The 57671-nt window shown below is 60.5% G+C and carries 54 protein-coding genes, 1 pseudogene and 2 riboswitches (1 of these 57 running past the window's edge); of the genes and pseudogenes, 22 read left to right on the top strand and 33 right to left on the bottom strand.

The genetic code is table 11. The annotated features are described in order from the left end of the window. A protein-coding gene (locus ABD112_RS14140; protein ID WP_343926814.1) for a TetR/AcrR family transcriptional regulator crosses the window boundary here: on the top strand, window positions 1-210 show its end. Its footprint begins 519 nt before the window's first position; the window shows 210 of its 729 coding nt (coding positions 520-729); its start codon lies off the left edge, out of view; the stop codon is at window positions 208-210. Here the strand turns inward: ABD112_RS14140 and ABD112_RS14135 are convergent. Together ABD112_RS14135 and ABD112_RS14130 are read right to left on the bottom strand one after the other, a co-directional pair. Next, complete coding sequence (locus ABD112_RS14135; protein ID WP_343926813.1) at window positions 207-1379, bottom strand: MalY/PatB family protein; 1173 nt, start codon at window positions 1377-1379, stop codon at window positions 207-209. The genes ABD112_RS14140 and ABD112_RS14135 overlap by 4 nt on opposite strands. A gap of 57 nt (window positions 1380-1436) precedes the next feature. Next, complete coding sequence (locus tag ABD112_RS14130) at window positions 1437-2303, bottom strand: PHP domain-containing protein (RefSeq protein WP_343926812.1); 867 nt, start codon at window positions 2301-2303, stop codon at window positions 1437-1439. Window positions 2304-2336: 33 nt separating this feature from the next. Between ABD112_RS14130 and ABD112_RS14125 the strand changes: the two genes are divergently transcribed. Both ABD112_RS14125 and ABD112_RS14120 read left to right on the top strand, forming a co-directional pair. Next, window positions 2337-3350, top strand: a complete 1014-nt coding sequence (locus tag ABD112_RS14125) for an endonuclease/exonuclease/phosphatase family protein (protein ID WP_343926811.1) — start codon at window positions 2337-2339, stop codon at window positions 3348-3350. A gap of 34 nt (window positions 3351-3384) precedes the next feature. Next, a complete protein-coding gene (locus tag ABD112_RS14120) occupies window positions 3385-4863 on the top strand; it encodes an aminopeptidase P family protein (RefSeq protein WP_343926810.1) in 1479 nt (492 codons plus the stop codon). A 78-nt stretch (window positions 4864-4941) separates the two neighbouring features. Here the strand turns inward: ABD112_RS14120 and ABD112_RS14115 are convergent, their stop codons facing one another. Further along, window positions 4942-5520: a YflT domain-containing protein gene (locus ABD112_RS14115; protein WP_343926809.1), complete on the bottom strand. Its 579-nt coding sequence runs from the start codon at window positions 5518-5520 to the stop codon at window positions 4942-4944. Window positions 5521-5556: 36 nt separating this feature from the next. On the opposite strand from ABD112_RS14115, the gene ABD112_RS14110 reads away from it, so the two are divergent. From ABD112_RS14110 to ABD112_RS14100, 3 genes are read left to right on the top strand one after another with little or no spacing between them, the layout of a single operon-like run. Next, a complete protein-coding gene (locus tag ABD112_RS14110) occupies window positions 5557-6888 on the top strand; it encodes a magnesium transporter MgtE N-terminal domain-containing protein (protein ID WP_343926808.1) in 1332 nt (443 codons plus the stop codon). Next, window positions 6875-7411: a DUF1003 domain-containing protein gene (locus tag ABD112_RS14105; RefSeq protein WP_425563847.1), complete on the top strand. Its 537-nt coding sequence runs from the start codon at window positions 6875-6877 to the stop codon at window positions 7409-7411. Before ABD112_RS14110 ends, ABD112_RS14105 begins: the two co-directional genes overlap by 14 nt. Continuing rightward, window positions 7408-8559 carry a P-loop NTPase gene (locus ABD112_RS14100; protein ID WP_343926807.1) on the top strand — a complete coding sequence of 384 codons (1152 nt, stop codon included), beginning with the start codon at window positions 7408-7410 and terminating at the stop codon, window positions 8557-8559. Before ABD112_RS14105 ends, ABD112_RS14100 begins: the two co-directional genes overlap by 4 nt. Window positions 8560-8631: 72 nt before the next feature. Here ABD112_RS14100 and ABD112_RS14095 read toward each other — a convergent pair whose 3' ends face one another. Next, entirely contained in the window at window positions 8632-8754 is a 123-nt protein-coding gene (locus ABD112_RS14095; protein WP_343926806.1) for a hypothetical protein, read from the bottom strand. A gap of 71 nt (window positions 8755-8825) precedes the next feature. On the opposite strand from ABD112_RS14095, the gene ABD112_RS14090 reads away from it, so the two are divergent. Beyond that, window positions 8826-9758, top strand: a complete 933-nt coding sequence (locus ABD112_RS14090) for a LysR family transcriptional regulator (RefSeq protein ID WP_343926805.1) — start codon at window positions 8826-8828, stop codon at window positions 9756-9758. A 21-nt stretch (window positions 9759-9779) separates the two neighbouring features. Here ABD112_RS14090 and ABD112_RS14085 read toward each other — a convergent pair whose 3' ends face one another. Next, window positions 9780-11270, bottom strand: a complete 1491-nt coding sequence (locus ABD112_RS14085; RefSeq protein WP_343926804.1) for a pyridoxal phosphate-dependent decarboxylase family protein — start codon at window positions 11268-11270, stop codon at window positions 9780-9782. A 54-nt stretch (window positions 11271-11324) separates the two neighbouring features. Then, window positions 11325-12698: an MFS transporter gene (locus ABD112_RS14080; protein WP_343926803.1), complete on the bottom strand. Its 1374-nt coding sequence runs from the start codon at window positions 12696-12698 to the stop codon at window positions 11325-11327. Window positions 12699-12758: 60 nt separating this feature from the next. Between ABD112_RS14080 and ABD112_RS14075 the strand changes: the two genes are divergently transcribed. Further along, complete coding sequence (locus ABD112_RS14075) at window positions 12759-14321, top strand: succinic semialdehyde dehydrogenase (protein ID WP_343926802.1); 1563 nt, start codon at window positions 12759-12761, stop codon at window positions 14319-14321. Here ABD112_RS14075 and ABD112_RS14070 read toward each other — a convergent pair. Beyond that, window positions 14318-14707, bottom strand: a complete 390-nt coding sequence (locus tag ABD112_RS14070) for a sec-independent translocase (protein ID WP_343926801.1) — start codon at window positions 14705-14707, stop codon at window positions 14318-14320. The genes ABD112_RS14075 and ABD112_RS14070 overlap by 4 nt on opposite strands. A gap of 62 nt (window positions 14708-14769) precedes the next feature. Here ABD112_RS14070 and ABD112_RS14065 point away from each other — a divergent pair, with 62 nt between their 5' ends. Both ABD112_RS14065 and uvrA read left to right on the top strand, forming a co-directional pair. Beyond that, window positions 14770-15402 (top strand): O-methyltransferase, encoded by a 633-nt coding sequence (locus ABD112_RS14065; RefSeq protein ID WP_343926800.1) that lies wholly within the window; start codon window positions 14770-14772, stop codon window positions 15400-15402. 34 nt (window positions 15403-15436) lie between these two features. Further along, complete coding sequence (gene uvrA, locus ABD112_RS14060; RefSeq protein WP_343926799.1) at window positions 15437-17902, top strand: excinuclease ABC subunit UvrA; 2466 nt, start codon at window positions 15437-15439, stop codon at window positions 17900-17902. Window positions 17903-18046: 144 nt separating this feature from the next. On the opposite strand, the gene ABD112_RS14055 is transcribed toward uvrA, so the two are convergent. The 3 genes from ABD112_RS14055 to dapE all read right to left on the bottom strand — a co-directional run bounded on the left by ABD112_RS14055 (window position 18047) and on the right by dapE (window position 20623). Then, the gene (locus tag ABD112_RS14055) at window positions 18047-18220 is read right to left on the bottom strand and encodes a DUF3117 domain-containing protein (protein WP_341952577.1); all 174 of its coding nucleotides are present in this window, start codon (window positions 18218-18220) and stop codon (window positions 18047-18049) included. Window positions 18221-18314: 94 nt separating this feature from the next. Then, entirely contained in the window at window positions 18315-19544 is a 1230-nt protein-coding gene (locus ABD112_RS14050; protein WP_343926798.1) for a hypothetical protein, read from the bottom strand. Then, window positions 19526-20623 carry a succinyl-diaminopimelate desuccinylase gene (gene dapE / locus ABD112_RS14045; protein ID WP_343926797.1) on the bottom strand — a complete coding sequence of 366 codons (1098 nt, stop codon included), beginning with the start codon at window positions 20621-20623 and terminating at the stop codon, window positions 19526-19528. The genes ABD112_RS14050 and dapE overlap by 19 nt, the downstream gene beginning before the upstream one ends. Before the next feature lie 26 nt (window positions 20624-20649). Here dapE and dapD point away from each other — a divergent pair, with 26 nt between their 5' ends. Beyond that, entirely contained in the window at window positions 20650-21591 is a 942-nt protein-coding gene (dapD, locus tag ABD112_RS14040; protein WP_343926796.1) for a 2,3,4,5-tetrahydropyridine-2,6-dicarboxylate N-succinyltransferase, read from the top strand. 117 nt (window positions 21592-21708) lie between these two features. Here dapD and ABD112_RS14035 read toward each other — a convergent pair whose 3' ends face one another. The 4 genes from ABD112_RS14035 to ABD112_RS14020 form a co-directional block, all read right to left on the bottom strand. After that, the gene (locus ABD112_RS14035) at window positions 21709-23004 is read right to left on the bottom strand and encodes a citrate synthase (RefSeq protein WP_343926795.1); all 1296 of its coding nucleotides are present in this window, start codon (window positions 23002-23004) and stop codon (window positions 21709-21711) included. A gap of 99 nt (window positions 23005-23103) precedes the next feature. Beyond that, window positions 23104-24210 carry a succinyldiaminopimelate transaminase gene (dapC, locus tag ABD112_RS14030; protein WP_343926794.1) on the bottom strand — a complete coding sequence of 369 codons (1107 nt, stop codon included), beginning with the start codon at window positions 24208-24210 and terminating at the stop codon, window positions 23104-23106. Then, window positions 24210-24545: a ferredoxin gene (gene fdxA / locus ABD112_RS14025; RefSeq protein ID WP_343926793.1), complete on the bottom strand. Its 336-nt coding sequence runs from the start codon at window positions 24543-24545 to the stop codon at window positions 24210-24212. The genes dapC and fdxA overlap by 1 nt, the downstream gene beginning before the upstream one ends. Further along, window positions 24542-25543 (bottom strand): PIG-L family deacetylase, encoded by a 1002-nt coding sequence (locus tag ABD112_RS14020; RefSeq protein WP_343926792.1) that lies wholly within the window; start codon window positions 25541-25543, stop codon window positions 24542-24544. Before ABD112_RS14020 ends, fdxA begins: the two co-directional genes overlap by 4 nt. 115 nt (window positions 25544-25658) lie before the next feature. Between ABD112_RS14020 and efeU the strand changes: the two are divergent. The 3 genes and pseudogenes from efeU to efeB all read left to right on the top strand — a co-directional run bounded on the left by efeU (window position 25659) and on the right by efeB (window position 28985). Further along, a pseudogene (gene efeU, locus ABD112_RS14015) lies at window positions 25659-26517 on the top strand (iron uptake transporter permease EfeU). Beyond that, complete coding sequence (gene efeO, locus ABD112_RS14010; RefSeq protein WP_343926791.1) at window positions 26517-27689, top strand: iron uptake system protein EfeO; 1173 nt, start codon at window positions 26517-26519, stop codon at window positions 27687-27689. The pseudogene efeU and the gene efeO overlap by 1 nt, the downstream one beginning before the upstream one ends. A 30-nt stretch (window positions 27690-27719) precedes the next feature. Beyond that, complete coding sequence (gene efeB / locus ABD112_RS14005; RefSeq protein ID WP_343926790.1) at window positions 27720-28985, top strand: iron uptake transporter deferrochelatase/peroxidase subunit; 1266 nt, start codon at window positions 27720-27722, stop codon at window positions 28983-28985. 85 nt (window positions 28986-29070) lie between these two features. On the opposite strand, the gene ABD112_RS14000 is transcribed toward efeB, so the two are convergent. The 7 genes from ABD112_RS14000 to ABD112_RS13970 all read right to left on the bottom strand — a co-directional run bounded on the left by ABD112_RS14000 (window position 29071) and on the right by ABD112_RS13970 (window position 39138). Further along, window positions 29071-29523: a hypothetical protein gene (locus ABD112_RS14000; RefSeq protein WP_343926789.1), complete on the bottom strand. Its 453-nt coding sequence runs from the start codon at window positions 29521-29523 to the stop codon at window positions 29071-29073. Between the two features lie 222 nt (window positions 29524-29745). Next, on the bottom strand, window positions 29746-31653 hold the full coding sequence (gene typA / locus ABD112_RS13995; RefSeq protein ID WP_343926788.1) for a translational GTPase TypA: 1908 nt from the start codon (window positions 31651-31653) through the stop codon (window positions 29746-29748). A 204-nt stretch (window positions 31654-31857) separates the two neighbouring features. Further along, window positions 31858-33660: an ABC transporter family substrate-binding protein gene (locus ABD112_RS13990; RefSeq protein WP_343926787.1), complete on the bottom strand. Its 1803-nt coding sequence runs from the start codon at window positions 33658-33660 to the stop codon at window positions 31858-31860. Between the two features lie 102 nt (window positions 33661-33762). Further along, the gene (locus tag ABD112_RS13985) at window positions 33763-35514 is read right to left on the bottom strand and encodes a dipeptide ABC transporter ATP-binding protein (RefSeq protein WP_343926786.1); all 1752 of its coding nucleotides are present in this window, start codon (window positions 35512-35514) and stop codon (window positions 33763-33765) included. Beyond that, window positions 35511-36470: an ABC transporter permease gene (locus tag ABD112_RS13980; RefSeq protein ID WP_343926785.1), complete on the bottom strand. Its 960-nt coding sequence runs from the start codon at window positions 36468-36470 to the stop codon at window positions 35511-35513. Before ABD112_RS13980 ends, ABD112_RS13985 begins: the two co-directional genes overlap by 4 nt. After that, window positions 36460-37389 carry an ABC transporter permease gene (locus ABD112_RS13975; protein WP_343926784.1) on the bottom strand — a complete coding sequence of 310 codons (930 nt, stop codon included), beginning with the start codon at window positions 37387-37389 and terminating at the stop codon, window positions 36460-36462. Before ABD112_RS13975 ends, ABD112_RS13980 begins: the two co-directional genes overlap by 11 nt. 138 nt (window positions 37390-37527) lie before the next feature. Further along, entirely contained in the window at window positions 37528-39138 is a 1611-nt protein-coding gene (locus ABD112_RS13970; protein WP_343926783.1) for a peptide ABC transporter substrate-binding protein, read from the bottom strand. Window positions 39139-39485: 347 nt separating this feature from the next. Between ABD112_RS13970 and ABD112_RS13965 the strand changes: the two genes are divergently transcribed. The 4 genes from ABD112_RS13965 (at window position 39486) to ABD112_RS13950 (ending at window position 41641) form a co-directional block, all read left to right on the top strand. Beyond that, the gene (locus ABD112_RS13965; RefSeq protein ID WP_425563846.1) at window positions 39486-39788 is read left to right on the top strand and encodes a thiol-disulfide oxidoreductase DCC family protein; all 303 of its coding nucleotides are present in this window, start codon (window positions 39486-39488) and stop codon (window positions 39786-39788) included. Continuing rightward, window positions 39785-40576 carry a CPBP family intramembrane glutamic endopeptidase gene (locus tag ABD112_RS13960; protein WP_343926781.1) on the top strand — a complete coding sequence of 264 codons (792 nt, stop codon included), beginning with the start codon at window positions 39785-39787 and terminating at the stop codon, window positions 40574-40576. Before ABD112_RS13965 ends, ABD112_RS13960 begins: the two co-directional genes overlap by 4 nt. Before the next feature lie 78 nt (window positions 40577-40654). Beyond that, window positions 40655-41131: a GyrI-like domain-containing protein gene (locus ABD112_RS13955; protein ID WP_343926780.1), complete on the top strand. Its 477-nt coding sequence runs from the start codon at window positions 40655-40657 to the stop codon at window positions 41129-41131. Window positions 41132-41218: 87 nt separating this feature from the next. Beyond that, window positions 41219-41641, top strand: coding sequence for a VOC family protein (locus ABD112_RS13950; protein WP_343926779.1), 423 nt, complete (start codon window positions 41219-41221; stop codon window positions 41639-41641). A gap of 45 nt (window positions 41642-41686) precedes the next feature. On the opposite strand, the gene ABD112_RS13945 is transcribed toward ABD112_RS13950, so the two are convergent. From ABD112_RS13945 to ABD112_RS13920, 6 genes are all read right to left on the bottom strand, one after another. Then, window positions 41687-42223 (bottom strand): vWA domain-containing protein, encoded by a 537-nt coding sequence (locus ABD112_RS13945; protein WP_343926778.1) that lies wholly within the window; start codon window positions 42221-42223, stop codon window positions 41687-41689. Between the two features lie 102 nt (window positions 42224-42325). Next, on the bottom strand, window positions 42326-43192 hold the full coding sequence (locus ABD112_RS13940; protein WP_343926777.1) for a substrate-binding domain-containing protein: 867 nt from the start codon (window positions 43190-43192) through the stop codon (window positions 42326-42328). Between the two features lie 314 nt (window positions 43193-43506). Beyond that, the gene (gene gcvP / locus ABD112_RS13935; RefSeq protein ID WP_343926776.1) at window positions 43507-46431 is read right to left on the bottom strand and encodes an aminomethyl-transferring glycine dehydrogenase; all 2925 of its coding nucleotides are present in this window, start codon (window positions 46429-46431) and stop codon (window positions 43507-43509) included. Continuing rightward, the gene (gcvH, locus tag ABD112_RS13930; RefSeq protein ID WP_343926775.1) at window positions 46431-46802 is read right to left on the bottom strand and encodes a glycine cleavage system protein GcvH; all 372 of its coding nucleotides are present in this window, start codon (window positions 46800-46802) and stop codon (window positions 46431-46433) included. Before gcvH ends, gcvP begins: the two co-directional genes overlap by 1 nt. A 2-nt stretch (window positions 46803-46804) precedes the next feature. Beyond that, on the bottom strand, window positions 46805-47962 hold the full coding sequence (gene gcvT, locus ABD112_RS13925) for a glycine cleavage system aminomethyltransferase GcvT (RefSeq protein WP_343926774.1): 1158 nt from the start codon (window positions 47960-47962) through the stop codon (window positions 46805-46807). A 34-nt stretch (window positions 47963-47996) separates the two neighbouring features. Next, window positions 47997-48099, bottom strand: a riboswitch (glycine riboswitch). A gap of 1 nt (window position 48100) precedes the next feature. Next, window positions 48101-48224, bottom strand: a riboswitch (glycine riboswitch). Between the two features lie 76 nt (window positions 48225-48300). Continuing rightward, the gene (locus ABD112_RS13920; protein WP_343926773.1) at window positions 48301-48732 is read right to left on the bottom strand and encodes an Lrp/AsnC family transcriptional regulator; all 432 of its coding nucleotides are present in this window, start codon (window positions 48730-48732) and stop codon (window positions 48301-48303) included. 131 nt (window positions 48733-48863) lie between these two features. On the opposite strand from ABD112_RS13920, the gene ABD112_RS13915 reads away from it, so the two are divergent. Next, window positions 48864-49895: an ornithine cyclodeaminase gene (locus tag ABD112_RS13915; RefSeq protein WP_343926818.1), complete on the top strand. Its 1032-nt coding sequence runs from the start codon at window positions 48864-48866 to the stop codon at window positions 49893-49895. Between the two features lie 7 nt (window positions 49896-49902). Next, on the top strand, window positions 49903-50895 hold the full coding sequence (gene ctlX / locus ABD112_RS13910; RefSeq protein ID WP_343926772.1) for a citrulline utilization hydrolase CtlX: 993 nt from the start codon (window positions 49903-49905) through the stop codon (window positions 50893-50895). Window positions 50896-50969: 74 nt separating this feature from the next. Here ctlX and lipA read toward each other — a convergent pair whose 3' ends face one another. Further along, window positions 50970-51959: a lipoyl synthase gene (gene lipA / locus ABD112_RS13905; protein ID WP_343926771.1), complete on the bottom strand. Its 990-nt coding sequence runs from the start codon at window positions 51957-51959 to the stop codon at window positions 50970-50972. After that, window positions 51956-52594: a lipoyl(octanoyl) transferase LipB gene (gene lipB / locus ABD112_RS13900; protein WP_343926770.1), complete on the bottom strand. Its 639-nt coding sequence runs from the start codon at window positions 52592-52594 to the stop codon at window positions 51956-51958. The genes lipA and lipB overlap by 4 nt, the downstream gene beginning before the upstream one ends. A 126-nt stretch (window positions 52595-52720) precedes the next feature. On the opposite strand from lipB, the gene ABD112_RS13895 reads away from it, so the two are divergent. Beyond that, entirely contained in the window at window positions 52721-53665 is a 945-nt protein-coding gene (locus tag ABD112_RS13895) for a prenyltransferase/squalene oxidase repeat-containing protein (protein WP_343926769.1), read from the top strand. A gap of 119 nt (window positions 53666-53784) precedes the next feature. Next, complete coding sequence (locus ABD112_RS13890; protein ID WP_343926768.1) at window positions 53785-55158, top strand: MFS transporter; 1374 nt, start codon at window positions 53785-53787, stop codon at window positions 55156-55158. Here the strand turns inward: ABD112_RS13890 and ABD112_RS13885 are convergent. The 4 genes from ABD112_RS13885 to ABD112_RS13870 form a co-directional block, all read right to left on the bottom strand. After that, entirely contained in the window at window positions 55155-55514 is a 360-nt protein-coding gene (locus ABD112_RS13885; RefSeq protein WP_343926767.1) for a zinc ribbon domain-containing protein YjdM, read from the bottom strand. The two genes, ABD112_RS13890 and ABD112_RS13885, sit on opposite strands and share 4 nt — an antisense overlap. 44 nt (window positions 55515-55558) lie before the next feature. Then, entirely contained in the window at window positions 55559-56539 is a 981-nt protein-coding gene (locus ABD112_RS13880) for a Ppx/GppA phosphatase family protein (RefSeq protein WP_343926766.1), read from the bottom strand. Between the two features lie 13 nt (window positions 56540-56552). Beyond that, complete coding sequence (locus ABD112_RS13875; protein ID WP_343926765.1) at window positions 56553-56945, bottom strand: DUF2510 domain-containing protein; 393 nt, start codon at window positions 56943-56945, stop codon at window positions 56553-56555. Between the two features lie 119 nt (window positions 56946-57064). After that, entirely contained in the window at window positions 57065-57550 is a 486-nt protein-coding gene (locus tag ABD112_RS13870; protein WP_343926764.1) for a hypothetical protein, read from the bottom strand. Between the last annotated feature and the right edge of the window lie 121 nt (window positions 57551-57671).

The raw sequence follows: 57671 nt of genomic DNA, 5'->3' as shown, positions 1-57671 counted from the left end.
CTCACGGAGGTTGCCGAATCGATCGTGCACGACATGACCGCTGACGAGTTTCCCCACTTGACGGAGATCGCAGTCGGTCACGCGATGTTGCCCGGCTACAGCTACGCCAACGAGTTCGAGATCGGGCTCGACCTCATCCTCGACTCGCTCGAACGGCGCCTCAGCACAGACGGCTGGAGCAGCACGCCCGCCTCAGCGCGCGTCTGCTAGGCGGTCATTGCCGCAGCGAGCTGCGCAACTATCCGCTCAAGGATGGGGCGCGAGGTCGCCAAGTTCACACGAATGTGGCCAGCACCAACAGCACCGTAGCCGACACCACCATTGACTCGGATGCCCGCCTTCTCGGCCAACATTTCCGCGAGTTCTGGCTCCTCCGAATACGCACGCAAGTCGACCCATGCCAGATAGGTGCCCTGCATCGGAGCCATCTGTGCGTCGGGAAGCTGTTCCGCGAGCGCTGCCCGCAGGTACTCAATGTTGCCCTCGACGTATTCGCGAACGTCACCCAGCCACGCCTCGCCCTCAAGGTAGGCAGCAGTGTTCAGGCGCATACCAGGGGTGCTTGCCCCGTGAGACGCCATCCAGCCAATCGTCTCCCAGAGAGAGCGATCGGTGTCATTGCTCAGGATGATCTGCGCACACTTGAGCCCGGGAAGGTTGAAAGCCTTTGACGTGCTTGTTGCGGTGATCGAGACACGTGCTCCGGCATCCGAGACGCTCGCTAGCGGTACATGGCGATTGCCGAACAGAGTGAGTGGGGAGTGAATCTCGTCGCTAAAGACGCGGGCGCCGTGGGCGTCAGCAACGTCGGCGAGCGCAGACAGTTCGTCGCGCGAGTAAACCTTGCCTGTGGGGTTTCCGGGGTTAGCGAGCACGAGCAGGTTGGCACCGGCAGCAAAGTGCTTGGCGATGCCGTCGAGGTCGAGCGCAAAGCTGCCATCGTCGCCGCGCAGCATGGGTGACTCGATGACTTCGCGGTCGAAGATCTTCGGGACGAGCAAGAACGGCATGTAGGCCGGGGTTGGCACGATCACGGGCGCCCCGGGCTTGCTGAATTCGACGATAGCCAGCTCAAGCCCTTTGATCACGTCGGCCAGCGGGAAGATGTCTGCGGCATCCACCGCCCAGCCGTACTGTTCGTTGTGCCATTTCGCTGTCGCAGCGCTCATCTCTCGCGCAACCGACTCATTGGGGTACCCGAATTCGAGACGCTCAGCGATCGACGCCCATTCGTGGAGAACAGCCGGCGCTGTGCCAAAGTCCATTTCCGCAACACCGGCACACAGCAGTTCACCTTCGGTCGCGGTCCATTTGTTGCTACCACGGCTCCGCAGCAGTTCCGGGGTGAGGGCGTTCCACTGCTCGGCGTTACTGGTCATACTGTCTCCTACTCGGCGGGGTGAATGGTGAGCGCTGACGTCGCGGCGGCGCAGTGTCTATGTCGTGGCGGTAGTGATGAATGGTTTCGATCCGGTTGCCCGCGCAATGATTTTGTCGAGCACCTCTGGATCGGTGGTGTTTTCCCCGAGGCGATTTGGCTTACCCATCCCGTGATAGTCGCTGGCCCCGGTGGCTTCCAACCCATACTTGGCGCACAGTTCGAGCAAGAATTCGCGGCCCTCGGGCAAGTTGTCTCGATGGTTGACTTCAAGTCCAAAAAGGCCTTCGTCTGCCAGCGATTTGATCACTGAACCGGTGAGTTGGCGGTACTTTCCGTGGGCTGCCGGATGCGCGAGCACGGGCACTCCGCCGGCGGCAACGATCATCTTCACTCCCTCGAGCGGGCTCGGGGCGTAGTACTTCTCGTAGTAGCCACCCTGCCAGTGCAGGATGCTCTCAAACGCCGCGCTGCGGTTGGCGACGTGCCCTTTGCGTACGAGTGCATCGGCAATGTGCGGCCGACCCAAGGTTGTTCCGTTTGACGATTCGGCGAGTACGTCATCCCAACTGATGTCATAGTCGAGAGCGATCTTCTCGACAATGCGTTCAGCCCGGCGCAGTCGACCATCCCGAATGCGTGCCGTCTCGGTGACGATGGTGCGGTTGAGGGGGTCAAAAAGGTAGGCGAGCACATGCACGCTCGCTGGGCCATAGTTGGTGCTCAGTTCCATGCCAGGAATCACGTTGATCTCTGAACTGGCGGCGGCCGAGATCGCCTCCTGCCAGCCCGCAGTGGAGTCATGGTCGGTGAGCGCGACAGTGCCGAGCCCCGCCCTCTTGGCAGACCGAACCAGCTGGGTAGGAGTTTCGGTGCCGTCAGACACCGCACTGTGAGTGTGCAGGTCGATCGGTGTGTTGCGCATTGTGCAAGCCTATTGCTCTAAGCTCAGGTCGCTATGTTTCAACGCATCCTTGCAGCGACCTTTATTGTCGCTATCGCCGCCGCCCTTATTGTCGCGGCTTGGCCTCAGCTGTTTTCTCTCGAACAGGCGGTGGGAGTCGCCCAAGTGGTTTCGCTGCGCGGCCTTGCTGCCGCCGTGGCATTTGTTGCGGTGCTGGGGTTGACGCTGATCTCTCTACTTTCGGTTCGCATGCACCGTTTCACGGCATCCCTCGCCATTGTCGCGCTCGCGTTCAGTGCGCTGAGCCTTGTTGTATTGGCAACGCGCGGTTTCGGCAACCCTGGGTTCGAGACCAAAGCTGAGGGCGATGTCACGGTGCTCTCGTGGAACACGCTCGGCGATGCGCCGGGCGCCTCGACTATCGCTGAACTCGCACTGCTGAATGATGCGGATGTCGTGACGCTGCCCGAAACTACCCGTGAGTTGGGCTTTGAGATTGCCCAGTTGATGGGCGACGCCGATCGCCCCATGTGGGTTCATACGCTCGCCTATGACGAGGTATCGAAGTCGCGTTCCACGACGATTCTGATCAGCGCAGCGTTGGGCGAATACGATGTTGACCTCTCTACCCGCACCACATCGACACTGCCCAGCCTGGTGGCGGTGCCGCAAGATGGCGAAGGCCCCACGTTTATTGCGGTGCATGCTGTTTCGCCGATTAATGGCGAAATGACTAATTGGCGCAACGACCTCGAGTGGCTTGCCGAACAGTGCCGCTCAAGCAACATCATTCTGGCCGGCGATTTCAACTCAACGCTCGATCACTATGCCTCACTCACCGACGGCGCAGACTTTGCGCTCGGCAGTTGCATCGATGCCGCCTCCGTTACCGACAATGCTGCGATCGGCACTTGGCCGACACAGCTGCCAGCATTACTTGGGGCCCCGATCGACCACGTGATGTCCTCGAGCGACTGGTCGACTTCTGGGATGCGTGTCATCGAGTCTCACGATGGCAATGGGAGCGACCACCGGCCGATCCTGGCCACCCTCTCGCCAACCCAATAGTGCCTTTTAGCCCCCTAGGGGCGACACTAGATGTATGGCAGATTCATCAGCACCCACCCCCCGCGCGACCTCTAACCGCTCAACGACTCCCCAGTCTTCAGGATTCTCTGACTACATCTCTTCTGGATGGGCTGAGCGCGTTGAAGTCGATGTAATTCCGCGCGATCAGGCAGCGTTTGCTGCTGACCGCCGCGCCCGACTCTCGCAGCTCCACCCGGGCAAGCGACTGATTGTTCCGGCCGGCGCCGCCAAAGTTCGTTCCAACGACACTGACTACCCATTCCGTGCTCACTCCACCTTCGCCCACCTCACCGGTTGGGGCTCAGATGTCGTACCCGGCAGTGTGCTCGTGATGGAGCCGACTGATGCTGGCCACACCGCCACCCTCTACTTTCGCCCGGCCGCTGGCCGCGACACCACCGAGTTTTATGCGAACTCGGATGTCGGAGAATTTTGGACCGGCCCACGCCCGTCGCTCAGCAACGTAGCAACCGATCTCGGCCTCGAGACTCTGCCACTTGCTGACTTTGAGGCTGTGCTCGACCTCGTCGATGCCACAACGCTCATCGTGCGCGATGGTGACCGCGACGTGACCGATCAGGTTGATGGTCGCCGTCTCCTGACCGCCGATTCTGAAGCCCTTGAGCACGACGGCGATAGCGACCTCAGCCGCGATTTGAGCGAGCTGCGTCTCGTGAAGGATGCCTACGAGGTTGAAGAAATGCGCGCTGCGGTCAACGCCACCCAGCAGGGTTTCAACGATGTGGTTGCCGACCTGCCCAACATTGTTGTGCACGCTCGCGGTGAGCGCCTCGTGGAGGGCACCTTCAACCGTCGCGCTCGCGCCGAAGGCAACACCGTCGGCTACGACACGATCGCCGCATCAGGTCCGCACGCCTGTGTACTGCACTGGACCCGCAACGACGGCCCCGTGAAGCCTGGCGACCTGATCCTGATCGATGCTGGCATCGAGCTCGACAGCTACTACACCGCAGATATCACTCGCACGCTGCCCATCAGCGGAACGTTCACCGAGATTCAGCGTCGCGTGTACGACGCTGTGTTGGAAGCGGCAGACGCTGCGTTTGCGATCGTGCGCCCCGGAATCAAGTTCCGCGACATCCACGCCGAAGCAATGCGAGTAATCGCTGAGAAGACCGCCGAGTGGGGCCTGCTGCCTGTTTCTGCCGCAGAGTCGATGCTTCCGGACAACCAGTTCCACCGTCGTTATATGGTTCACGGCACCAGCCATCACCTCGGCATTGACGTGCACGACTGCGCTGCAGCTCGTCGCGACATGTACCTCGATGGTGTGCTTGAGCCCGGCATGGTCTTCACGATCGAACCCGGCCTCTACTTCCAGCCTGACGACCTCACCGTTCCCGAGGAGTACCGCGGCATTGGTGTGCGCATCGAAGACGACATTCTCGTGACAGAAGATGGCGCCGAAAACATGTCGGTCAACATCCCGCGAACCGCGGATGCCGTCGAAGCGTGGATCGCCCGCTCGTAGTTCTGAAGGCGCGCGTCAGCGAAAGCTCGGCGCGCGCCTAACCACCGGCCACGACTTCACGCTACGCGGCAGTAGCCGCTATTTGCCGGTCTCGTCGGAGTCGTTGCTGTCGATCGCGTCTGATGGGCTTGGCACGTGCGGTGCCGCGTGCACACCATGCAGCCCAGCAGGGGCAGTGCCAAGAACGCGGTGCGCCTTGGCTGCGAGATCGGACGAGATGATGATCTCGTAGCGATCGGCGATGAGTTGTGACGTTGCCGCATAGTCGCGACGCTTGCGCATCATGGAGTAGTTGACGACTCCGAAGATCATTCCAATGCCCGCACCGGTAAGGATCGCGGCGAAGAAGATGCCAATCTGCTGCGGCGTTACCGGCGCGATGATCGTGGTGATCAGGCCGAAAAACATACCGAGCCACGCTCCCGTAGTCGCGCCAGCGAGTGCTCCACGGCCGTAGCTGAGGCGGGTCGTGACTACCTCGACGGTGGTGAGGTCGCGACCGACGATGGCGATGCCCTTAACGTCGAATTCTGCTTTGGCGAGCTGGTTGATTACGCTCTGTGCGTCGGTATAGCTGTTGTAGCTGCCGAGAACGTCTCCGCGCGGCACGCTCGACTGTTGCCGCGCACGGCGGGAGAATCCACTGAAGTTACTCATCGGTTCATTGTCCCATGCAAGGGTATGGTTTTAGTTGTGAGCACCTCAAGAGTATTCGTCGCCCGATTGGTGGGCTGCTCGGTCTTCGACCCCAATGGAGACCGCGTTGGCAAGGTTCGCGATGTGCTCGTTGTCGAGCGCTCTGATGCGAGTCCGCGCGTTGTCGGAATGATTGCCGAAGTTCCGGGCAAGCGTCACGTTTTTCTCTCCATTGGCCGAGTGACAAGCATCGGCTCTGGGCAGATCATCACCACGGGCCTCCTCAATCTGCGTCGCTTTGAGCTGCGTGGTGGCGAGATCCGTGTAATGGCAGAACTGCTCGGCCGCCGCGTCGGTATGCGCGATGGTTCTGGCGAAGCCCAAATCGAAGACGTCGCGATCGAAGAGGTCGACATTGGCGAGTGGGAGATCAACCAGCTCTTCCTGCGTCGCCCCAAGGCCACTGGCGCACCGCTCTTTGCCAAGGGCGCCACCGATTTTGCTGCGTGGGATGAAATCAAACACAACGCGCATAAGGGTGAGGCACAGTCGGCTACCCAGCTCGTTGCGAGCTTCTCTGATCTCTTGCCTGCCGACCTTGCTAACGCCATGCTCGAACTTCCTGAGCAGCGCATGATGGAAGTCGCGGAAGAACTCTCCGATGATCGTCTCGCCGACGTGCTCGAAGAGATGCCCGAAAAAGAGCAAGTTGACCTGCTCAACAAGCTCGATGACAATCGTGCTGCCGACGTTCTCGATCAGATGCAGCCGGATGACGCGGCCGACCTTATCGCCCACCTCACCGATGAGCGTGGCGAGACTCTCCTCGATCTCATGGAGCCCGAAGAAGCCGAAGACGTTCGTTTTCTCCTGACCTACGACTCCGACACTGCCGGTGGGCTCATGACCACCGAGCCCATCATTGTGTCTGCTGACGCCACGGTTGCTGAGGGCCTTGCCCTCATCCGTCGACACGAACTTGCCCCGGCACTGGGAGCCGCAATCTGCGTCACACTGCCGCCCTACGAACCACCGACCGGTCGCTTGCTTGGCATGGTTCATTTTCAGCGGATGCTGCGCTACCCACCCAATGAACGACTCGGTGCTTTGATCGACCAGTCCCTTGAGCCGGTACGCTCGTCGACAACAGCGGCAGAAGTTTCGCGCATCCTCGCCAGCTACGACCTGGTGTCAGTTCCCGTGGTTGATGACAACCATCGACTGCTCGGGGTGGTGACCATTGACGACGTGCTTGACCATCTGCTTCCCGATGACTGGCGAAGTACCACCGACGAGTCGGCCAGCTTCGACGACACTTCTACAAGACCGCTAACCATCGTTCAGCAGAAAGCAATTCGCGCAGGGAGGGCACCACGTGGCACCAGCTAAACGGTCACTTCGATCACAGCGCAACGAACTGCGCCTTGACACTCCCAAGGGTCTTCGCAGCGGTTTTGGCATGTTCCAAAGTCGCGATCGCATGGGGCGGTACTCCGAAGCTTTCGCTCGCGGCATGGGCACGCCGTGGTTTCTGGTTGGGCTATCCGCCTTCGTTGGCGTGTGGTTGATTTACAACACCAGCGCACCAATTGGCGCCCAGTTTGACCCCCGCGCCACCAACTTCACGTTGCTGACGCTGATCCTGTCGCTGCAGGCGTCGTACGCGGCACCAATGATTCTGCTCGCCCAGAACCGTCAAGATGACCGGGACCGTGTTCAGATCGAGCAAGATCGTCAGCGTGCCGAGCGCAACCTCAACGACACCGAATACCTCGCCCGCGAAGTTGTTGCGCTGCGTTTGGCAATGACCGATTTGGCCAGCAAAGACTTCATTCGTTCAGAACTCCGCGCACTGCTCGAAGAACTCGAAAAAGATACCGAGGCCGACGATGAGAGCTCGGCGTCTTCGTGACCGCTGAGTTCGACGACGGTTCACCCAACACCAGTCCGCTAGAGGCTGCGGTGCTTCAGTCGCTGGCCTCCGTGATTGATCCCGAGATTCGTCGCCCGGTGACGGAGCTCGACATGATCTCTGGCGTTTCGGTCGATGACGCTGGTGCGGCATCCGTGGGTCTCACTTTGACGATTGTCGGATGCCCAGCCGCGACCTCGATCGAACGCGACGTGCGCGAGGCTACCGCCCGTGTGCCGGGCATCTCTGAGGTGACGGTGACCGTGTCGATCATGTCGCGCGCTCAACGCGATGCCCTCACCGAGAAGCTGCGTAAGGGGCGCCCCAAGACGATGCAGTTCGGGCCCGATTCGCTGACCCAGATTGTGGCAGTGACAAGCGGCAAGGGTGGCGTGGGCAAGTCGACGCTCACGGCGAACCTGGCGGTCTCGCTTGCCCAGAGCGGCTTGCGGGTCGGTGTGATTGATGCCGACGTATTTGGCTTCTCGATTCCTGGGCTGCTTGGCCTGCGGGGAGCAAAGCCCACGCAGGTAGGCGAGATGATTTTGCCGCCGGTCGCGTACGACGTGAAGGTGATTTCGATCGGCATGTTTGTCGAAGAGAACACTGCGGTGTCGTGGCGTGGCCCAATGCTGCACCGCACCATTCAGCAATTCTTGACCGATGTGTTCTTCGGCGACTTGGATGTGCTGCTGCTCGACCTTCCACCCGGCACCGGCGATGTGGCGATCTCGCTCGGGCAGTTGCTGCCCCATTCTGACGTTGTGGTCGTCACGACCCCACAATCAGCGGCTGCTGATGTCGCCGAACGAAGCGGACTCGTTGCCCGCCAAACGGGTCAGCGCGTGATCGGCGTCATCGAAAACATGGCCGGGCTCCCCCAGCCCGACGGCAGCGTACTCGAACTGTTCGGTTCAGGCGGTGGGGCGGATGCCGCAGCCAAGCTCTCCACGCCAGACGAGCCAGTGACAGTGTTGGCTTCGATCCCGCTGAGCATCGCCCTTCGCGAAGGTGGCGACTCTGGGGTTCCCGTAGTGATCGCTGCTCCTGAGGATCCGGCGGCCCAGGTCATCCACACTCTGGCTGCCACTCTCCGGTCGCACAAGCGCAGCGTCGCTGGTCGCAAGCTGGGGCTCAGCACAAATTAGCGGCGGTGCCCGTTAACGCAAAAACACCACAGCTCTAGTTGCTGTGGTGTTGCGTGTACCGGCTGGCGGTGGCTACGGCATCTGGTGGTAGCGGCGGGTGGGGATGCGACGGTATCCGTCGGTTGCTACGGCACGCACGGTTGCGATGATGCCGAATGCGGACAAGGCCCCAATGATGACGAGTTCGATGTTCATGTCTATATTTCATCGCGAATAACCTGTTAGAACAAGATGATCTTTCTTATCTAACTATGTAGGCTATCTACATGGAGATACGTCGACTGGAACTGCTGCGCGAACTAGCCGACCGCGGCAGCATCACCGCGGTCGCGAAGGCAACGATGCGCACGCCATCCGCCGTTTCACAGCAACTCAAAATTCTGGAACGCGAGGCCGGCATCCCCCTCACTGAACGTGTTGGCCGGGGCATCGTGCTCACCTCCGCAGGCCGCGCTCTCGCCCAGACAGCAGCCGATGTGGCGACAGCAATCGAGAAGGCTGAAGCGCTCTGGAACGACTTTCGTGAGTCTCCCCGCGGTGAAGTCACGATGACGATCTTTCCCACCGGTGGCGAGATGCTGCTGCCCGGGCTTCTGCACTCGGTAGATCGTCTCGCGGGACTCAAGCTGTACTGCAACGACCAAGACTCGGTGCTCGAAGACGTGGCCAACCTCACCGCCGACTACGACGTGGTCGTCTCCGACTCCCCCCACGTTCTGCCGGCCTGGACCGAACGCGGGCTCGCCATTGTTCCTCTCATGCGGGAGTCGTTGGATGTCGCGCTCCCCGAAGATCATCCTCTCGGTCGCAAAGCGGCGCTCACCCCTGCAGACCTGATTGACGAAACCTGGATCGGCGTGCCCTCCGGTTTACCATTCGACCGCATCCTGCGACGCATCGAAGCCGCCAACGGTGCCCCAGCAAAGGTCGCCCAGCGACTCACCGACAACAGCATTGTCGAAGCTGTTGTTGCGGCCGGGCATGGGATCGCGATCTTGCCGCGCTTCACCACCCGAGATCGCGAAAACGGTCTCATCACACGGCCGCTCAAAGGCGTGCCGTCTTCGCGACTCATCTCAGCCTTGCTTCGCCCCGACCGAGCCGAGCGCCCCTCAGTGCGTGCGGTCGTGAAAGCTCTCGTCGATGAAGCTACGCGCTTCGAACGCGAGCACACCGCCGAAGGCACTCAAAAGAACTAAAGCCCCCGCGGTGTCGCCGCACTAACTCGTGGGTTCCACTAGGCGTGCCAGCAGTTCGGTGAGCAAGCGCTCCGTGAGCGGTGCGGGTAACGCACCAATCAACGCGAGCAGGGGCGCCATACGCTCCGGGAGGCCGTCGCTAGCGCCGGCAAGACCGATTGCGGCGAGCACCTGTGCTGCCTGCTCAGAGCTGAGCGGGCGAGCATCCGGAGCAGACAACGCCGCCCCCACCTCGGCGGGCAGGGCTGCGAGCGCGACTTCAGCAGACACCGCAGGGATTCCGCGAACTTCGTCAGCTGCGGATCGCAGGGCGGTGCTCAATTCGTCGAGCACACTCTCGGTTACGGGGGTAATTGTGAGATGAGTTGTCGCCGGCAGAATGGTGCCGTCACTCTGCACGAGTGAAGGCTGCAGCTGCAGCAAGAAACCATGCTCTCGCGTCTGGTCGGCCCAGTGATGTGCATCGACCCTGCGGTCAGCCGCGACAACTTCATCGGATGCCACAGCCAACAGCGGACCCACCGGGTCGCCAACAACGCGGAGGCCCTCAATCCCGTCGATGACGTCGCGCAGGGCACGAGTGGAGCGCGCGCACGACTCGGAGAGCTCGGCCAGACCGCTCGTGCCGAGTGCCTGAATGATGGCCCAGGCCGCAGCCAACGGACCAGCCGACTTCGAGCCCAGAATCGTGGGGTTCACGATCGGGTAGCCCGGCCAGCGGGTGGTGGCAAAGTATTGTGCGCGCTGGCGGTCGCGGTCGCGCTGGAGCAGCACCGATGCTCCCTTGGGCGCATAACCAAACTTGTGCAGGTCGGCGCTAATGCTCGTGACGCCAGGGACCGTGAAGTTCCACGGCTCGACGCCCTCCCAGAAGGGCAACACCCATCCTCCGATACACGCATCAACGTGGCAGGCGATGCCGTGTTCGGCCGCCGCCGCCGCGACCTCCACCACCGGATCCATCGCCGCGTGAGCGTAGCTCGGCGCCGACACCACAACGATCGCAACATCATCGCCAAACCGGGCAATCACATCCTTCGCAGCAACGACACCGTCGAGTCCAACCGGAACCAGATCGAGCTCAAGTCCAAAGTAATGCGCGGCCTTCTGGAATGCCGCATGCACCGTTACCGGAGCCAGCAACCTCGGCGTGCCAGCGCGCGCAGAAGACCCAGTACCGCGCCACACATCGCGGGCGGTCTTGACGGCCAGCAGGCAGCTCTCGGTACCTCCCGTGGTTACCGTGCCGACGACATCCGCATCGCCGCCGAGCAGGTTCCGCGCAAACTCAATCACTTCGCGCTCCATCACAGCGACCGAAGTGAACGTTGTCGGGTCGAGGCCGTTCACGGGTTGCACGGCACGAATGGCACTGGCGGCCAGTTCGTCGAGCTCAGCCAACCCCGAGTCGTAGACATAGGACAGCACGCGCCCACCGTGAGTTGGCGCATCCGCACGACGCAGCTCGCCTAGTCGTTTCAGGATGTCGGCGGGTTCGTGGTCGAAGTTCATGATGCTCCTAAGCATTCGTCGCGGGTCAGACGTGAGCGAGAAAGTGTCAGTGGGTTAGTTGTCAGCGAGGTTGGCGCGGACAGAGTCGCTGTCCGCGTGCTCGATGTCGTGTCGGCGCAGTGGGTAGCGCGCAAAGGTCAGCAGCGATACACCGATGATCACGGCGGGCACGATGCTGAAGCTGATGATTATGCCTGCGATCGCCGAATCGGGTTGAGCCACCAGCTGATTCGCCACCGATTCGACGTAACCGGATGTCGCGAGCACAATGGTCAGCACTGTTGCTCCGAGTGCCATGCCGGTGGTCTCGCCCGCAGTCCAGACTCCTCCGAAGGTGCCGGCTGAAGCGATCTTGTGACGGCGCGAGTCGTGGGAGATCACGTCGGGCAGCATCGACATCGGCAGAGCCTGCATTCCGGCGTAGCCTGCTCCGGCGAGCGCGACGGGAGCGTAGATCCATGCGCCGGGCCACCACAGTTGCAACACGATGAGCAACGCTGCGACGCCGTAGAGAGCAGAAGCCCACACGAACGCTCGCTCCTTACCGATGCGGCGCGAAATTGCCGCCCAAACCGGGGCGAAGATCAAAGCCGGGCCAATGAGGGAAACAAAGAGAATCGCGACTCCGGCACCAAGCACCCAGGTGGCCACGTACTGAGCACCGGCGAGCATCACTCCGGTGGCCAAGCCTTGCAGCAGGAAAGTCAGCAGCAGCGCCCGGAAGGGTTGGCTGCGCTTGAGCGCGGCAACTCCGGCCCGGTAGGTTGCGGCAATCGACACTGTCGGCGCAGAAGCCACCGTGCCCGTCGGGGCAACAAACGAGGAGATAATGAGCGAGACGCCGATGAGTGCTGCAGCGGAGAGCGCCATCACGAGGTAGCCGAGCCGTTCATCCGCAAAGGCATCACGAATCTCTGGCGCCCCAGCCCCGAAGAGCAGGATCGCGATGGTCAGCACCACCACGCGGGTAGCCAGCAACTTGGTGCGCTGGTCGTAGCCGCTCGTCAGTTCGGCGGGTAACGCGATGTAGGGCACCTGAAACATGCTGAAGGCGGTCGCGGCGGCAACAAAAGCCAAGAAAACCCAGATGCCCGAGGCAACAGGACCAATGCCTGCTGGAACCGCGAACGTCAGCACGAAAAGTATGGGCAGCAGGATCGCACCCAAGAGCATCACCGGTCGACGCGTTCCGCGATGGGCAAGGCTGCGATCGCTTCTGGCACCGATCACCGGATCAATCAGCACGTCCCAGACTTTGGCAATCGTCACCAAGATTCCCGCGGCGAGAGCGGCGATCCCGAGGGTGTCTGTCAGGTAATACACCAGCACAAGGCCAGGCAGGGCAGCAAAGCCTCCCGTGCCCAAAGAGCCGATGGCATAGGTGGCAATTGTGCGTCGAGTCAGAGTTCGCGGTGCTGCGGTCGTCATCTTTGTGAGCCTATCGCTACACACCGCCGAAATTGTGGCTCCCCGTCTTAGTGTTGGGGCATGTCGCCAAACACTCTTGCCGCACTCGTTGGAGCTCGACGCCGTGACGCACTCGTCGCCCAACTGAGCCTCACATCCTCCGACACCGCTACCGTCATTGCGCCATTCACCGGGCAACCCCTGCATGAGCTGCCACTGAGCTCGATCAGCGACGTTCAGGATGCCGCAGCATCCGCTCGTCAAGCCCAGCGTGCGTGGAAATCAGCCGGCTTCGCCCACCGCCGCCGCGTGCTGCTCCGCGCCCACGATCTGTTGCTGGAGCGCCGCGAAGAGCTACTCGACCTGCTACAGACCGAGTCAGGCAAGACCAGAGGTCAGGCCTTTGAAGAGATATTTCAAGCCGCAACGGTCACGCGTTACTACGCTCTCTCGGCACAACGAGTGCTGTCCACGAAACGGCGTCGCGCTGGTATCCCCCTACTCATGAGCACCCGTGTCAGCTACTCGCCTAAGCAACTTATTGGGGTCGTCACGCCGTGGAACTATCCGATCGCCCTCGGCACCATGGATATTGTTCCGGCGCTCGCTGCCGGAAGCGCAGTGATCCAGAAGATAGACAATCAAGGCGCCCTCTCAATGCTCGCGACCCGTGAGGCGTACATTGACGCCGGAGTCCCCGCCGAAGTCTGGCCCATCGTTACAGGCCCCGGCAGCAAAGTAGGCAACGCCGTAATCGACAGTTGCGACTACGTCTGTTTTACAGGCTCAACACCCACCGGCACTAAAGTTGGCGAACGCGCCGCGGGCCGACTCATCGGTGCATCGCTCGAGCTTGGCGGCAAAAACCCGTTGCTCGTGCTCGCCGACGCCGACCCCGCTCGGGCTGCCGCGGACGCCGTCTACGCCTGTTACGCGTCCATGGGCCAGTTGTGTGTCTCCATTGAACGCATCTACGTGCACGAGTCAATTGCCACAGAGTTCACGCGAGAGTTCGCCACCAGAGTCACTGACCTCAACCAGACCGCAGCCCTCGACTTCTCCGGCGATGTCGGTTCCCTCACCTCAGCAGCCCAGCTTGAGCGGGTGCAGCAGCACGTCGACGATGCCCTAGCGAAGGGCGCGATCGTGCATGCTGGCGGGTATGCCAGACCCGAGATCGGCCCATACTTCTTCGCTCCAACGGTGCTCAGCAATGTCACTGAAGACATGCAGTGCTATGCGAACGAAACCTTTGGGCCAGTCGTCGCTATTGCGACAGTCGCGAGTGACGCTGAAGCAATCGACCGGGCTAACGACAGCGACTTCGGTTTGAACGCATCCATCTTCAGCGGATCCATTGCCCACGCTCGCCGCCTCGCCGACCGACTGGATGCTGGCAGCGTGAACATCAATGAGGGCTACCGTGGCAGCTTTTCGAGTGTCGACGCACCCATGGGCGGCATGAAGAGCTCAGGACTCGGCCGCCGCAATGGACCAGAGGGGATCTTGCGGTTCGTGCAATCACGCACAGTGTCGCAGTCGAATGGCATTCTTCAATTGCCGCGAACTGGCGCCGAGTGGGCTGCGATGGCAGGCATCATGATTACCCTGCTGAGCGTTCTCAAGTTCTTGCGCCAGCGCTAGGTTGCTTCGCTATCGAATGGCGCTTTCTCGCCAGTAGCGAGTTCGCTCTTGCCCTCGGCGAGGGCAGCCTGACGCTCCGCATAGGCTGTTGAACGTGGCGGGCGTACTTTTACGGGAGGCGTGTCGTCGTCGTCGTCAAGCAGGGCATCGCGGATGATGCGGCGCGGGTCATACTGCCGAGGATCGAGTTTCTTCCAGTCGATGTCGTCGAAGTCAGGACCCATCTCGTCACGCATGCGGTCTTTCGCCCCATTGGCCATATCGCGCAGGGATCGAACGAGCCGAGCGAGCTGAGACGCGTAATACGGCAAGCGTTCTGGGCCAAGCAAAAAGACAGCAATGAGCCCAATAATGAGTAGCTTGTCGAAACTAAGACCAAAGGACACCCGTTTAGCTTACCGGCGGCAACGCCTGCTGCGTCTACAGTTGAGGCAGTGATAGGAGCAATGTGTCAGACAAGCAGCTGAGCTGGAAGTACGCCGAGGAGTTCGTTGTCGAACGCCCAGAAATCGCGGCAGCACGTGTGCACTCTAGCGAACTCGGCATCGAAGCCGTCTCCCCGGCAGTAGGAGCGCAACTAGCTCTGCTGGCGGCGGCGACCAGCGCCAAGAGCATCATCGAAGTCGGCACCGGCGTTGGCATCAGTGGGCTATGGATGCTCGCCGGAAGCCCAACAGCACTGCTCACCACCATTGACTCTGAGCTCGATCACCAGCAGGTGGCCCGCGCTGTATTCGCTGAAGCGAATATTCCCGCAAACCGGGTTCGCCAGATCGGCGGGAAAGCTGCCGAAGTCTTGCCCCGCATGAACGAGTCAAGCTACGACCTGGTGTTCATCGATGCCGACCCACAGTCAGTGATCGAATATGTCGAACACGGCCTGCGACTCGTGCGTCCCGGTGGCGTGGTTGCTGTTGCTCACGCCCTCTGGCGCGACCGCGTCGCCGACCCGGCACAGCGCGACGCAACAGTCTCACACTTCCGTTCGCTGCTCACAGAGATCGCCCAATCCGAGGCAGTGATCAGTTCTCTGATTCCCGTCGGCGACGGGCTATTGCAGCTCACCAAACTCAGCGACTAGCTGACTCTCAGCGTCGCAACGTAGTGTCAAACGAATGACACTACGCAACTCGGATGGCTGGGTTCAGGTACGGGGTGCTCGTGAGCACAACCTCAAAAACATCGACGTCGACATCCCCCGAGATTCCCTCGTCGTTTTCACTGGTGTGTCTGGTTCAGGGAAATCTTCGCTCGCCTTCGGCACGCTTTATGCGGAAGCCCAGCGACGCTATTTCGAATCAGTTGCGCCCTACGCACGACGGCTACTCAACCAAGTAGGCGCTCCCGACGTCGGCGAGATTTCGGGGTTGCCCCCCGCCGTCGCCCTGCAGCAACGCCGAGGGGCCCCGAGTTCGCGATCAAGCGTCGGCACAATCACGACGCTGTCGAACCTGCTCCGCATGTTGTACTCCCGAGCGGGCACCTATCCTCCGGGTGTCGAACATCTCTCGGCCGAAGCGTTCTCGCCAAATACCGTCGCCGGGGCCTGTCCGCGCTGCCACGGTCTCGGCATCGTGCACGACGTCACCGAAGATCTACTCGTTCCCGACACCTCACTGAGCATCCGTGAGGGCGCGATTGCCGCATGGCCCGGAGCATGGCAAGGTGCAAATTTGCGAAGCATTGTTACCGGCCTCGGCATTGATATCGAGGAGCCGTGGCGGTCGTTGAGCCGCGCCGACAGAGACTGGCTGCTGTACACAGAAGAGCAGCCCTCCGTACTGGTGAAGCCAGAACGCGATCGTGTTGATTTCGGCTACTACGGCAAGTTCTGGAGCGCACGCAAACACGTCATGAACGTGCTCTCACAATCACAGAGCCAGCGGATGCGCGACCGAGCCTTGCGCTTCGTGCAGAGCATGTCCTGCCCCGACTGCGCAGGAAGTGGGCTCCAGCCTGACGCACGTTCGGTTACGTTCGCTGATCTCACTATTGCTGAAATGAACGCAGTGCCGTTGGCGGACCTCGCAGTGCGACTGCGGCTCGGAATGCAAACGCCGAGCGCAAGCGGCGGGGCCGCCCCACAGGAAAGCAACGAGGTTGCGCAACGCATCGGAACCGATGTGATTGCACGCGTCGAAGTGCTCCTTGATCTCGGCCTCGGCTACCTGAGCCTGGGCCGAAACTCCACAACGCTCTCGCCTGGCGAATCGCAAAGATTGCGCATCGCGACTCAATTGCGTTCGGGCCTCTTCGGCGTCATCTACGTTCTCGACGAGCCATCGGCGGGGCTGCATCCTGCCGACGCGCAACCACTACTCGATGTTCTGGATCGGCTGAAAGCGTCGGGCAATTCACTCTTCGTCGTCGAACACGATCTTGATGTCATCCGTCGAGCTGATTGGGTTGTCGACGTCGGCCCCGGCGCGGGTGAAGGCGGTGGGCAGCTTGTTTATTCTGGCCCCGTTGACGGGCTCAGAGCAGTGACGGAGTCAATCACGGGCCAGTACCTCTTCCCCAGCGCTGCGGCTGCCACCCGCGAGATCCGAACTCCAGATTCGTGGCTACGACTGAGCGGTGCATCCCTCCACAACCTTCGCGATGTCTCAGTCGACTTTCCCCTCGGCGTCCTGACTGCGGTAACCGGGGTTTCAGGATCCGGAAAGTCGACCCTCGTCACCCAGGTACTCGCCACTGTCGTGCGCCAACATCTCGGCACGACACCGGATGATTCGGATGAGGCTGAGCTTCACGTGGAAGTGGATGACGCAGCGGGAGTCGAATCGTTCGATCGACTCGTGCTCGTCGACCAGCGACCGATCGGACGCACTCCGCGCTCCAATCTCGCCACCTATACCGGAATGTTCGATGTCGTCCGCAAACTATTCGCTGCAACAGACGAGTCGAAGGCCCGCGGGTACAGCGCCAGCCGTTTCTCATTCAACGTCGTTGGTGGGCGCTGCGAGACCTGTCAAGGTGAAGGGTTTGTCTCCGTCGAGCTGCTATTCCTGCCCGGCACCTACGCTCCTTGTCACACGTGTCACGGAGCGCGCTACAACGCCGAGACTCTCGAAGTGAATTATCGAGGCGAGTCGATTGCCGCAGTACTGAAGATGACCGTTGACGCTGCAGCAACGTTCTTTGCTGACGTACCGTCGGCCTCACGGAGTCTGGAAACGCTTCGCGACGTCGGGCTCGGCTACCTTCGGCTCGGCCAGCCTGCCACCGAGCTCAGCGGAGGTGAGGCACAACGCATTAAGTTGGCTACCGAGCTGCAACGTGCCCACCGCGGGCACGCACTCTTCCTGCTCGATGAACCTACATCTGGCCTGCACCCCTCCGATGTTCGGTTGCTACTCGAGCAGTTGCAGCGGCTTGTCGACGCAGGCAATACCGTCGTACTCGTGGAACACGATCAAGCAGCAATCACAGCGAGCGACTGGGTTATCGATCTCGGGCCAAGCGGCGGTGACGCCGGCGGGCAAGTGGTCGCCGTCGGAACCCCCCACAGCATCGCGACGGGCACGGGCGCAACCGCGGTGCATCTTGCAGCGTGGCTTGCTAAGCAAGAATCGGAATAGAGCGCCTCGTTCGATGCACCACTAGACCATCAGGGCACAGACGAAAGCGCCAACCGGGATGCGGTTGGCGCTTTCGTTGAATCGTGATGCAGCGTGAAGACTTGCGGAATCAGCCGCGAGTTCACTAACGCTGGGTGGAGCCCACTAAACGGGAGCTACAACACCCGCAAGTGCGTCGTGCAGTTCTTTTGCTTCGTCATCGTTGACAGATACAACGAGACGGCCGCCGCCTTCGAGAGGTACTCGAACGATAATGAGTCGACCCTCTTTGACAGCCTCCATCGGCCCGTCACCGGTCCTCGGCTTCATGGCTGCCATAGCTAGTCCCCTTTCATTGGTACTTGCTTCTATTATCCCGTAAAAGTCGCCGATACTGAAACCCCAGCGGAGTAACTATGGAGAACTCGTCAGTTTATGGTGGTGACCAGTCGTAGTTGTCCACCCACCAAGCAATGTGGACCCACCCCACCTGACCGGCAACACAGGCGAGTAAGAGAAGAATTCGGTACGTCGGCGACTTCGGCTGAGCGAACACTCCAGCGATAGGGAACATCGGCATGAGCAGGCGGAAGGTGCTCGATTGCGGAAAGAACACGGCCAAGATGTAGAGCGAGTAGCTCAGCATCCACAAGCGCAGGTCGACGCCTAAACGCCGGGCTGGCCTGGAGAACAAGAAGCCAAAGAATCCCAGCACGGCCACGACCAGCACGCCAGACAGCACCCACTGCGGAATATTCCACCACAGTTGCCAGAATCCGGCCGCCTGAAACCACGCAGTGAACGGCACAAGCTCGACGTGGCCGATATAGGGCGCACGCCACGCCAATTCAGTGTCGGTATAAGCCGTCAAGGATCCGGTAACCGCTGCCGCGATCAGCAACCACGCGAACCCCATCAGCAGGCTGAACATCGTTGCCGAGATCGCGGCAACAACCTCGCCGCGAGGGAAACCATCACGGTCACGAACCCACCAGCGATAGACGACGTGCAATCCCATCGCGAGCGCGAATGCGAGACCACTCGGCCGGGTCAGTGACATCACCGCGATCACTGGCAGCAGCATCCAATATTGGTGCTTCATCAGCCAGTAGAGGGCCAGTATGAGCAAGAACAATGCCATTGATTCGGCATATGCCACTTGCAGAATGGGCGAAAGCGGCGCGAAGCAGAAGATCGCAACGGCGAATAGTGCCGAGCTCGAGGGGAGCACGCGATTCATCAAGCGGTAGAACACCAGCGCTGCACCGAGCGCGAAACCTACCGAGACGACCACCGCGGCGAAGGCGAAGTCGAGCGTCGTCAGCGTCATGACAAAGCGCACAACGGCTGGATATCCCGGCATGAACGCCCAAGCGTTCTCGGCGACGTGACCGGCCTCATCCAGCGGCAACTCGCTCGGATACCCCGCGAGCGCGATGATGTAGTACCAGTGACCGTCCCAAATCTTGGCGAACGAGAAGTAGTCGGGCTTGGGCCCAGTCCAGGCATTGCTGCCCTGAACGGATGCGAATGCCAAGAGAATTGACGTCGTCACGACCCGTGAGGCCGCAAAGATTGCAATGACCGCAATCCACCATCGCTCGGGAGCGAGCACCGCAGTTGTTGCGCGGCGCAACCCGGAGGCTAGCGAGCCGTCAGCCACGCTCTCAGCCCTTGCTCGCAGGCCACAATCTCATTTGTCGCTACGCGCTCGTCATCGGCGTGGGCGCGCAACGGGTTGCCCGGTCCGTAGTTCACTGCTGGCACGCCGAGTTCAGAGAAGCGAGCAACGTCGGTCCAGCCATACTTGGGGGCGGGGGTGCCTCCCACGGCCGCGAGGAAGTCGCGCGCGATCGGCGCATCCAGTCCGGGGCGTGCCCCGCTGGCGAGGTCGGTGACCTCGAATTCAAACCCGGCGAAGACCTCCCGCAGGTGTTGGATTGCTTGCTCAGTGCTGCGGTCGGGGGCGAAGCGGAAGTTCACGGTGACGGTTGCGGCATCCGGAATCACGTTGCCGGCAACACCACCGGTTATGCCAACGGCATTGAGGCCCTCGCGATACACGAGACCATCGACTTCATGCCGTTCAGGCTCGTAGGCCGCCAGGATGGCTAGCACGGGCGCCGCGGCGTGAATCGCGTTCTCCCCCATCCAGGCGCGCGCGGAGTGCGCACGCAGACCCGTCAGCTGGATGTCGATGCGCGCCGTGCCGTTGCAGCCGCCCTCGACGGTAGCGTTCGATGGTTCGCCGATAATCGCAAAGTCGCCTGCCATAAGGTCGGGTCGGTTGCGTGCGAGTCGGCCAAGTCCGTTGAGCTCAGCAGCGACTTCTTCGTGGTCGTAGAAAATCCAGGTCACGTCGATTGCAGGGTCGGTGAGTTCGGCCGCGAGTTTGAGCGCGACAGCGACGCCACCCTTCATATCGACAGTGCCGCGACCAACGAGGTGCTCTTCACCATCGATCATCTCGAGGGTGGTTGGCAGGTTCGCGTTCACGGGAACCGTGTCAAGGTGACCGGCGATCACGACACGCTGTGGCTTACCAGCATTCGTGCGGGCGACCACGGCATCCGCATCCCGAATCACCTCAAGGTGATCGAAGGCGCTGAGCGCGGTCTCGACAGCATCCGCGATGCGCTGTTCATTTCCCGAGACAGACTCGATGTCGCACAACTGGCGAGTGAGGTCGGGGCTCGAGGCGCCCAGATCGAGCACGGGAACGGTCGGATCGGTCACAGGCATGCACCCAGTGTAAGTAATCTGGAGGCATGACTTCGCGCACAGCATGGGGATACGGACTCGCAACAATCGCCGGCGACGGAACAACACTTGACGTGTGGTTCCCCGCCCCGCACCTGGGATCCATTCCCGAGGGCACCGACCCGCACTACACACCAGCAAACCTCGAGCAGCACTTGGGCGCTGATGACCGCCGCCGGGTGACCACCGAATTTGTCACTATTGAGATCGATTTGGATGCCGCACCGCAGGCCACCGCAGACGCCTACTTGCGGCTTCACCTGCTCAGCCACCTGCTCGTCGAGCCCAACAGCATCAACCTTGACGGCCTCTTCGGCGCCTTGCCCATCGTGGTGTGGACCAACGCCGGCGCCGTGCACCCCAGCGACTATGCCGAGCTTCGGGTCTCACTGCAACGCGCTGGCATTGCTATAACCGGCATCGACAAGTTCCCCCGCATGCTCGACTACGTCGTGCCAGAGCGCGTGCGTATCGCGGATGCCTCCCGCGTGCGCCTCGGCGCCTACCTCTCCCCCGGCACGACAGTGATGCACGAGGGTTTCGTCAACTTTAACGCCGGCACGCTCGGCAGCTCGATGGTCGAAGGCCGCATCTCTCAGGGCGTCGTTGTCGGTGACGGTGCCGATATCGGTGGCGGAGCATCCATTATGGGCACCCTCAGCGGTGGTGGAACCGAACGTGTCTCAATCGGCGCCCGCGCCCTTCTCGGCGCCAACTCAGGAATTGGCATCGCGATCGGCGACGATTCGGTTGTTGAAGCTGGACTGTATGTCACCGCCGGCACCAAGGTCACGATCATCGATGGCTCAGCCACACCGCGCACTGTGAAGGCTGTTGATGTGAGCGGTGTGAACGGACTGCTGTTCCGCCGCAACTCACTCACCGGCGCCGTCGAGGTCTTACCTCGCAGCGGCAGCGGAGTGGTGCTCAACACGGCGCTTCACGCGTAGTCGACTCGAACACAAGCAAGAAACAACAGAACGGCCGGCGCCCGAGGGGGTGCCGGCCGTTCTTAGTTGTGAAAGCCGTGTGCGATAACGCACTTCGACTGACGCGCAGTCTCGTCTCTAGCGCTGAGGCCAGGCGCGTGTTTCGGGCCCCGTGTACAACTGCTGCGGGCGACCGATCTTGGTGTTGGGGTCTTCGTTCATCTCGCGCCAGTTGGCGATCCAACCGGGAAGTCGGCCAATCGCGAACAGCACGGTGAACATGCGCGGCGGGAAGCCCATCGCCTTGTAGATGACTCCAGTGTAGAAGTCGACGTTGGGGTACAGCTTGCGCGAGATGAAGTAGTCATCCGCGAGGGCAACTTCTTCGAGCTCGCGAGCGATGTCGAGCAGCGGGTCACTCACACCGAGGTCGGCGAGCACCTCATCCGCACTCTCTTTGACAAGACGTGCACGTGGGTCGAAGCTCTTGTATACGCGGTGGCCGAAGCCCATCAGGCGCACGCCTTCTTCTTTGCGCTTCACACGTTCAACGAACTTCTGAACGCCTTCGCCCGACTGCTGAATCTCGCCAAGCATTTTGAGCACAGCCTCGTTGGCGCCACCGTGAAGCGGGCCATAGAGAGCATTGATTCCGGCTGAGATTGACGCAAAAATATTGGCTTCGGTCGAGCCAACGAGACGCACCGTTGAGGTGGATGCATTCTGCTCGTGGTCTTCGTGCAAGATAAGCAGGCGATCGAGCGCCTTGCTCAGCACAGGGTTGACCTCGTAGTCCTCGGCCATGTTGCCAAAGTTGAGTTTCAAGAAGTTGTCGACAAAGCTCAGCGAGTTGTCGGGGTAGAGCAGCGCCTGGCCCAAGGACTTCTTGTGCGCGTAGGCCGCAATCACGGGCAACTTAGCGAGCAGGCGGATGGTCGAAAGCTCAACGTGCTCGGGGTCGCGCACGTCATGCGAATCTTCGTAGTACGTCGACAGCGCCGAAACTGCGCTGGACAGCACAGACATCGGGTGTGCGCTGTGCGGAAGCGCGTCAAAGAAGCGACGAAGGTCTTCGTGTAGCAGAGTGTGACGGCGAATCTTCTCGTCGAATTCCTCGAGCTGCGAGGCGCTGGGGATCTCACCGTAAATGAGCAACCACGCAACTTCGAGGTAGGTGGAATTGGCCGCGACATCTTCGATTGCGTATCCGCGGTACCGCAGAATGCCACGATCGCCATCGATGTAGGTGATTGCACTACGGGTCGAAGCGGTGTTGACGAAACCTTGATCAAGCGCCGTGTATCCGGTCTGCTTCATGAAGGTGGAAATGTCGATGCTGTTGTGACCATCGACCCCTCGGATGATGGGAAACTCTGCAGCACCGCCCGGGTAATGGAGCGTGGCCTTCTCTGGGTCTTGAGGGGCTTCATTCACCGCTACAGCCTACAAGGGTTGAATGGCCAGTGTCACACCAGCCAAGCAATCTCCGCCGCGTTTAGAGGTCAAAGACAAAGCCTTGGCGAGTTAGTGCACTTAAGACAGCAATTCGAGCCGGGCTACGGCATCCGCAATAGTCTCATCGCTTGCCGTGAGCGCAATACGCACATGTCGTGCGGGCTCTTCGCCATAGAACGACCCGGGAACAACGAGGATGCCCGAATGGGCAAGATCGCCAACCGTCTGCCACGAGTCTTCATTTTTGGTCGCCCACAGGTAGAGCCCGGCAAGACTGTCGTCGATGTGGAATCCGGCGCGCGCAAGGGCAGGAAGAAGCTTCGCTCGGCGCGCGCGGTACAGCTCGCGCTGGTGCGCAACATGGGCTTCATCACGCAGCGCCGTCACCATGGCTTCTTGCACAGGGCCGGGAACGATGAGTCCAGCATGCTTGCGCACAGCCAGCAATTCAGAAATGAGAGCCGAGCATCCGGCAACAAAGGCCGCGCGGTAGCCCGCCAGATTCGACTGCTTGCTGAGTGAATACACCGCGAGCACTGATGACCGATCAGTGCCGATCACCGCAGGATCAAGAATTGAGGGCGTGGGGTCGGGTCCGTTCCAGTTGAGTTCGGCGTAGCACTCGTCTGAGGCAATCACCGCGCCCAGCTCGCGTGCGCGCTCTACGGCCGCCCGCAGCTGCTCTACATCGGCGACACGGCCATCAGGATTACCGGGGCTGTTGAGCCACACCAGAGCGGTGTTCTCGGGCCACTGGGCGGGGTCATCCGATGCCACGGCGGTCGCGCCGACCATCGCCGCACCAATGGCATACGTGGGGTACGCAACAGATGGATGCACAACCACATCGTCTTTGCCAAGGCCAAGGAGCAGCGGCAGCAGTGCCACCAGCTCTTTTGAGCCAACCGTCGGAAGAACATTGTTGACCGTCAGGCTAGGGACACCCCGGCGACGGTCAAACCACTCAACAATCGCTTCGCGCAACTGCACGGTGCCGGTTGTCGTGGGGTACGCGTGAGCATCCGTAGCCGACGCCAGCGTCTCGCGGATGATGTGAGGAGTCGGGTCTACCGGCGAACCGACCGAGAGGTCAACGAAACCGTCGGGATGCGTGCGCGCAATCTTGCCGTAGGGAACAAGTGCATCCCAAGGAAAGTCGGGCAGGGCCAACGGCGTGCGCACCATCAGTCTGAGGATCCGCCGCCCTCGGGAAGCGCAGCGACGAGCGGGTGATCCTTGTGAATCACGCCGACCTTCGCGGCCCCACCGGGCGAACTGTCCTCGAGGAGGTTGAAGAACTCGACGTTGACCTTGTAGTAATCTGCCCACTTATCGGGCGTATCGTCCTCGTAGTAAATGGCCTCAACGGGACACACCGGCTCGCAGGCGCCGCAATCGACGCACTCATCCGGCTGGATGTAGAGCATACGGTCACCCTCGTAGATGCAATCGACGGGGCATTCGTCGACACACGCGCGATCCTTTAGATCAACACAAGGCTGGGCGATGATGTACGTCAAGAGATATCCGCACCTTTCACGGGAGAGTTCAACTCAATGTTATCGCGGCTCGACGGCGAAGCCTGACGATTCACCCGAGGCCAGCCAACAACCAGCAAGACGATCAACACTGGCGCAAAGGTCCAGCTGTAACCCGACACATTCCCGGGAATCAAAATCGTTCCCCCCGGCGTGGAAGTCGCCAATAGAGCAGACATCAGCAAAACGCCAAGGGAGGCGAAGCCCGGCGCCACCCTGGTGTCATAGATCAGGCGCAAACCAAGGATGAGAGCCGTCGTCAGCGCAACGGCCGCGACAATCCCCCACGGCACTCGCGCACCAAAGAGAGTGATCGCCGACTGGTGTACCGCCGTCAAGACAAGCCCAACAAGTGCTCCAACGGCAGTCGCAACAAGAGCGAGCACAGCACGCTCTAGGCGATTGCGCTCTCCGATCACCACTTCGCGACGGCGAAGGCGACGCAAGTATTCAATTGGAGTCGAAACGCTCTCACCAACAGGAGCCTCATCGCTGTAGATCTCCATAGCGCGACGCTTGAACGCAATAGCTGTAGCTGACGAGACCGCAACTCCCCGATCAACCGGGACCGCTGATGCCGCATAGAAGGGGACACCCGCGAGCTCGGTTGCGAGTGCCGTAGCCTCACGCACTAGCCGCGCCTCAGACTCGTGGTCGCTGCCGCTGGCGGACGATGCGTAGCTGACGACGACATCCGGCTTGAGAGAGGTAATAGCTGCGGCAAGATCGGCCGCAAGTTCTCGCGCAGAGCGCGTGCTGAACTGCTGCCCGTCATCTTCTCGCAAGACGTGATGCGCGGTGATCCCTAAGATCTCCCGCACCCCCGCGTGAGCGTCTTCTGCCCCCGGCGAGTTACTGCACGTGAGCACGATAAGTTCGGTTCCTCGTTGAACAAGAGTCGCGATGGTGGCGCCGAAGACCGTAGCCCCATCTTCTGGGCGCGCGGCAACGACTAGGACCCGCTGAGCGCGATCTTTCATTGCCGTTCCTCCACCATTTGTTCTGCAGTAACAGAATAAGCACAGGTAAGCGAAATATGGTTGCTTAGGTTAGGCTTACCTACCTGCCTAATTGTTGAATGAACGAGAGAGTCCAGTGCTCGCAAACTTCCTGATCGGCCTGCGCGAAGGCCTTGAAGCCGCGCTCGTCGTCGGCATTCTGATCGCTTACGTTCACAAGATTGATCGCCGCGACGTACTCCCCCCGCATTTGGCTTGGCGTCGCACTCGCAATCGTTATTTCGCTCGCACTCGGCGCGAGCCTCACGTTCGGCACCTACGGGCTTTCCTTCCAAGCGCGCGAACTCATCGGCGGCATCCTCTCCATCGTCGCCACAGCTTTTGTCACCTGGATGATCTTCTGGATGCTCCGCGCCGCACGCGGTCTCGGTCGCGAACTGCGCAACGAGGTCGACTCGCACCTCACCGGTGCAGGGTGGGGACTCGTTCTCGTGGCGTTCCTTGCAGTCGGTCGCGAAGGAATCGAGACGGCACTCTTTATTTGGGCTGCCGTCCAAGCCAGCGGTTCGACAGCTCTCCCCCTCACCGGCGCAGCGCTCGGCATCTCGGCCGCAGTGTTGCTCGGCTACCTCATCTACCGCGGAATTGTGAGCATCAACCTCACGCGATTCTTCACCTGGACCGGCGCCATCCTCATCATCGTTGCCGCCGGAGTTCTCTCCTATGGCGTGCACGACCTGCAAGAGGCTGGCGTACTGCCGGGGCTGCACGCACTCGCTTTCGACGTGAGCGCGGCGATCCCACCAGACAGCTGGTACGGAACGCTTCTCAAGGGCACCCTCAACTTCTCCCCCGCGACCACCTGGCTCGAAGCCGGGGTATGGCTCGGCTACGTCGGAGCTGTCATGACCGTTTTTATTCGCACCGTTCGCGGCAATCAGCGCTCAGACAAGACCATTGCGCCTGCAGCATCCCTCAGCACTCAAGGAGCCTGATGACCACCCGCCCCACCCGCTACGGATTCGCCGCGGCGGCAACTGTCGCTGCGCTCGCGCTCACCGGCTGCGTTGCCAATAACACTGGCGATGCCTCAAGCAACACCATCGCTGTCGACAGCAGCGCAACCGACTGCGCTCTCAGCGCAAGCGAAGCTCCCAGCGGAAACCTTGTGTTCACCGTCACCAACTCCGGCGAACAGGTCACCGAGTTTTACTTGCTCGCCGACGATGGTCTGCGCATAGTTGGCGAAGCAGAAAACATCGGCCCCGGCATCAGTCGCGACCTCGTCGTGCTCGTTCAGCCCGGCGACTACTTCACGGTCTGCAAGCCAGGCATGATCGGCGAGGGTGTCGGCAAGAGCGCATTCACCGTCACCGACTCTGGAGCCGATCTTTCATTTAGCGGCGACATTGGCGAGCAAGTTGATGCCGCAAACGCCAACTACAAGAGCTATGTAAAAGACCAGATCGAAAACCTCGTTGTTGGCACCGAGCAGTTCGCCGACGCCTACATCGCCGGAGACGACGAAACGGCACGTGAGCTTTATGCCCCGACTCGCGTCTTCTGGGAGCGCGTGGAGACCGTCGCCGAGTCGTTTGGTGATCTTGACCCCCGCATGGACCTTCGTGAAGCTGACCTCGAAGACGGTCAAGAGTGGACCGGCTGGCACGCCATCGAGAAGGACCTCTGGCCCGCGGATGCCGAAGCCGGCTTCGAAGCGTATGACCAGTCCACGCGTGAATCGCTCGCCTCACAGCTCCTCACTGACACCAATACGTTGTACAGCAACGTGCAAGACCTCGAGTTCACACTCGATCAGCAAACCAATGGCGCGATCGGTCTGCTCGATGAGGTTGCCAGCGGCAAAGTGACCGGTGAAGAAGAATTCTGGTCGCACACCGACCTCTGGGATTTCCAAGCGAACATCGATGGCGCACGCGTTCTCTATGAGGGCGTTCGCGACATCCTCGTTGAGAAGGATGCCGATCTCGCTGCAACGCTCGATTCTGAGTTCGAGCAGCTACAGACGTTGCTCGACGCCCAGAAGGTCGGTGACGGCTTCCGTCTCTACAGCGAGCTTTCTACCTCAGAGATTCGCGCCTTCTCCGACCAGGTGAACGCTCTGGCAGAACCCCTCTCCCGCCTCACCGCAGTATTGGTTCTCTAGGCAACCGGCTCAACTCTCGAAAGATTAGCTATGTCGAAAGATGAAACCAGCGGCCTCTCGCGGCGCGGCCTCTTCGGGCTGGCCGGTGCTGGCGTTGTTGGTGCCGGTTTAGGTGTCGGCGGCACTTTCGCTTTCGGCGGCGGTTCGACATCCACCAACAACGCAGTGGCATCGACGTACCCGTTCTTCGGCGACCACCAGTCAGGCATCATCACTCCCGCTCAAGACCGGCTGCACTTTGCGGCTTTCGACGTCAATGACATCTCGCGCAATGAGTTGATCGAGCTGTTGCAGGATTGGAGCTACGCCGCAGCGCGCATGACCGCTGGCGACGCTGCAGGAAACTACGGTCCAGCAGGCGGCCCCTACGACGCTCCGCCGGATGACACGGGTGAAGCGCTCGACCTTCCGCCCGGTGGCCTCACGATCACCTTTGGTTTCGGCCCAAGCCTGTTTGACGACAGGTTTGGGCTCGCCAGCAAACGCCCCTCGGCACTCATCGACCTGCCCAAGTTTCCCAGCGACGTGTTGCAGCCCGAACTAGTCGGCGGGGACCTCTGCATCCAGGCGTGCAGCGACGACCCGCAGGTGGCTGTGCACGCCATCCGCAACCTCTCACGCATCGCATTCGGCCGCGCCACCCTGCGCTGGTCGCAACTGGGCTTTGGCCGCACGTCATCGACAACGAGAGCCCAAAAGACCCCGCGCAACCTGTTTGGGTTCAAAGACGGCACAGCAAACTTGCGTGCTGAAGACACGACGGGCGTCAACGAGCATGTTTGGGCCGCGGCCGGCGATGGCGCCTCGTGGATGATCGGGGGCTCGTACCTCGTGAGCCGCAAGATTCGCATGACCGTCGAAACCTGGGATCGCACGTCTCTGCGCGAACAGGAGACAATCTTCGGCCGCACCAAGGGTGAAGGTGCACCGCTCAGTGGCGGAAGCGAGTTCACCGATCCCGACTTCAGCCAAACCGGTCGTGATGATGCGCCGCTCATCGATGAGAGTTCGCACGTGAAGTTGGCACATCCTGACACTCACGATGGTGTGCAAATCTTGCGCCGCGGCTACAACTTTGTTGACGGCAACGACGACCTCGGCCGGCTCAACGCTGGGCTGTTCTTCATCAGCTTTCAGCGTGACCCCGGCACCCAGTTTGTGCCGATTCAGCTCGCACTCTCGCGCAACGATCTCATGAACGAATACGTGCGCTACGTTGGCTCGGCAGCCTTTGCAGTGCCTCCGGGCGCGACGTCATCAAGCTTCGTAGGCGCGGGGATGTTCGACCTCGCCTAATTCGCTCGCTAGCGTGATTCGCTCGCTAGCCTGAGTCGCTCGCTAGCGTTGCGCCACTGCCTGCCCGTTGCCGGTCCGCTGGCCGCTAGGTTCCTGCAGGCGCCACCGTGTAATTCGCCGTGTAACCGTCGTCTGTCTTCGCGACGATAACTCCACCGACCCACGTGTCACTCGTGAAGATGACCGTGCCCTCACCGTCGGCACCGCTCCCCTGCAGTTGAAGCTCAAAGCCAGCATCCGCAAGCTCAGTCTCTATACCGTCGAGCGGCGACTCAGCGCCGACCAAAATTGTGACGTTATAGCCGCGGCTCTCGCCTTCGCCCGCAGCGATACCAAATTGCACCTCACCGGAGACAACAGGCACCTCGCTCGGGAAGCCCTCAGGGATCTCGTTTCCGCCCAAGCTGACCTGGCCGCCAGTCGCCTGCTCAACGATGTTCTCTAGGGGGTTGCCGAAGCATCCAGACAGCGCTGGAGTGATACCCACGGCAAGAACAATCGCTATGGCTGCACTAATGCGTCGTTTCGGGCTAATCATGACTACTCTCCTGATGCTCGTGATCTTGGGCGTCGCTGTCGGTAGGCCATGGCTGTGTCGGTAGGCCATAGCTGTCGCCGGCGTTAGTGCACTGTGCGTAAACAGCACTGTGCGTTAACGGCGCCGTGCGTTAACGAACAATGCAGCCACGGCCTCAGTGACCGTAGCTGCATCGTACTCCCGAAAGGCTAACGATTCCTCGCCAGCCCCAGAAGGTTTGGGTTATGCGTTCTGCTTCTTGAGACGCGAGGTCTGGCGTGCGCGAGCATTCGAGTCGAGCTCAACCTTGCGGATTCGCACGAACTCGGGCGTTACTTCAACGCACTCGTCTTCGCGAGCGAACTCGAGGCACTCTTCCAACGTCAGCTTGCGCGACGGAGTCATACGCTCGAACGAGTCCGAGGTCGACTGGCGCATGTTGGTGAGCTGCTTTTCCTTGGTGATGTTGACGTCCATGTCGTCGGCGCGAGAGTTCTCGCCAACAACCATGCCTTCGTAAACCTCTTGAGTGGGCTCAACGAAGAACGACATGCGCTCTTGGAGCGCAACCATGGCAAACGGAGTAGCGGCACCGGAACGGTCGGCAACGATCGAACCGTTAACGCGGGTGAGGATTTCGCCAGCCCACGGCTCGTAACCGTGAGATACAGCGTTCGCAATACCGGCACCGCGCGTGATGGTCATGAACTCGGTACGGAAACCAATGAGTCCACGCGAAGGAACGATGAATTCCATGCGAACCCAGCCTGTGCCGTGATTGCTCATGCCCCCCATGCGGCCCTTGCGGCCAGCGAGGAGCTGAGTGATGGCGCCCAAGTATTCTTCGGGAGCGTCAATCGTGAGGTTCTCGAAAGGCTCGTGAACTTTGCCGTCGATCTTCTTGATTACTACCTGCGGCTTGCCGACAGTCAGCTCGAAGCCTTCACGACGCATCTGCTCAACGAGGATGGCGAGCGCGAGCTCTCCACGACCCTGAACCTCCCAGGCGTCGGGGCGACCGACATCGACAAGTTTCAACGAAACGTTACCGACGAGTTCGCGATCGAGACGATCCTTGACCATGCGCGCAGTGAGCTTGTGGCCCTTGACCTTGCCGATTACCGGCGAGGTGTTGGTACCAATTGTCATCGAGATGGCGGGGTCGTCAACCGTGATGGTCGGCAACGGGCGAACGTCGTTGGGGTCACAAAGGGTTTCACCAATGAAGATGTCTTCGAAGCCGGCGACAGCGACGATGTCACCGGGGCCCGCACTCTCGGCGGGGTAGCGGTCGAGTGCCTTGGTGATCATGAGCTCGGTTACGCGCACGTTGGCGACGCTTCCGTCGTGCTTGACCCAGGCAACGGTCTGACCCTTTTTGATAGTTCCGTTGAAGACGCGCAGCAGAGCGAGGCGGCCGAGGAACGGCGAGGAGTCAAGGTTGGTAACCCAAGCCTGAAGGGGGTGCTCGTCATCGTACGACGGCGCGGGAACGTGCTTGAGGATAGCGTCGAACAGCGGCTCGAGGTCTTCGTTGTCTGGCAACGTTCCGTTCTCGGGCTTGTTCCAGCTTGCAGCGCCATTGCGGCCCGATGCGTAAACAACGGGAACGTCAAGGATGGCGTCGAGGTCAAGGTCGGGAACATCGTCTGCCATGTCGCTTGCGAGCCCCAAGAGCAGGTCTTGGCTTTCGGCAACAACTTCATCGATGCGCGCATCCGGACGGTCGGTCTTGTTGACCAACAGGATGACGGGAAGCTTGGCTTCAAGCGCCTTACGGAGAACGAAGCGGGTCTGCGGCAGCGGACCCTCACTGGCGTCAACGAGCAGAACTACGCCGTCAACCATGCTGAGTCCACGCTCAACCTCGCCACCGAAGTCAGCGTGGCCGGGGGTGTCAATAACGTTGATCGTGATGGGGCTGTCAGCGGCGTACTTGCCGTTGTACGAAATCGCGGTGTTCTTCGCGAGAATCGTGATTCCCTTTTCGCGCTCGAGCTCGTTAGAGTCCATGGCGCGCTCTTCGAGGTGCGCGTGCGCTTCGAACGAGTTCGTCTGGCGAAGCATCGCGTCAACGAGGGTGGTCTTTCCGTGGTCAACGTGGGCAACGATCGCTACGTTGCGCAAGTCGCTGCGAGTGGCCATAGCCATAGCAATATTCCTTAATTCATTGGAGGCTGTGCGGTCTCTCACCGCAGACGCTGCGCAGAAAATTTCGGCAGCAGATCGGCGGCCAAATGCCACCGGGTAAAGATCATGGGAGGGCGCAGAAGATCGTTCAGAGTATCCTGCTCCACCAGTTTACCCTGTTTGACAAGATTTATCGCCGACTATGCCCTGAGCGCACTCGAATAGCTACGGTTGCCACTCCCAAACGTTCCACCAGATGCCTGGATTCAGCGACGAAAGCGAGATGTTAGACACCTGGTCTTGGTCGAAAGCTGCGGTTGCAGGATGCTGAAATAGCGGCAGTCCGTAGCGGTTCTTCCAGAGTTCGGCATCCGCTTCTGCCAACAAATCGGCTTGGGCCTCACCATCGACCATGACTGAACTGGCGTCGCTGAGGCGGGCGTCGACCGTGGAGTCTGAGAAGTAGTTGAGATTTGCGAAACCGTCGGTGCCGAACACCGCAGGAGCAATTCCGACTCCCGGTCGCGTCGACTGCCAACTGAATAGTGCTGCGTCATAGGCGCCGGGTGTGCCGAGTGTCGCACGCCAATCCTCGGTAGAGCAGTCGCTTACAACGAAGCCAGCGGATGCCGCAGATTCTTTGATCAGTTCGAACTCGGTTGCACGCATGGGGTCATCAGCGGCGTAAAGAACACAGACTGCTGGCTTCTTCACACCGGCTTCGACCAAGAGTTCCTTGGCTCTGGTGATATCTATCTCAGCGAACTGGCTTGAGCCGTTGCTCGAGCGCACGCTGCGGTAGTCAGGATCGTTAGGCGCGAAGAGAAACGAATCACGATTCGTGGCGCGCGGCTGAAGATCGGCAAGAGCGGCAGAGACCAGCTCTCTGCGCGGCACTGTCAGGAGAAACGCCTCGCGAACAAGAGGGTCGTCGAATGTGCCGTTCTTGGATTCTGCGAATTGAAGATCGAGGTGTTCGAAACTATCGGTCGTGCCATCAATTACGGTGGCATCCATGGTTTCGAGTGCCCCCCTAACTTCGGTACCCATTTCGGGGACTGCAATCTGTACGACACCGACGAGCAGTGCTTGGGCCTGCGCGAGCGGGTCGCTCATGAAGCGAACGGTGATCTCTTGAAAGGTGGGCTGACGCTCTCCGCCATAGTTCTCGTTGGCGCGCAGCGTCACGTACTGGTTAGCTACGAAACCAGAAACGACGTAGGGCCCGTTCGAGACAACGAGGCTCGCGTTTACGGGCATCCCTTGAAAGTTGAAGACGGTATTCCAGGTGCGCGCAATCGTGGCGAGATCAGTTTCGTCGCCGTTCGTGATGGCCGCATACACCCGCTCTTTGGCAGTGAGCGCATCATCGCTGGCGAATGACATCATGCCGACGACGTGTGCAGGCTTCGCCGCAGAACCAGCGCCGAAGAACGCTGTCTCCCAATCAGCGAATGGCTCATCAAAGACGAGGGTGAGCGACATGCGATCGTCGCTAATCTGCGGCAGCTCTGTGACGAGATCGATGCCGGTGTTTCCTGTTGCAGTGGCGTCAAACAAGACGCGCGCGTCGGCGCGGTCAAGGGGCGCACCAGTCTCGGGGTCGACAGTGCTCGCGGCGTCGGCATCAGGAGTGTTGAGTGCTCCGGATGTCGCGGCCCATTCCAGGAGAAGGTCGACGGCATCGACGGCGGTCCCGTCTGACCAGCGCACGCCGTCTGACACTGTGTAGGTCACCGCGAGGCGGTTATCTGAGACCTTCTCGTAGTGCCCAAAAGACTCATCGCGCACCAGCTCAGACTTGTCGTTAAAGTAATTGAATCCTGTGCCGGTTGCGTACGCGATGTTCGCATTGGTTTCGCTCACGCCGTAAGAGGTCACCGGATTGCCCGATGTGTAGGGTTGGGTGACCGCAACGGTCAGTTCTGAACCGTCAATCGTTGTCGATTGCTGGGGTATACACGCGGTGAGCACTAGAGCTGCACTGGCAGCAACCGCAATGGTCGCCATGATTCGTGTGGCGCTCACTGAACCTCCTGCATACGATCACGCAATGCACGGTGGCACGCTTGTATCGATTCTAAGCGAGAAGGGCCGCTCCACGGGGAACGGTCCTTCTCTGCTAATGAACTAGGCGCCCAGTTTGATGTTGGCGCCCGGAATCGCTTCGAGCAGTTCTTGCGTGTACGGATTGCTCGAGTTCTCGAACACTTCGTCGGTGGTCGCCGCCTCAACGATGCGACCACCCTGCATGACGCACACGTTGTCTGCCACCAATCGCACGACCGCGAGGTCGTGCGTGATGAACAGGTAGGTGAGGTCGAGCTCGGTTTGCAGCTCAGTGAGCAGGTTCAGCACCTGGCCCTGAACCAGCACATCGAGCGCCGACACCGCTTCATCGAGAATGAGCACATCTGGCTTGAGCGCTAGCGCACGCGCGATCGCGACGCGCTGACGCTGGCCGCCTGAAAGCTCACCGGGGTACCGGTGACGGGTTGCCTGCGGCAACGACACCTGGTCAAGCAGTTCACTAACCCGGTTGAAGCGCTCCTTCGGTGTGCCCATGCGATGCGCGAGCAGCGGCTCAGCGATCGTGTTGCCAACGCTGTATTGCGGGTCTAGCGAACCGTACGGGTCCTGGAACACCGGCTGAACTCGACGGCGGAACTTCAAGAGTTCGTCGCCCTTGATCCCCGCAAGGTCAACACCGTCGAACTCGATGCTTCCGCTCGTGAGCGGCTCCAATTGCAAAATCAGCTTCGCCACCGTCGACTTGCCCGAACCGGACTCGCCAACGAGAGCGGTGGTCGTGCCTTTCTTGACACCGAACGAGATGTCATTGACAGCCAACAGCTTGTCTTTGCGGAACCCCTGCTTGCGGATCTCATAGACCTTGGTGATGTTTTTCACCGTGATCAAGTTTGAAGTGGCAGCAGCTTCGCGACTCGCAGCACGCGCGATGAGTGCGTCATCGAGCGAGCCTTGACCAAAGATATGCAGGTCGTTGTCGGAACTCTGATGTGACTTTTTCGACTGGATACGACGCGAGGCAAGGCTCGGAGCTGCAGCGACCAAACGCTGGGTGTACGGATGCTGCGGGTCTTCAAGGATGGTGCGGGACGGACCCGACTCAACAACCTTGCCCTTGTACATAACTACGAGCTGCTCTGCACGCTCAGCGGCAAGGCCGAGGTCGTGGGTGATGAACAGCACCGAGGTGCCGTAGTCACGCGTGAGCGTCTCTAGGTGGTCAAGAATCTGACGCTGCACAGTGACATCGAGCGCTGAAGTCGGCTCGTCGGCGATCAGTAGCTTCGGACGAGCCGAAAGCCCAATGCCGATGAGTACCCGCTGGCGCATTCCACCAGAAAACTGGTGCGGAAATTGCTTAAGGCGTTCGCTGGCGTCGCTGAGCCCTGCCTCGTTGAGCACCTCGATGGTGCGCTGACGCGCCTCTTTGCCCTGCGCGACACCGTTGGCCTTGATGGCCTCTTCTACTTGGAATCCGATGCTCCACACCGGGTTTAGGTTCGACATCGGGTCCTGAGGCACGTAACCGATTTGGCTTCCGCGAACCTCAGCGAACTGGGAATCCGAGAACTTGGTGAGGTCGTTGCCTTCGAACTCAATCGAACCGCCGACGACTTTTCCTGTTCCGGGCAGTAGCCCAATCACCGCTTGCGCTGTAGTGGATTTTCCCGAACCGGATTCGCCTACGATGGCGAGCGACTGCCCCTGGTAGAGCGTGAGGTCGATACCGCGAACCGCTGCTACGACTCCACGCTGGGTTTCAAAACCAACTTCGAGTCCGCGAATCTTCAGCAGCGGGGTCTCTTCGTGTGATGACTGTCCTGTCACGGGAACTGTTTGTGGGTTACTCATCGGCGTGCTCTCGCTTCCGGGTCAAGGGCATCGCGAACAACGTCGCCGAACATCAAGAATGCAAGCACCGTTATCGAGAGTGCGGCCGACGGCAGCAGCAGCGTTTGCGGATGTGTGCGAACGGAGACTTGAGCCTGGTTGATCTCATTTCCCCACGACATCACGGTGGGCGGAAGCCCGATTCCGAGGAATCCGAGCGTTGCCTCCGCCACGATGAAGATGCCCAGTGACACGGTCGCGACAACGATGACGGGAGCGATTGCGTTCGGGATTACGTGGCGAATGAGCGTCTTGAATCGCGAAACTCCGAGAGCGGCGGATGCGGTTACATAGTCCGAGTTGCGAGCTGAGAGCACCGCACCACGCATGATCCGCGCAATCTGAGGCCAAGCAAACAACGAGAGTACGAGAGAGACTATGACTGCATCGCGAACCGAGATGACGGAGAAGAGCACAATTGCGCCGAGAACGGTAGGCACGGCGAAGAATACGTCACCGACACGCGAGACGAGGGAGTCGAGAATTCCGCCGTAGAAGCCTGCGAGAGCTCCAATGATGCCACCGACTAGTGTCACGAGGATCGTCGTCAAGAGCCCGATCGTGACTGACGCCTGTGTGCCGAAAATGATGCGCGAATACACGTCGCAACCCTGACGGTTGAATCCAAGCGGGTGGCCTGCTTGAGGGTCTCCGTTGCTGAACTTCAAATAGCACTCACGGGGATCCGTGCTTGCGAACAGGCCGGGAAATACTGCCACGATCACGATGACGAAGATGAGACTCGCTGAAATCCAAAAAGTGGGTCGACGGCGCATCGATTCCCACGCGTCGGTCCACGTGCTGCGTGCTTTACCGGTTTCATCCACCTGATCTATTTCTGCGACCGGGGTATCGGCAAGTGACGCGATGAAGTGTTCTTGACCGGGCCGGTGGCGGCCCATGTTGTTACTTGGCATAACGAATCCTTGGGTCGAGCGCGGCATAGAGTAAGTCGACGAGCAAGTTGGCAAGCACAAAGATGATGACCATCACTGCGACGAACGAGACGACCGTGGGGCCCTCTCCCAACCTGATTGCTCGGAACACGGTTCCACCAACACCGTTGATGTTGAAGATTCCTTCAGTGACGATTGCACCGACCATGAGTGAGCCGATATCGACTCCCAGATAGGTGACGACCGGAACGAGGGAGTTGCGCAACACGTGCACCGAAACCACTCGACGGCGAGAAAGTCCCTTGGCGGTGGCGGTGCGCACGAAGTCCGCGCCGAGGTTCTCGGCGACACTCGCGCGGGTGAGCCGCACGATGTAGGCGAAGGAGACTGATGCCAGCACGATAGCCGGCAAGAGTAGCTCGCCCCACGGGGCGGCGCCGCTGACAGTGGTTCTCGCCCAGCCGAGTTGGATGCCGAAAACGTACTGCAACACGAAGCCGACGACGAATGTCGGTACCGAAATGAGCAGCAAGCTGACGACGAGTGCGGATGCGTCGAATAGCTTTCCCTTACGGAGGCCAGCGACTAGGCCGACGATGATGCCAAAGAAGGCCTCGATAGCCAGCGCGAGTAGCGCGAGTCGGGCAGTGATGGGAAAGGCTTGGGCCATGACATCGAACACAGGTCTGCCGGAGAAGGTTGTTCCGAGATCACCCTGAAACAGCCCACCAATGTACAGGAGGTACTGAACAATGAATGGCTTATCGAGGTTGTACTCGGCTCGAACCAGCTCGATCACTCCGGGAGCCGGTGGGCGATCTCCGTAGAGCGCAGCAATCGGATCGCCAGGCAATGCGAAGACCATGAAGTAGATCAAGAAGGTCGCGCCGAAAAACACCGGGATCATCTGGAGGAAACGCCTACCTGCGTACCACAGCATCAGATGGTTCCCTCGATGGAACGGATAAACATAGGAGTCTCAATCGCTGAATGAAGATACTCAGTGCAATGCCCGGGGCTACCTGCGGCCCCGGACATCACACGTTGAGAGTGGAAACTGGGTAAAACTAGGAGCTAATTAGCCCTTGGTTACCTCGTGGTACAGCGGGACGGAGTCCCAACCGAATACAACATTTTCTACGCTGTCGGACCAGACACCGACAACGTTCGAGTACCACAGCGGGATCGAAGGCAGGTCGGCCAGAAGAATTTCCTGAGCTTCCTGGTACTTCGCGGTTGCTTCTTCTACCGACGACGCGCTTGCGCCCTCTGCGAGGACCTTCTCGAACCGGGGGCTCGAGTAGCCTTCCTTGTTCGAGCCAGCACCATCAACGTAGAGCGGGCCGAGGAAGTTGTACAGCGACGGGTAGTCAGCCTGCCATCCGGCACGAGTCGCACCGGTCAGCAGCTTGGCATCACGGTCGTTGAGTGCATCCGCGAACGTGGGGTATGCCTTACCAACAGCCTCAATGCCCAGCGTGTTGCTGATGCTGTTTGCAACAGCGTCAACCCATGCCTGGTGTCCACCATCTGCGTTGTAGGCGACGTCGAATACGGTGTCACCGTACGGCGAGATAGCGTCAGCTTCAGCCCACAGGCTTGCGGCTTCTTCGGGGTTGAACTCAAGAACTTCAGCACCGGCAAGGCTGTCGGAGTGACCAGCGATTACGGGTGATGTGAAGTCGGTTGCCGGAGTGCGGGTGCCCTGGAAGATGACATTCGTGATTTCCTGACGGTCAATTGCCATCGAGATTGCTGCACGACGCAGCTCTCCCTCTTCCCCGGACCAGTGGTCAAGGTAGTAAGGCATGTTGAATGCTTGGAAGATCGCAGCAGGCTGGTTAACCCAACGATCCGGGAAGTCCGACTTGTAGGTCTGGAATGCGGAGTCTGGGACAGCATCGAGGATATCGAGGTTGCCACCGAGAGCGTCAGCATAGGCCGCGTCTTGGCTGGTGTAGAAGATAATCGAGACACCACCGTTTAAGGGCGCACGAACACCATCGTAGTCGGGGTTCGTGACGAGGTCAATCTGAACGTCATGCTGCCAGGCGCCTTCGCCGTCGAGCATGTACGGACCATTACCGATCGGGTTCTCACCGAAAGCGTCAAGGTCTTCCCAAGCAGCCTCAGGCAACGGCATGAATGCCGAGTAGCCGAGACGCAGCGGGAAGTCAGCCTCAGGGTTGATCAGGTTCACGGTGAACTCGGTGTCGCTAACGACCTCAAGCCCGGTTAGCTCGGAGTCTTCGTCGTAGCTGAAGCCCTCAATGTTGTCGAAGAAGTACGAAGAGCTCTGCGCATTGCTAAGCAAGGCACCGTACTGCCACGCCTTGACGAAGGACTCAGAGGTGACGGGCTCACCATTGGTGAATTCCCAACCTTCGTTGAGCGTTACCGTCCATTTTTGTCCATCTTTGGACTCAATTGACTTGGCAACTTCGTTCTCTACATCGCCATCAGCGGTGTAAGAAACTAGACCAGCAAAGATCGAGGTGATTACCTTACCGCCACCAGTTTCGGTGGTGTTTGTCGGAATGAGCGACTGCTGTGGCTCACTACCGTTTGTGGTGATGATCGCGGCGGTGTCGCCCTCTGCGGGCGCCTCACTCGCCGAGCAACCCGCAAGAACGAGTGCCGAGGCCGACAACAGCGCGACGGCGCTGAAGCCTATGCGTGATCTTTTCAAAGTTTCCTCCTGTGCAGAATTTTGCAAACGGCACGGAAATTTTGGCGCCGCACCGCGCTTGATAGTTCACACCCTAAACGGGGGGATGCCCCATTCAAAACTGTAAAGCCAAACGTTACACACCAGTAACGCTCGTGAAGATTATGTGCAGAGGTTGCAGATAATTCGCGCACAAATCACGGCAGACAGAGGAATTCTGCGCAAAGTCCCAGCGAGGAGCGCACAGCATCATGAGTTAACATCGAGCTATGGAAGCCACAGGCTCTGCTCACGAGCTATCAACTAGGGTGCTTATTTTCGATGGAGACTGCGCATTTTGCACTCTGTGGGTCGATCGACTGCAAGCGATGCTTCCCGAATTTCCGGCCAGCACACCGTGGCAATGGATCGATCTCGATGACTACGCGCTCACTCGCGACGATGTCGAGAAAGCAGCCTGGTTCGTGACTCCTACTCGACAATTTGCAGGCCACCTTGCCCTCTCGGCAATCCTGCGAAGCCAACCAACCATCGGATGGCGCTTCCTCGGTCACCTCATCGCCGCCGAGCCATTCAGTTCCCTCAGCGCGCTCGCCTATCGCTTTGTTGCGCGCTACCGCCACCGCCTCCCGGGCGGCACCCCCGCCTGCGCAACGCGCAGCCCCGAGTGACCTCGTCACCCTTTCTGCCACAGTCGCGGGGCAGACTGTGGGCAGAAATCTCGATCGTTCTTGCGTTGTCGCTTGGGGCATCCGCAATTTATTCAGTCGTGTCGATCACGAATCGACTGACCCGCGTTGAACCGCTGTCTCAGCAGACAGCGACACTCAATTCCTCGCTGAGTGCGCGGCCCACTTTCGACCTGATTTACCAAATTTTGGGGATAACTTTCGACCTCGCCCCGGTGGCACTCGTAGCGTTTCTGCTGTGGAGCGCAACGAGGCCCGGACTTGCTCGCCTCGGCATCGACTTCACACGCCCCGCCCGCGACGGGCTGAGCGGTATCGCGCTGGCCCTAGCTATCGGAATCCCCGGCATCGCTGTGTACCTCGTCGGACGCAGTCTCGGCCTGACGGTAAACGTGGTTCCTGCAGCGCTCGACCAATACTGGTGGACCGTTCCGGTGCTGCTGCTCTCCGCACTTCGGGCCGGCATCACCGAAGAAGTAATCGTGATCGGCTACCTGTATGCGCGACTCGGTGATCTGGGCTGGGGTCGCTGGCAGATTATCGTTTCGACATCTCTACTCCGGGGCACGTACCACCTCTACCAGGGCATCGGAGCCTTCATCGGCAACGTGGCGATGGGCCTGCTTTTCGGCTGGCTCTACACGCGCTATCGCCGGGTGCTCCCCCTCGTGATCGCGCACACGCTGATCGATGCGGCGATCTTTGTCGGATACGGATGGGCGGCAGTAGCCTTCCCCGATCTCTTTGGCTCGGGCGACTCAGGGAGCTAAACCCGCTTGGGTCCGTCACTACCGACCACCCTGAACAATGGGTACCGTTTGACACTCGTGAAGCGTAAAGTGTCTCGCATGTCGCCGGAAATCATTGTTGAGACCGTAGCCACGCGATTAGTTGCTGGGCTGGAATTCTCCACCACGATGGCCGCGCTGCCGGAAGACATGACCCGCGCGATCGGCAGCCTCGTTCAGAACGTAACCGAGGCACAGATGACTGTGATCGGTCCCCTGATCGCCGTCTACATGGAAGAGATGCACGCGGATCGCCCGTGGAAGTGCGAAGTGTGTGTTCCCGTTTCAGAAGCGTTTGGCGAGCATCCGACGCTCCGCTCACACGAGCTGCCGGGCGGCGTTGTCGCGACCGTGACCCACGTCGGCTCGTACGACGGGCTCAAAGCCACCTACAACTCTGTCTTCGGCTGGTTCACGCAGCACGGGCACACGCACGCAGGTCCACCTCGTGAGATCTACCTCAATAGTGCTGATGAAGTAGCAGAAGAACAGCTGCTCACAAGACTTGAGTTTCCCGTCGTGCTAGCCAGCAGCTAGCTCCGCGCTTCCCACTCGAGCCTCGCTCCCCCAAAGAAAGAAAGAAAGAAAGAAAGAAAGAAAGAAAGAAAGAAAGAAAGAAAGACGATGAAGTCCAACCCTTACCTCAGCTTCCGAAACAACGCTCGTGAAGCTCTTGCTTACTACCAGTCCGTCTTCGGTGGCACGACAGAGATTCATACGTTCGCTGACTTTCAGGCCAGCCAAGATCCAGAAGAGCAAGAGTGGGTAATGCACGGACAGCTGGAGTCGCCTGCCGGCATCACGCTCATGATGGCCGACACCCCAAAGAGTATGGAATACACACCGGGTGGATCGATGTCGATTTCCATAGGCGGCTTCCTCAGCGAAAAAGCCGCTCTGGAAGGCTACTGGGAGAAACTTTGCGATGGCGGTCACGTAGCCATGCCACTTGAGCGCCCCGACTGGGGCGGCGTCTTCGGGATGGTCGTCGACCGCTACTCCGTCACCTGGATGGTCAGCATCAGCGACGACAACGAAACTCGCTAGCGTGCGCGCCTCCCCGTTGCCAGTCCGTGGCTGGCAACGGGGTAGCTAGGAACAGTTCGGGCGGCAGGCCCGCTGTGTGAGGGCATCCACCAGCACCTTGCCTAGATCTTCCGGAACAGCGGCTGAGTATGCCGCACCACCCGTCGACTGAGCGATTGTCGTCATCGACGTGAGGTCGGTATCGGGACCAAAACCAATCAGGAGCACCGGAACGGGTTCCTTTGGATCCTCTATCGCCTTCAGGCTCTTTAAGAGCGTTTTCAGGCTGATGCCGTTGTCATCCTCATTGAAACCATCGGTGATGAGGAGAACGGAGTTGACCTTCGTGGGGTCGTAATCTTCCTTTACTCGTTTCACCGCGGCCAGGATCGTGTCGTACAGCCCGGTGTAGCCATAGAACCGCTCGGGCAATGACGCAACGACGCCATTGATCTGCTTCACGTGGGCAGGATCGGAGAGCGGGGCGATCGGAGACAAGTCTTCCCAGTCCTGGGTGCCGACCCGTTGCTGGCGGGTTCGAGCATCGAGCCGGATACGTCGATCACGACCAGAAGACGCGACCGAAGGGTGAGAACACTCCACGCGCGCAGAATCTCAATCTGAACTGCAGCATCGGCCGTGGGCTGCGCTGCCGTGGCGGTCGCGGGAACTCCAGACAGCCTCAGGTCACCGCCACCATCAGCATCACGGAAACCTTCGCCGGCTAACACGTCGACAGAGGAGCGAGCCGCAACGGCAAGCGCTGCCAGACGCTGCGGCTGCGGATTCCTGAGCGTCACCAAGAACCTCGACGAAGGGGTACGTGAGCTTCACAGTCCCGTCTGACGGATAAAGCGCGATCATTGGCGAGGCTGGCGACGACGCGTTGTATGCGGCGACCTCCCGCTCCGTGGTCACAACGACGGTGGGCACCTTGGCCGCAGTAACGATCTCGAATGCGGCGGCGGCTGACTGCGGAATCGTCTTGCCCATGGCGATCATCGCGCCCGCGAACTGTCGTGGATCCGTGTCAGATGACACCGACTTCAGTTGGGCAAGACCGGCGAGACTAGCTCCGGAGGATTCCGGGTCAGGCAACAGCGTGCTCGCCGTCCTGGTCAGCAATGCCATCCAGGACAGAGGCGTTTCGGTGAGATCGGACACCTGCGACGCTGTCGCGGCCTGGACTACCGGGGTGCTCGCTATATAGTCACCGAGCTCGAACTCTGGAGCTGCGAGCCCCAGCGAGGTGGCCATCGTCACGGAGCGATCGAGCCAGGCGCTCGAGTCTGGAACCCAGGCATCGAGGTCGCCCGCAACGCCGGAGGCAAAGAGCGCTGCGGCGTCTGCGGAGACTACCGAACGAATCTCGGTTGTCGTGCAATTGCCGTCGGCCTCATCGAATTGCGCCGCTACGGTCGTGAGCGCTGGGGCGATCGAAGGGTCTGCCGCAATAACGATGGGTCGCAGCTCGGCACATCCCCCCGCGATCGACCCGAAAGCGTTGGTTAGCCAACCGACAGTGCCGAACTGGATGCTGGTGACGGCCACGGCCGCCACGGAAACCAGCACGATGGGTACCATCCACCAGCGTCGCTTCAGCCGGTCCAGAAATGATTTTCGGTGGCGATGCCGTCGGGTAGTCACGAAGTCTCCAGTCGATGAAGTGGCGTTTCATGGTCGTCGGGTCGACCACATGCCACCCATCAGAGGGACACTACAACAGGAAGCGAGAAAATATCCAGCAAAACCGGAGGATTTCTTAACGAAGACCCGGCAGCAGAAGACGCCGCAGGTTGACTAGTGCGGCGCGTGCAGAATCGAACTGGATCGATTCCGCACGCGCCGTTGGTGCACTAGCGGACTAGCAGCGTGAACTCTGTTACTTACTCTGCGAACGCCTCAATCGGCGGGCACGAGCACACCAGATTGCGATCGCCGAACGCATTGTCAACGCGACGAACCGGCGGCCAGTACTTGCCAGAGACGAGCGAGCGCAACGGGTACACGGCCTGCTCACGCGAGTACGCGTGCTGCCAGTCACCCGAGATCACAGAATGCGCCGTGTGCGGAGCATTGATGAGCGGATTGTCGTCGGCGGGCCAAGTTCCGGCTGCTACAGCATCCGCTTCAGCCTTGATAGCGATCATCGCGTCGATGAAGCGATCAAGCTCGGCGAGGTCTTCGCTCTCGGTGGGTTCCACCATGAGCGTTCCCGATACCGGGAACGACATCGTTGGCGCGTGGAAGCCGTAGTCAATGAGGCGCTTAGCGAAATCGTTGTTGTCGATGCCCGTCGCCTCCTTGAGCGGACGCAGGTCGAGAATGCACTCGTGCGCCACGAGACCGTTGTCTCCCGCGTAGAGCACGGGGAAGTGCTCGCGCAGGCGAACCGCAATGTAGTTTGCGGAAAGTACAGCGGCACCGGTTGCAGCCTTGAGACCCTCGGCACCCATCATGCGAACGTAAGCCCACGTGATCGGCAGAATACTGGGGCTGCCATACGGCGCAGCACTGATCGCTCCCCCAGCGTGAACATACGGGCCGGCCTCACCGGTCCGCATGTCGAATGCCGGATGGTGCGTGCTCTGCGCCATTGGGTGGCCGGGCAAGAACTCTGCCAGGTGTGCCTTCGCGACGACTGGTCCGACGCCGGGCCCGCCGCCACCGTGAGGGATGCAGAACGTCTTGTGGAGGTTGAGGTGGCTGACGTCTCCGCCGAAGTCACCAAACCGCGCGTAACCGAGCAGGGCGTTGAGGTTGGCACCGTCAACGTAGACCTGTCCGCCGGCATCGTGCACAGCCTGCGTGATTTCACGCACTTCGTGCTCGTAGACACCGTGGGTAGAGGGGTAGGTGATCATGAGCGCCGCGATTTCACTCGCGTGCTCGGCGATCTTTGCGCGCAAGTCACCGAGATCCACATTTCCGAGGTCATCACAGGCGACAACAACGACGCGCATGCCGGCGAGCACCGCACTGGCGGCGTTCGTGCCGTGCGCGCTCGACGGGATAAGGCAGATCGTGCGATCGATATCGCCGTTCGCACGGTGGTAGCTACGAATCGCGAGCAGGCCCGCAAGCTCGCCCTGGCTGCCCGCATTGGGTTGCAGCGACGCTGTGTCGTAACCGGTAACTTCTGACAGCCATGACTCAAGGTGCGAGATCATCACCAGGTAGCCAGAAACATCCTCAGCGGGAGCGAAGGGGTGGATGCCCGCAAACTCCGGCCAGCTCACCGCTTCCATCTCGGTCGCAGCGTTGAGCTTCATCGTGCACGAGCCCAGCGGGATCATGCCGCGGTCGAGCGCGTAATCTTTGTCTGCGAGGTACTTGAGGTACCGCATCATGCTCGTCTCCGAGCGGTGTGTGTTGAACACCGGGTGGGTGAGGTACTCGCTCGTGCGGTTGAGAGCCTCAGGAATGCTGGCGTCGTCGAGCACCGTGGTGACACCGTCATCCAGTCCGAACGCCTGCGCGAGGTCGTTCTTTTGCGACGCGAAGATGCCTTCATAAGGCTGGGTCGAGACCTCGTCGAAGCTGAGGCGCACCGTGTCGGCATCCACGACATAGAGCAGGATGTCGAGCTCGAGCGCCTTAGCGGCGATCGCATCGGCCTGGCCTGTCTTCGTCACCGAGAGGGTATCGAAGAAGGTGTCGTTCTCGATTGTGTAGCCGGCGGCGCGTAAGCGTGCCGCAAACTTAGCGGTGTCATGGTGGATGCGCTGAGCGATCCGCTTGAGCCCCTGAGGTCCGTGGTAAACGGCATACATGGATGCCATAACCGCAAGCAACACCTGGGCGGTACAGATGTTGGAGGTGGCCTTCTCGCGGCGAATGTGCTGCTCGCGAGCTTGCAAGGAGAGACGGTAGGCGGGGTCGCCGGCGGAATCCTGAGATACGCCAACGAGACGACCGGGCAGCTGACGTTCGAGGCCAGAACGCACCGACATGTAGCCGGCGTGCGGTCCGCCGAAGCCCATCGGCACACCAAAGCGCTGGGTGGTTCCGACAGCAACGTCGGCGCCGAGTTCGCCCGGAGACTTGAGAATCGTGAGAGCGAGTAGATCGGCCGCGACAACCGCGAGCCCACCGTGAGCCTTGACCGCAGCGATTACCTCGCTGGAATCCCAGACTCGACCCGTAGCACCCGGGTACTGGATGAGCGCGCCAAAGCATGAGGGCAGTACGGGGTTCGCCGCCAGGGTCGCCAGGTCAAGCTCAACTAGCTCAATCCCGACCGCCTCCGCGCGATTCGCGAGCAGAGCCTTGGTTTGCGGAAGAGTATCTGCGTCGACGATGAACACGTTTGACTCCACGCGGGTTGCGCGACGAGCCAACAGCATTCCCTCAACCGCAGAGGTTCCCTCGTCGAGCATCGACGCGTTTGTGGTGGTCATTCCGGCGAGGTCAGCAACCATCGTCTGGAAGTTGATGAGCGCTTCTAGGCGACCCTGCGAGATCTCAGGCTGGTACGGCGTGTAGGCGGTGTACCAGCTCGGGTTCTCGAACACGTTGCGCTTGATGACGGCTGGCGTGATGGTGTCGTAGTAGCCGAGACCAATCATGCTGCGGCGAACCTTGTTCGCACCCGCGAGGGCACGGAGTTCAGCGAGCGCCTCGCGCTCGGAGGCAGGAGCCGGGATCGTGGAATTCACGACGGGAGTCTGGTGAATCGCGGGCGGAACTGCGGCATCCACGAGCGCTTCGAGGCTGTCGTAACCCACGGCGGCAAGCATGCTCGCCTGTGCGGCAGCATCCGTGCCGATGTGACGGTCGGCAAAAGTGCCGCTGATAAAAGGATTGGGCATTAGTCGCCTGTCAGTGCGGTGTACTCGTCGAGGCTGAGCATCGACGGGAGTTCGGAAAATTCGATCTTCACAAGCCAGCCCTCGCCAAAGGGATCGCTGTTGACGAGTTCGGGACTGCCTGAGACTGCATCGTTAGCTTCAACGATGGTGCCCGCGACGGGAGCAAAGATTTCTCCGACAGATTTGGTTGACTCGATCTCGCCAACAATCTTGCCGAGAGCAACCGTGTCGCCAACTTTGGGCAGATCGACGAAAACGATGTCGCCCAGCTTGCCCGCTGCGTAGTCGGTGATTCCGACAGTCGCGACGTTTCCGTCAACGAGCACCCACTCGTGCTCGGCGGTGTACTGCAATTCGCTCTTCTCAGCCATGATCAGGCCTCTCTCTTATAGAAGGGTAGGGAAACAACGGATGCAGCGATGCGACTGCCCCGCACATCAATATGAAGCTCGGTGCCAACTTCGCTCACGTCGGGGTCGACGTAAGCCATGGCAATCGGGTGGCCAAGGGTTGGCGACAGTGCTCCAGAGGTGATGACTCCCACCTCGGTGTCGCCGTTGAAGATGAGGTAGTCAGCGCGACCGGCACGACGCCCCTCGGCCGCAAGGCCTACGAGAACTCGGGCACCGGCATCCGGCCCCGCTTGGATCGCAGCGCGACCCACGAAGTCGCCCTCCTTGCTGAGGGCAACAACACGACCAAGACCGGCCTGCACCGGGAAAGTGTTCAGGTTCAGCTCGTGACCGTAGAGCGGCATGCCCGCTTCAAGGCGCAAGGTGTCGCGGCAGGCGAGACCGGCGGGCACGAGACCGAGAGGTTCTCCGGCAACCGTGAGCGCTGCCCACAGGTCGGCTGCGGCATCCACGTGAAGGTAAAGTTCGAAACCGTCTTCACCGGTGTAGCCGGTGCGACCAATGATGAGGTCGTGGCCGTTGAAAGTGGCGGCGGTTTCGCGGTAGTACTTGAGCTCATCGAGTGGGGTTGCACAGCTGGCGAGGCCTGCGGTCGCTTCGAGGATGGCCCGAGAAACCGGCCCCTGCACGGCGATGAGCGCGTAGTCATCGCTTTCGTCGGTCACAGCGACATCGAAGTCGGCAGCGCGTTCGGCGAGCGCCGTTGCAGCAGCGAAACGATTACCCGCGTTGGCAACCACCAAGAAGTGCTCATCAGCCAGTCGGTAGGTGACGAGATCGTCGATGATGCCGCCAGCCTCGTTGAGCAGCAGGCTGTACTTGGCCTGCGCGAGCGCAATGCCCGAAAGCTTGCCCGCAAGCGCATAATCAAGGAAGGCGCCGACATCGGTGCCCCGCACATGAATTTCTGCCATATGAGAGATGTCAAAAATACCCGCCGCAGCGCGCACAGCATGGTGCTCGGCGAGGTCAGAGCTATACCGCACCGGCATCATCCAGCCAGCAAAGTCGGTGAACGCAGCACCCAACTGTTCGTGGATGCTGTGCAGCGGTGAATACCTCACCGCAGCAGGTGACGATTCAGCGGGTGAACCTGAGGTAGTAGGTACATCGGTCACGGAGTTCTCCTGGCGAGTGGCTAGTGAATAGAACTCCCCCTCTGTGATGAGCCTGAGAGCTTCACGCACCTTCAAACTAGTGCGCTTTCACCGTCGGCGGAACCTCAGGGTGATGCGAGGTTCTCTTTCCAGAGTGGCCAGTGCGATGCGGTACGTGAACCTGAGAGATTGGCGGGGAGGCTTGCTCCTTCGGTGCCGTGCGGGCGTTAGGTCAACGTGTGTTGAATAAACGCCGTGTGCCCGGCTCTCCCGCATCGTGTTGCGGCCCGATGTTCAGTTGTTAGCGCAGCATAGCAATGCTGGGTGGATGCTCGTGCCTGTGCCAGCGAAGAAAAGGCTCAAAGCAGCGCCGAACTCAGCAGCAGGCTCGTCTCACTGTTCACAACGCCCTCGACATTGCGCATGCGGGCCAGCACGCGGTCAAAGTTGCTAAGACTGTCGGTGCGGATGTCGGCCACGAGATCCCACGCCCCATTTGTGGTGTGAAGTTCGTGGATTTCGGGCAAGCCGCGCAGTTTGCTGATTACGGCATCCGTTGATCGCCCCTCTACTTCGATGAAGGCGATTGCCCGGATGAAGGATGGATCACGATCTTCGCGAATACGCACCGAAAACCCCAGCACTGTTCCGCCGCTCACGAGGCGGTCGATGCGGCTGGTGACGGTGGCCCGAGTGACTTCGAGGCGGCGCGCCAAGCTCGCAATTGACTCGCGCCCGTCGGCTCTGAGGGCTGCAAGCAGGCGGCGGTCGAGATCATCCAGTTGAGGCATGTACAAAGTGTATAAGAGCGCTCACAATTATGTGCAGTTGTTGTCAACTAATCGCGTCTAATGGTTGTTGTAGGTGCATAGTGCACATTCGTAACGTGGGGACTATCCATACCGCAACGAAGGGAGTGACCGTGGTCAACTACGTAGACGTCAAAAACATGGGGCGCTGGATCGCCGACACCGGAATCGAGCCCATCATCATGGGCATCGTGAGCTACCTTGAGCAGGATTACGCCAAGTGGCCGCAGTTCGACAAGTCCGCTCGCGTTGCGGCACATTCCGCCGAGGGTGTTATCGAACTCATGCCTACGAGCGATGGCGAAACCTTTGCCTTCAAGTACGTGAACGGCCACCCCTCGAACCCGGCCAACGGCTTTCAGACGGTCACCGCTCTCGGCATGCTCGCGCGCGTCGATAACGGCTACCCCACCTTCTTCTCTGAGATGACCCTGCTCACCGCGTTGCGCACCGCCGCAACATCGGTGCTCGCCGCTCGCGCTCTCGCCCGCCCCGATTCACGAGTGCTTGCCTTGATCGGTACCGGCACTCAGTCAGAGTTCCAGGCTCTCGGGTTCCGTGCCGGCTTCGGCATCACCCAACTGCGCGTGTGGGACACAGACCCCGCAGCCCTCGACAAGTTCATTCGCAACGTCGAACCGCTCGGCTTCGAGGTCGTTCGCGCGAGCTCAGCTGCAGAAGCTGCTGCTGGCGCCGACATCGTGACTACCTGCACCGCAGACAAGGCGAACGCAACAATCCTCACCGCCGACATGATCGAGCCCGGCATGCACCTCAACGCGATCGGTGGCGATTGCCCAGGTAAGACCGAGCTCGCCGCCGACATCGTGCGCGACGCGACGGTGTTTGTTGAGTTCCCCGAGCAGACCCGCATCGAGGGCGAGATTCAGCAGCTTGAGGCTGACTCCCCCATCACCGAACTGTGGGAAGTGCTTGCCGGACGGGCCGCCGGTCGCACAGCCGAAACCGAAGTAACCCTTTTCGACTCGGTCGGTTTCGCGATCGAAGACTTCTCAGCACTGCGCTACGTATTCGATGCTGTTCGCGGCACCGATTACGCAACAGACCTTGACCTCATTGCCAGCCCCGCCAACCCCAAGGACCTGTTCTCACTCGTTTCCCGCGCACCTGTGCTCACCGCGTAGGCCGTCAGTGAGCGTTCAGGCCCCCTCGGCCGCAATACTCATCCGCCCGCACCTGTTCACGCCAAACAGTCAGACCGCCAGCGATAACGCATTCCAGTCGACCGATCCCACCCGCACTCCGGATGAGATTGCTCGCGCTGCGTATGCAGAGTCGACACAGGTGGCGGAAACGTTGCGCGACGCTGGGGTCAACATCCACGTGTTTGAGGACACTGAGAGTACGCGCCCAGACAGCGTGTTCCCGAATAACTGGTTCTCAACTCACAGTGGCGGGCGTATTGCGGTGTACCCGATGTATGCGCCGAACCGTCGCAGTGAGCGTCGCACCGATGTGATCGAGATGCTCAAGCAAGATTTTCGCGTTCAAGACGTCGTTGACTATTCGGGGCTTGAGCACGACGGTATCTACCTTGAGGGCACCGGGGCGATGGTCATTGATCACACCAACCGGGTCGCGTACGCTGCGGAGTCACATCGGGCGAACCCGCTTGCCTTGGAACGTTTCTGTGCCTCGTTTGGCTATGAGCCAATGATGTTTGAGGCCAGGGACAGCCATGGTGTTCCGATCTACCACACCAACGTAATGATGTGCATTGCTACGGACTTTGCGATGATCGGCCTTGACCTGATTGCGTCTGGCGATCGTCGCATGGAGATTGCCGAGCGACTGACGGAGCCTGGTCGCACGTTGATCGATCTGACCGCAGATCAGATTTCCAATTTTGCTGGCAACGCTTTGGAACTGCGGGGATCGCAAGGGCGGGTTTTGGCGCTCTCGAGTCGCGCGTTGAAGAGCCTTACAGCCGCTCAGCGTTCGGTGATCGAGGCAAGCTGCCAGATTGTGCCGCTGGATATTCCTACGATCGAGTTGGCTGGCGGATCAGTGCGTTGCATGGTTGCGGGCATCCACCTTGATCGCCGATCACGTATGGCTGCGGATGTTGCTGCTGGCGTTCCGGCCGCCGGTACCGCCGAAGCGGCCCCGACTGCTGGCGTCTAGCTGTTGACTGCAGCTCGGGCGGCAACCGCCCGGCGACAACGCCTAGGGCATCACGTTGATGAGCTCGGCGGGCGTCACGAAACGGCTTGCGTAAAGCCGAGCGTTGCGTCCGCAAGAGGCCGAAGATGCTCCGGGATGTCGCGCCCCTTAGCCTGCATCGACTGCGCCCATAGTCGCCCGGCGCGGTAGGAAGACCGAACGAGCGGACCGGCGAGCACACCGAGGAATCCGATCTCCCCGGCCTCCGCTTTGATGTCGATGAATTCCTCAGGACGCACCCATCGGTCAACGGGCAGGTGACGGGGAGTCGGCCGCAAATACTGATTGACGGTCATGATGTCGGTGCCGGCGTCATGCAAGTCTTGCAGCGTCTGACTGATCTCGGCTCGATTCTCTCCCATACCCAGAATCAGGTTTGACTTGGTGATCATTCCGGCGCTGCGCGCCTGGGTCAGAACATCAAGCGACCGCTCATAGCGAAATGCTGGGCGGATGCGCTTGAAGATCCGCGGCACAGTTTCCACGTTATGCGCGAACACCTCGGGGCCCGCCGAAAACACCTCGTTGAGCAGATCCGGGTTGCCGGAGAAGTCGGTAGCGAGAATCTCTACGCCAGTGCCCGGAGCTTGGGCATGAATCTGACGGACGGTCTCGGCGTGCAGCCAGGCACCTTCATCAGGCAGATCGTCGCGGGCGACACCGGTAATCGTTGCGTAGCGGAGGTTCATCGCGACCACGGATTCGGCAACACGGCGCGGTTCGTCGGTGTCGTACGCCGCCGGTTTGCCCGTGTCAATCTGGCAGAAGTCGCAGCGCCGGGTGCACTGCGCACCACCAATCAGGAAGGTCGCCTCCCGATCTTCCCAGCACTCGAAGATGTTCGGGCACCCGGCTTCCTGGCAGACGGTGTGCAGGTTCTCGCTCTTCACTAGTTCCTGAAGCTGCCGGTATTCCGGCCCCATTCTGGCCGTGGTCTTGATCCATTCTGGTTTGCGCCCAATCGGAGTCTCGGCGTTACGGATCTCCAGGCGCAACATCTTGCGGCCCTGCGGTTCAGCGCTCATGCCTGCACCGACTCCCACATGTCGGCGAACCTCGCCTGAACTAACTGAACGACATCCTCCGGCCGTATCGTGCGGCCCAGTACCTTACTGATCGAGGTGATTCCGGCATCGCGGATGCCGCACGCGATGATGTGCTCATAGGCGTCGAACGTGTTGGAACAGTTCAGGGCAAAGCCGTGCATGGTTACTCCATCTGCTACGCGGATTCCGATGGCAGCAATCTTTTCGTCGCGGCCGGCGGTGGTCACCCAGACACCGGAGCGGTGCTCCACCTGATGCCCGGACACACCAAGTTCGGCGAGCACGCCGATTAGGAACTCTTCGAGCCGGCGCACGTAAGCGACCACGTCGATCGGGTCGGGCAATCGCACGATCGGGTAGCCGACCAACTGCCCGGGACCGTGCCAGGTGATCTTTCCGCCACGGTCGGTGTCAATGACGGGAGTACCGTCGTCCGGGCGTTCACCCGGCTCAGTACGTCTGCCGGCCGTGTAGACGGACGGATGCTCAAGGAGCACGAGGGTATCGGTGCGCTGACCCGAGACGACGGCGGCGTGCACGGCACGCTGCTGGTCTAGGGCCGTCAAATACGGCACGGAGTTGGCGCTTAGCCCCGCGACGACAAAGTCGACCACCACAGAATTCTATGTGTTCTGGAGCGAGATGTGAACTCTCTGAGTCAAAACCTTCAGTGAATCGTTCACCACTTTCTCGTAGCAACCGCCCTGTTAGAGAAACGCGCTGAGGAGTACTGTGGCGCCATGGACGTCCCGACTTGGCTCTTAGACTCCGACCCGGCAATTCGCTGGCAAGTTTTGCGAGACCTGACCGATGCTCCCGCCGAGACAGTCACTTCAGAGCGCGCACGGGTGGCAACAACCGGGTGGGGTTCCCGAGTGCTCGATCTTCAGGGCGCGGATGGCCAGTGGGAGGGCGGAGCTTACTTTCCCGAACACTACGACCAGCCTGGGCAACCATGGACCGCAACCGCATTCAGCCTGCAATTCTTGCGCGAGCTTGGTATCGATCCGTCTGAGTCGCTCGTGCGCAGCGCAGTGGAGCGTGTGCGAGAGAACAGCCACTGGGAGTACGACGGCTCGCGCTTTTTTGATGGTGAAGTTGAACCATGCATCAACGGTCTGACCGTCGGGATCGGCGCGTATTACGGCATGCGCGTAGCCGGGGTTGTCGAACGGCTGCTTGGCGAACAACTCGACGACGGTGGGTGGAATTGCGAGGCTGAGAATGGCTCGGTTCGCAGCTCGTTTCACACCACCATCGCTGTGCTCGATGGGCTGCGCGAATACGAAGTCGCCGTTAGTGGCAGTGAGGCGGTCGCTTTGGCCCGCCGGCGCGGCCACGAGTATCTGCTCGACCGCCACCTTATGCGTCGGCTTAATACCGGCGAGATCGTCAACGAGGAGTGGCTGCAATTCTCGTTTCCGCCGCGCTGGCACTACGACGTGCTGCGCGCACTCGACTACTTTCGGGCATCCGGAGCTAGGTATGACCCACGAATGGATGAGGCGCTCACCCTCGTCGAGGGCAAGCGCGGCGCTGATGGACGTTGGCTGCTCGAGAACACCCACACCGGCGGCGTGCACCTCGAAATGGAAGACGGTGATGGCAAGCCCAGCCGCTGGAACACGTTGCGCGCGATGAGAGTACTGCGGTGGTTCGGTCGGGACGCTGCCACCAGCCCGTAGCGCGGGATGCTAAGTTGTTGCACGTCCACACGGGAGCCTGATTGCAGGGGCTGAGAGGGAGCTGAGGCAGCTTCGACCGTCAAACCTACCGGGTAATGCCGGCAAAGGAAGTACGGTTTATGCGCTTCACCAGCTCTCTTCACTCTATTCCCGCTCAATCGTCGTCGCCGGCGCCGCTGGGCACACGCCGCGCTGTGCGAGGAGGGATCTTTGGCAACTATGTTGACCAGTTCGATATCTTCCTGCCCGTTATCGCCTTGGCGCCAGCATCCGCCCACCTTTTCGGGTCGGACAATCTAGTCGGTAACGCCGGGCTAATCTTTGTGGCGACGCTGCTCGGCCGCCCTGTGGGTGCTGCGATCTTCGGCCCGATATCTGACCGGATCGGCCGCACGGCAACAACCAAGGTCGCCCTCACTGGGGTTGCGCTAACGACGCTGCTGATAGCGCTCGTGCCCAACCACACGGTGCTCGGCAGCGGAACACTTATTGCGATTGTGCTGCTGCGATTTCTCGGCGGAATCTTCCTCGGCGGGGAATATACCTCGGCTATTCCGCTAGCGATGGAATGGTCGAAACCTGAACGACGCGGGCTCGTCAGCGGACTCATCATGTGGATGTCGCCGTGGGCAAATGCCTCGATAGCCGGCCTGGTATTTGTGCTGCAGAGCACCCTCGATGTGACCAGCTATAACGAATGGGGTTGGCGGACGCTGTTCGTGCTGGGCTCTCTACTCGCGTTCGGCATGCTTATCTACTACCGGGCTCGTGTTGAGGAGTCTCCGAAGTGGGAACGAACCCAGCGCCGCGCGAACCCGCTGAAAGAAATTCTCGTTGGCACCCACCGCCGGGCGCTCTGGCAGGTATTCATTCTTATGAGCGGCATGTGGTTGCTCACCAACATGGCCATTCCGGTACTGGCGGGGCAGCTGGGTGCCGGTGGCGCGCTGGGTGCCGGTGGCGCGCTGGGTGCCGGTGGGGAGTTGGATGCTCGAACCCTGTCGTTCGCGATGATGTGCGGCACCGCCGCCTCCGCCCTTACTATGGCGGCGTGCGGACACCTCTCGACCTTCACCGGTCGACGCCCATTCTTTATCGGGTTCGGGGTGATGACGGCCGTTCTGGGACCGATCGCTTTCTTGGCAATCTTCACAGCATCAAGCCTCCCGCAGCTGGTGCTGTTGATCGTAGCGTTACAGGTGGTGACGGTCTCGGCCTACGGCCCGGTCGGCGCCTATTTGGTCGAACGGTTCCCGACGGCTGTGCGCTCTAGCGGCTACGGCGTTGGGTACAGTCTGTCGATCGTCATTCCGGCCCTGTACCCGTATTACCTTCCGTCACTTCAGGGCGTGCTCGGCGAGCAGGGTGCGGTTGCTGCGCTGCTCGCGCTCGGCGGCGTGCTGATCGCGGTGGGTGCGTCGCTCGGGCCCGAAACCGCGCGGGTCAATCTGGGATCTGACGAGCTTTCTGACGCCGGTGAGAATCGCGCTTAGGCCTTCTTGACGACGCTCGACTTGAGCTGCATCTGGCCGAAACCGTCAACCTTGCAGTCGATGTCGTGATCGCCGACACCATCAACGAGGCGGATGTTGCGCACCTTCGTCCCGACCTTGATGGAGGAAGGGCTGCCCTTGACCTTGAGATCCTTGATGATGCTCACCGTGTCGCCATCGGCGAGCGGCGTGCCAAACGCGTCCTTGATGACCGCAGCGCCCAGCTCAGCCTCGGCTTCAGCATCCGCTTCGCTCGGCGACCATTCGTGCGCACACATGGGGCACACGAGAAGAGCGCCCATTTCGTAGGCGAGGTCGCTTGAACAGTTCGGGCAGAGCGGTAGAGCGTCAGACATGGATCGCTTTCGGTAGATGCGCGCGAACTGCGGCGGCACCCAATCTACTCCTCGGCGGCAGAGTCGTCTGGCGCGAGAGCCAGCGCGACGCCGTCGAGGATGTCGTGCTCACTTGTGGTGACCCACTCGAGCGGTCGGCCGGCGGCGGCTGTGGCATCCGCGATCCGTTGCAGAACGGTGGACCAGATGACGGCGCCAGCGGTGATGACATCGACGCGGCCAGGGTGCATATACGGCAGCGCTGCGCGTTCGGCGCGGGGCATGTGGCTGAGGGCTTCGCACGAGCGGAGCACGTCAGCCAGAGGTAGGCGGCTGCCGCTGATGACTGCAGGGTCGTAGGAGGTGAGGCCGAGCGCGTGGGCGGTGATCGTAGTGACAGTGCCCGCGACTCCCATCACTTCGGTGGCCTGCGAGAGGTCGACAGTGGCAGTGGCGACGTCGAGTGCTGCAGTGACGTCGCGGCGGATGGTGTCGAGTTCGGATTCGAGGGGTGGATCGCTATGAACGTTTCGTTCGGCCAGGCGCACGCAGCCGACATCCATTGAATAGGCAGAGTCCGGCGCGCTGCCGCCAAGCACCAACTCGGTGGATCCCCCGCCCAGGTCGATGACGAGGTGTTGGGGCGTGGGCTCGTCCGGGTCGGATGCTGCGAGCGCCGTGAGCGCGCCTCGGAACGACAGCGCGGCCTCTTCTGTTCCGGGGATGACCTCGGCGGGCACACCGAGGATGGACTGAACGGCGTCGGTGAACTCAGCCCGGTTGGCAGCATCCCGCGTCGCTGATGTTGCCACGAATCGGAGGCGCTCGACCTCGTGTTCGCGGCACAGGTCGGCGAACTTTTGGGTTGCCGCGAGGGTGCGTTCGAGCGCGGCCTCGGTGAAGCGACCTGTGCGGTCGACGCCCTCACCGAGACGAACGAGCTCAAGCGTGCGCACGACATCCGTCAGCCCGCCCTGCCCGTCAAGGTCGGCGATGAGCAGGCGGATCGAGTTCGTTCCGCAATCAAAAGCAGCAACACGGGTCATGGGGTGCTTGTGCCTAGTAGGAGAGTTTCTCGAAGACCATCGTTGCTTGAATTCGATCACCGCCACCGAGACCCTTGCTACCTGATGCGGCAGTGGTGATCGTATGCAGTCGGTAGCCCAATGCGGCCTGGGCATTCACCGCCCGTTCGAGTTCGGTGAGGTTGCCTGATCCGGTGCCCCAGAGTTTCTCCTTGAGGATGACCTGAAGAACGACGTAGCTGGCTCCTTGAGGAGCGGGCCGAGGCTGGGCTCCCGCGACCGCCTCAGCTTCGATCCTATTGATCACACCACCTAGGCCACCTTCTTCGGGCTGTGGCTCCTGAAAGTTGTCGGTCCACAACTGACCATCCCACCAGCGCTGCCTGCCCGATCCGTCGTCGTACCACCCTGCTTTAGCTTTCGCCACTGACTCCTCATTTCGTCTCGACTCCGCGACGCCGCCATTCTATGCCCAGCTCAGCCAGGCGTTCAGGCGTTCAGGCGTTCGGGCAGAGGGGCAGGCGTCAGGAATGGGGAGCTTTCGATTTAGTGATCGGCGACAGGATAAACATAAGGCGCGAAATTGACCACCCGGCCCCACCGCTTCCAGCCGGGCTGCGGAATGAAGAGTGAAAGGTAGCCGTAGGAGGTCAGCGATTTACTCTGGCCATCGTCGAAAGTGAAGGTCACGGTCGAGCGGCCGATTGCCCGCCGCTCGGACACACGCCCTGCAACCGTCGCCGCAATAACCTTCAGCGCAATTGCCGCATCCTCGCCTGAGTATGAGAGTTCGATCTGCGCCGAACGCCGTGCGCGAGAAACCGTGATGTTCAACTCCTGCTCTGCGAGAACGAAGATGGCGCACGAAAAAGGATTCGTCGGCGCAATGTCGAGCATCAGCGCCAGCAAGCCACCCTGTCGACGGCGTACAATCGTCGCGTTGCTGCCAACCAGACCTCGGGTGTACTGCTCGATCGTGTCAACGGTTCGGACTACCTCACGAAAATAAGGGCTGTCCTCTCCATCGCTCACTGTGAACCGTCAACGCTCCCGGGTTCTAAGCGGAAGTGCAACACCTTCTAAGTTGTGGTTATTGAGATCACTCCGAGAAGGGTTGCACTTCCTTGACCGCACAATACCGACATTTGATGAT

Origin of the sequence: Rhodoglobus aureus (assembly GCF_039527955.1) — a bacterium.
Taxonomy (GTDB): Bacteria; Actinomycetota; Actinomycetes; order Actinomycetales; family Microbacteriaceae; genus Rhodoglobus; species Rhodoglobus aureus.
The sequence above is the reverse complement of the archived record's forward strand: the minus strand, read 5'-3'. Positions and strand labels throughout refer to the sequence as shown.

Bases quoted from the DNA above. Each gene is read 5' to 3' on its own strand.
- ABD112_RS14135 (WP_343926813.1), bottom strand. From the start codon at position 1,379: ATGACCAGTAACGCCGAGCAGTGGAACGCCCTCACCCCGGAACTGCTG.
- ABD112_RS14130 (WP_343926812.1), bottom strand. From the start codon at position 2,303: ATGCGCAACACACCGATCGACCTGCACACTCACAGTGCGGTGTCTGAC.
- ABD112_RS14125 (WP_343926811.1), top strand. From the start codon at position 2,337: ATGTTTCAACGCATCCTTGCAGCGACCTTTATTGTCGCTATCGCCGCC.
- ABD112_RS14120 (WP_343926810.1), top strand. From the start codon at position 3,385: ATGGCAGATTCATCAGCACCCACCCCCCGCGCGACCTCTAACCGCTCA.
- ABD112_RS14115 (WP_343926809.1), bottom strand. From the start codon at position 5,520: ATGAGTAACTTCAGTGGATTCTCCCGCCGTGCGCGGCAACAGTCGAGC.
- ABD112_RS14095 (WP_343926806.1), bottom strand. From the start codon at position 8,754: ATGAACATCGAACTCGTCATCATTGGGGCCTTGTCCGCATTCGGCATC.
- ABD112_RS14090 (WP_343926805.1), top strand. From the start codon at position 8,826: ATGGAGATACGTCGACTGGAACTGCTGCGCGAACTAGCCGACCGCGGC.
- ABD112_RS14085 (WP_343926804.1), bottom strand. From the start codon at position 11,270: ATGAACTTCGACCACGAACCCGCCGACATCCTGAAACGACTAGGCGAG.
- ABD112_RS14080 (WP_343926803.1), bottom strand. From the start codon at position 12,698: ATGACGACCGCAGCACCGCGAACTCTGACTCGACGCACAATTGCCACC.
- ABD112_RS14075 (WP_343926802.1), top strand. From the start codon at position 12,759: ATGTCGCCAAACACTCTTGCCGCACTCGTTGGAGCTCGACGCCGTGAC.
- uvrA (WP_343926799.1), top strand. From the start codon at position 15,437: ATGACACTACGCAACTCGGATGGCTGGGTTCAGGTACGGGGTGCTCGT.
- ABD112_RS14055 (WP_341952577.1), bottom strand. From the start codon at position 18,220: ATGGCAGCCATGAAGCCGAGGACCGGTGACGGGCCGATGGAGGCTGTC.
- dapE (WP_343926797.1), bottom strand. From the start codon at position 20,623: ATGCCTGTGACCGATCCGACCGTTCCCGTGCTCGATCTGGGCGCCTCG.
- dapD (WP_343926796.1), top strand. From the start codon at position 20,650: ATGACTTCGCGCACAGCATGGGGATACGGACTCGCAACAATCGCCGGC.
- dapC (WP_343926794.1), bottom strand. From the start codon at position 24,210: ATGGTGCGCACGCCGTTGGCCCTGCCCGACTTTCCTTGGGATGCACTT.
- ABD112_RS14020 (WP_343926792.1), bottom strand. From the start codon at position 25,543: ATGAAAGATCGCGCTCAGCGGGTCCTAGTCGTTGCCGCGCGCCCAGAA.
- efeO (WP_343926791.1), top strand. From the start codon at position 26,517: ATGACCACCCGCCCCACCCGCTACGGATTCGCCGCGGCGGCAACTGTC.
- efeB (WP_343926790.1), top strand. From the start codon at position 27,720: ATGTCGAAAGATGAAACCAGCGGCCTCTCGCGGCGCGGCCTCTTCGGG.
- ABD112_RS14000 (WP_343926789.1), bottom strand. From the start codon at position 29,523: ATGATTAGCCCGAAACGACGCATTAGTGCAGCCATAGCGATTGTTCTT.
- typA (WP_343926788.1), bottom strand. From the start codon at position 31,653: ATGGCTATGGCCACTCGCAGCGACTTGCGCAACGTAGCGATCGTTGCC.
- ABD112_RS13985 (WP_343926786.1), bottom strand. From the start codon at position 35,514: ATGAGTAACCCACAAACAGTTCCCGTGACAGGACAGTCATCACACGAA.
- ABD112_RS13980 (WP_343926785.1), bottom strand. From the start codon at position 36,470: ATGCCAAGTAACAACATGGGCCGCCACCGGCCCGGTCAAGAACACTTC.
- ABD112_RS13975 (WP_343926784.1), bottom strand. From the start codon at position 37,389: ATGCTGTGGTACGCAGGTAGGCGTTTCCTCCAGATGATCCCGGTGTTT.
- ABD112_RS13965 (WP_425563846.1), top strand. From the start codon at position 39,486: ATGCTTCCCGAATTTCCGGCCAGCACACCGTGGCAATGGATCGATCTC.
- ABD112_RS13955 (WP_343926780.1), top strand. From the start codon at position 40,655: ATGTCGCCGGAAATCATTGTTGAGACCGTAGCCACGCGATTAGTTGCT.
- ABD112_RS13950 (WP_343926779.1), top strand. From the start codon at position 41,219: ATGAAGTCCAACCCTTACCTCAGCTTCCGAAACAACGCTCGTGAAGCT.
- gcvP (WP_343926776.1), bottom strand. From the start codon at position 46,431: ATGCCCAATCCTTTTATCAGCGGCACTTTTGCCGACCGTCACATCGGC.
- gcvH (WP_343926775.1), bottom strand. From the start codon at position 46,802: ATGGCTGAGAAGAGCGAATTGCAGTACACCGCCGAGCACGAGTGGGTG.
- ABD112_RS13920 (WP_343926773.1), bottom strand. From the start codon at position 48,732: ATGCCTCAACTGGATGATCTCGACCGCCGCCTGCTTGCAGCCCTCAGA.
- lipA (WP_343926771.1), bottom strand. From the start codon at position 51,959: ATGAGCGCTGAACCGCAGGGCCGCAAGATGTTGCGCCTGGAGATCCGT.
- ABD112_RS13895 (WP_343926769.1), top strand. From the start codon at position 52,721: ATGGACGTCCCGACTTGGCTCTTAGACTCCGACCCGGCAATTCGCTGG.
- ABD112_RS13890 (WP_343926768.1), top strand. From the start codon at position 53,785: ATGCGCTTCACCAGCTCTCTTCACTCTATTCCCGCTCAATCGTCGTCG.
- ABD112_RS13885 (WP_343926767.1), bottom strand. From the start codon at position 55,514: ATGTCTGACGCTCTACCGCTCTGCCCGAACTGTTCAAGCGACCTCGCC.
- ABD112_RS13880 (WP_343926766.1), bottom strand. From the start codon at position 56,539: ATGACCCGTGTTGCTGCTTTTGATTGCGGAACGAACTCGATCCGCCTG.